Below are 57671 nucleotides of genomic sequence, written 5' to 3' on the forward strand. Positions count from 1 at the left end.
CAACCATGAGCTTCCCCCCGGGTTGGCTGGGCGGTTGGCGCCACCATCTATCGGGCGCCGATCCCCTCAGCTGTCGTCCCCCCGGGGGGTTCCCCCCCCGGGGGGCGCGAGCCGTACGGCCGCCGCTCGGCGGCTGGCGCGGGTCAGGTCGAGTAGTCGGCGTTGAGCCGCACGTACCCCTCGGTCAGGTCGCAGCCGTAGACGGTGAAGACACCGGCGGCGATGCCGAGGTCGATGCCGATGACCACCTCGCTGCCCTGCATCTGCTTGGCGACGGCGACCCGCAGCTCGCCCTCGCCCTCGGCGCCGCGGCCGCTCGGTGGGTAGACCTCGACGTCGCCGAAGCGGATGGTGACCTTCTCCTGGTCGATGTCGGTGTCGTCGGCGCACTTGCCGATCGCCATCGCGACCCGGCCCCAGTTCGGGTCGCCGCCGTGCACGGCGGTCTTCACCAGCGGGGAGTTGACCACGGACTTGCCGATCCGCTTGGCCTGCGCGGTGTCCCGCGCGCCCGAGACCTGGACCTCGATGAGCTTGCCGGCGCCCTCCCCGTCGCTCGCGATGTCCTTGACCAGGGCGAGCGCCACCTCGTGCAGCGCCTGCTCGAAGGCTGCCGGGTCGACGGCGCCGGCCAGGCCGTTGGCGAACAGTGCGGCGGTGTCGCTGGTGGAGGTGTCGGTGTCGATGCTGACCGCGTTGAAGGTCCGGTCCATCACCCGGCGGAAGATCCGGTCCTGCTCCTCGGGGTCCAGCAGCGCGTCGGTGGCGAAGAAGGTCAGCAGGGTGGCCATGTCGGGCTCGATCATCCCGACGCCCTTGGCGATGCCGATCACCACGGCGTCGCCGACCCGGGCGCGAGCGGTCTTGGGCCGGGTGTCGGTGGTCATGATGGCCCGCGAGGCCCGGTCGAAGCCGCCCTCGGGCAGCGGGCCGGCCAGCGTCCCGATGTGGTCCAGGATCCCGGCCATCGGGTACTGGCGGCCGATCACCCCGGTGGAGGCGATCAGCAACTCGTCCTCGGCGAGGCCGAGCGCCCGCGCGGTGGCGGCCCGGACCTCGCGGGCGTTCGCCTCGCCCTGGGCTCCGGTGGCGACGTTCGCGTTGCGGGCCAGCACGACGACGCCCCGGGCGCTGCGGTCCGCGGCGGCGGCCCGGCTCAGGGTCACGCTGGGGCCGGCGAACCGGGAGCGGGTGAAGACCGCGCTCACCACCGCCGGTCGGGTGGAGAGCAGGACGGTGAAGTCGTCCCGCCCGTCGTCGCCCAGTCCGACCGGCGCGGTGTGTACCGCGAATCCCCGTGGCTCATCAGCTGCGATTTCGGTCATGGTCCATCGTCTCCCGAGAGGCGGAGTGCAACGGCGTGCCGACACGCCGGTGCGGTGTCCGGTCGATCCCATCATGTGCCGCCTGCCGGGTCGAGTCGGCCCGGTGGCGGCTACCGACACCCTGCCAACTTGCCTGTTTTGAAAGGAAGTACGGCCGAAGGGCCCGCAGGCGGCCGGCGGCCGGTCACTCCTGCGGGCCCTTCGGGTGCGCAGCGGGTCAGGGGCGCGGGGTGAAGGCGACCACGTCGCCGGCCCGCTCGTCGCCCGACAGCTGGCCGCCGCGGTCGGTGCGGATGTAGACCCGGTGCAGCCACCGGTCCTTGCCGTCCCAGCGCGGGGTGAACGGCGTACGGGCGTGGGTGGTGCGGAAGTTGTCGATGATCAGGACGTCCCCGGGGACCAGGTGCACCGCCTCCGTGACCTCGTCCAGCGCCTTGGAGAGCGCGGCGACGGCCTCGACGTCCCGGGGGTCCTCGGGCGCGAGCAGTTCGCGGTCGTAGCCGAGGTACGGGTCGGCCGGGTCGCCGTAGAGCGGGCGGACGTTGGCGATCGCCCCGGGGTCCTCCTCGCCGCCGCGGAAGGCCACGTCCACGCAGCAGGGCACCGGCCGGTCGTACAGGTGGGCGCGCACTTTGGCGGGCACCAGCGGCAGGGCCTTGCGGACCGAGCCGACCAGGGTGGCCGCCTTGCGCTCGTGGTCGGCCCGGGAGCAGGCGAGCATCACGTAGTTGGGCTGCAGCACGTGGTACGCCATCTCCGTGTGGAACTCCAGCAACGTCTCGGAGGTCTCGGAGGACAGGTAGTGGGCGCCCGGCGAGGGGTACACGTCGTGGTAGACGGTGGCGGAGCGCAGCTCCTGGTAGCCGGTGTGCAGGCCGAGCCGGCGGCCGACGATGCCGAGCATGGCCTCCATGACCAGCAGGGGGCGGTCCACCGGCGCCGGGGTACTGGTCGGGGTGGACGGCAGGGCGTCGTCCTCCTCCACCGGCAGGCCACGCAGCAGCAGGTAGCCGTCGGTGCTGCCGCGGGTGTTGAAGTCGTCCAGCGCCGCGGCCAGTTCGGCGGGCAGGTCGCCGGCCGCCGCGTGCGCGGCGTCGAGGAAGGCGGGCAGGTCCGCGCGCGGGACCCGCGGCAGCCGGGCGGCGAGCGCGCGCAGGTCGGCCGCGTGCTCGGAGCAGTCCAGGACGGTCACGAGGTGGTCCTTTCTCGGGCGTGGGCGCGGGCGTACTGGTACAGGAGCTCCGCGCCGATTTCGGTGGCCAGGACGGAGGTGATGCCGCCGTGGTCGTAGAGCGGGGAGACCTCCATGACGTCGAAGCCGACGGGCGACAGGTCGCCGATCCCGCGCAGCAGCGCCAGCACCTCGCGGGAGCTGGGCCCGCCGGGGGCCGGTGTGCCGGTGCCGGGGGCGAAGGCCGGGTCGACCACGTCGACGTCGACCGAGACGTACAGGGGTGCGTCGCCGACGAGTTCGCACACCAGGCGCGCGGTCTCGGCGGGCCCGAGGTCGCAGAAGTCGTCGGAGGTGACGATCCGGACGCCGTGGCCGCGGGCGTAGTCCAGCGAGTCGGGCTGCGGGTTGTGCCCCCTGATCCCGATCTGGACCATGCGCCGCGGGTCGACGAGCTTCTCCTCGATGGCGTGCCGGAACGGCGTGCCATGGTGGAACTCGCCGCCGTAGAACGCCGGGTTGGTGTCCGAGTGCGCGTCCAGGTGCAGCACCGCGACCGGCCCGTGCTTGGCGGCGACGGCGCGCAGGGCGGCGAGGGTCAGCGAGTGGTCGCCGCCGAGCATCAGGAAGGCGCCGTTGTCGTCCAGCAGTTCGGTCAGCCGCTGCTGGGCGGTCTCCATCGCGATGTGCATGTTGAACGGGGTGAGGTCGATGTCCCCCGCGTCCACGCAGCTGATCAGGTCGAAGGTGCCGGGCCCGCGGTCGATGCCGACGCCGTGGATGAGCCCGGACTCGTTGCGGATCGCGCGGGGCCCGAAGCGGGCGCCGGGGCGGTAGCTGGTGCCGCCGTCGTACGGTGCGCCGATGACCACGACGTCCCGGCCGTGCGGTTCGGGGTCGTGCGGCAGGCGCATGAACGTGGGGATCTGCGCGTAGCGGGGTGAGACCTTGATGTCGATGCGTTCCACGCGTTCATCGCTCCTTTCGGTTGAGGTGCTGCGGTCGCTGCCACCGGTCGTCGGGCGTCACCGGTGGACCAGCGTCGCGTCGCGCTCCAGGGCGTCGGCGACCAGCTGCACCGCCTCGGCGGCCGCCACCTCGTCCGGGTGCCGGCCGTCGACCACGACCCGGTCGAACAGGTGCTGGACAACGAGCTCCTTGGCCCTGTGCACGCGGCCCGCGGGCACCCCGGCGTCAGTCAGCAGTCGGCTGAACGAGCTGGTGGTGCCCGACCCCTCGTGCACGCCGAGCTTGGGACGGGTGACGGTCTCGTGCGGGAGCAGGTCCGCCATGGCCGCGCGCAGCACCCATTTGTCCCGGCCGTGGCGCCGCTTGAGCCCGGACTCCAGGGACACCAGCAGGTCGAGCACCTCGCGGTCCCAGAACGGGTGGGTCGACCAGTGGCCGGCGATCCCGGACAGCACCGGCGTCATCTCGTTCAGGCCGTCGAAGGTGGCCATGTCGTGGGCGAGGGCGGTGTCCAGGGCCGGGAGCCGGTTCTCCCGGTGCATACCGCCAAGGGGGATGTCGGCCCCGTAGCCGGTGAGGATGCGCCGGCCGGGGCCCTCCAGGGCCAGGTACAGGGCGGTCAGCGGCAGCAGGTACTCGATGATGTCCGGGTCCAGCGACTCGGCGGCCCAGACCGCGTGCGGGAGCCGGCGCAGCAGGTCGTCTGTGTGGACGGTGACCTCCCGGTGGGTGGAGCCGAGGTGCTCGGCTACCACCCTGGCCTGCTGGAACTCGTCGGCCAGGTCGGTGCCCATCGACACGGTGTCGACGGGCCCGGCCCGGTGGCCGCTGGCCAGCGCGGCGATGCTGGAGGAGTCGATACCGCCGGAGAGCACCACCAGCGGGGTGTCCGGCCCGGTACGGGTGCGGACGGCCCGGTCCAGGGCGTGCCGGACGGCCTCGGCCGCGTCCTGCTCGGCCATGATTCGGCGAGCCGGCGTCGGCGCCCAGGTGCGGTGGTCGGTGCAGTCAGCGGTGGCCACCTCGATCTCCAGGACGGTACCGGCCGGCACCTGGTGGGTGCCGGGCAGCCGGCGGACCCGGCGGGCGGCCGTGATCCGCCTGCCGACCGGTGCGGTCCGCAGTGCCTTCGCCTCGGTCGCCGCGAGGACGCCGCCGGGCACGGCGCTCACGTACAGCGGGACGGAGCCGGCGTGGTCGGTGGCGAGGACCGCCCGGCCCTCCCCGGCGACCAGTGCGGCGAAGCGCCCGTTGAGCAGCCGGAACGCGTGCACGTCGTAGGTGTCGAAAAGGGCGAGCAGCAGGTCCGCGTCGGTGACCGGCCGGGAGCGCCCCGGGAGCAGGGTGAGCAGCTCGTCCTGGTTGTAGAGCTCCCCGGCGAGCACCACCGTGCGGCCCCGCCCGTGGGCGTGGGCGGCGTCGGGCGCGCCGGAGTGCAGCAGGACGGCGTCCAGGGTCAGGCCGCCGGGCCGCGCCCGCAGGGCGGCGCGGGACCCGGCGGAGGCGAAGACCGCCTCGGGGGCCTGGCCGCCGCCGTGGTGGACGGCGGCCAGGAAGCCGGTGGCGGCGGGCAGTGTCCGAGCCATCGTCAGATGCTCAGCGCGCCGAAGCCGCCGGCCTGGAAGTCGTAGTTCACCGGCACCTCGATCAGGAACGGTCGGCCGAGGGCAGCGCCCTTGCGCAGCGCGGCGAGCAGTTCCTCCCGGGTGGCCGCCTTGACGGCCTCCACGCCGTTGGCGCGGGCGAGTTCGGTGAAGTCGACGCCGGTGAACTTGACCGCCGGGTCGTGCGAGCGGTGGTGGCCGAGGTTCTGGTACAGCTCGATCAGGCCGTTGGTGTCGTTGTTGACGACGACGGTGACGATCGGCAGGTTGAGCCGGGCGATGGTCTCCAGGTCGGCGCTGTTGGAGTGGAAGCCGCCGTCGCCGGCGATCAGGAAGGTCGGCTGTCCCGGGCGGGCGAGCTGGGCGCCCATCGCCGCCGGGATGCCGTAGCCAAAGCTGGAGCAGCCGGCCGAGGTGAGGAAGCCGAACGGCTGGTCCGCGCGGGCGAACAGCACACCGTAGTGCCGGAAGAAGCCGATGTCGGAGACGATGGTGCCCTCGCCCGGCTCGGCGGTCTCCGCCATCACGGTGTTCATCGAGTCGATCACCTGGTGGACGCGCATGCCGTCCTGGTAGTGCTCGGTGTCGGCGAGGAACTCCGCGATCCGCTCGCGCAGCGGCGTGATGTCGTGCGGGGTCTTCACCGGGACCTCAGCCGTCTGCTCGTCGAGGTACTCCACGAAGGCGAGCACGTCGGTGACGACGTCGACGTCCGGCCGGTAGACCCGCGGGATCGGGTTGACGGTGGGCGACACCCGGACGGTGGTCTTGGTCCCGCCGCGCTGCCACATCGACGGGCGTAGGTCCTCCGCGTAGTCGTAGCCGAGGGTGAGGATGACGTCGGCCGGGCCGAACAGCGTCTCCAGGGCCGGGAACGACAGGATGCCGTCCATGTAGCCGGTGACGGCGCCGTAGTTGAGGTCGTGGCCGTGCGGCAGCACGCCCTTGGCGATGTACGTGGTGATGACCGGGATGTTCAGCCGCTCGGCGAGTGCGCGGACGGCCGGGACGGCGCCGGAGCGGATCGCGGCGGCGCCGACCACCAGCACCGGGTGCTGCGCCGACGCGACCAGCTCCGCGGCCTGCCGGGCGGCGGCCTGCCAGCCGTCCTGCACCGCGCCGACCGGCTTGGCGGGGGTCCGGGCGGCGGGGTGGACCAGCGTGGTGTCGATGTCGCTGCCGAGCAGGTCGACGGGCAGCGAGATGAAGCTCGGGCCGACCGGTTCGGTCATCGCGGCGGCGACCGCGGAGTCGACCAGGTCGGTGATGTCGTCGGGGCGCTGGAGCTCCACCGAGTACTTGGTCATCGGGCGCATCACCGCGACCGAGTCCAGGCACTGGTGGGTGTCGTTGGGGAAGATGTCGTGCGACTCGGACTGGGCGGCCAGCGCGATCACCGGGGAGCGGTCGAGGATCGAGGTGGCCACCCCGGTCGACAGGTTGGTCATTCCGGGCCCCAGGGTGGCCCAGCAGGCCTGCGGCCGGCCGGTGATCCGGGCCAGTACGTCGGCCGCCACCCCGGCGGTGAACTCGTGCCGGGTCAGCACGAAGTCGACGCCGTCGACCTCGTCGAAGAGGATCGAGGCGGCCTCCCGGCCGACCACGCCGAAGACCGTCTGCACCCCGTGGTCGCGTAGCCGCTGCAGCAGCGCGTGGGCGGCCGTCGGGTTGGTGCTCGGGCTGGTGGACACACGGGACATGGCAGCTCCTCGGCAAAGGGGATCTCGGTGCGGCGCCGAAGTCCCGGCGCCGGAAAGCCGCGTGCCGCCGGGACTCGGCCGGCCGGCACGCTGCGTCTCGACTCTGTGGCCGGGGCCTTGCAGGTGCATGGACGATCTCCTTGAAGCTCCGGTGCGCGGAGTCGGCCGGGGCGGTCACCGGGTGGTCAGCGAATCGTCAAACGCCCGGCTGGGCGGCCGTTGTGACGCTCCGGCGTCGGCGCTACGGTGCTGGGGTCGGGTTCGTCGAGCGCGCCCCGGCCGCGAACGCCCCCGGGGTGTCGGGCCGTTGCGGCCGAGCTCACCCACAAGGGGGCCACGGAGCCGTCGTCACGGAGAGCCGGCGGGTGCGGCAGTAGCCGGCCCCCGACCACCCTCGGCCGCGCGACCGCACCCGGGCCCCGTCCCGTGCATCCCTTCAACGGAGGTCAGCCATGCCGTCAGCCGTACCCCCGACCGGTCCTCCGGTCGTCCCGTCACCCGCCGGTCTGCCGGTGCGCGAGCTGCGCGGTCTGCGCGTGTCGGCGCTGGGGTTGGGGTGCCTGCCCACGACCGTGTTCTACGGCCGGCCCGACGAGGCCGAGGCGGTCGCGACGATCCGGGCCGCCATCGCGGCCGGCGTCACGCTCCTGGACACCGCCGACGTCCAAGGGCTGGGCGCCGGGGAGGAGTTGCTCGGCCGGGCGATCGCGGGCCGCCGCGACGAGGTGGTGCTGGCGACGAAGTTCGGCATGGTGCGCTCGCTGGACGGCGCGTTCCAGGGCCTGCGGGGCGACCGGGCGTACGTCCGCGCCGCGTGCGAGCGCTCGCTGCGGCGGCTCGGCGTCGACCACATCGACCTCTACTACCAGCACTGGATCGATCCGGCCGTACCGGTGGAGGAAACCGCCGCCGCCGTGGCCGAACTGGTCGCGGAGGGCAAGGTCCGGTACTTCGGTCTCTCCGAGCCGTCGGCGGCGACCCTGCGGCGGGCCGAAGCGGTGCACCCGGTGACGGCGGTGCAGAGCGAGTGGAGCCTGTGGTCCCGCGACCTGGAGGCCGAGGTGGTACCGGTCTGCCGCGAGCTGGGGATCGGCATGGTGGCCTACGCCCCGCTCGGCCGCGGCTTCCTGACTGGCGCGATCCGCACCACCACCGACCTGGCCGCCGACGACTTCCGCCGCTCCCAGCCACGCTTCAGCCCCGCGGGTCTGGCCGGCAACCAGCTGCTGCTGTGCCGGCTGCGGCCGGTTGCCGACCGGCTCGGCCTGACCCTCGGCCAGCTGGCGCTGGCCTGGGTGCAGCACCGCGGTCGGGACGTGGTCGCCATCCCGGGGACCGGCCGGCGCGCGCACCTGGCCGAGAACCTGGCGGCGGCCACGGTCGAGCTCACCGAGCAGGACCTGGCGGCGGTGGCCGAGGCAGCGGCCGTGCCGGTGCACGGCGAGCGCTACGCGCCGAACCTGCTGGCCATGACCGGGAACTGAGCCACGCCGGGCCCGGTGGAGCGGCGCTTGAAAAGCGCTGGACGGCCGGACGCCAAGGATGGTCCAAGCCCGCACTGCCACGGTGGGACGCGGCCGGCGGCGGCTTGATCGCCCGCCGTCGCGGGCCGGGCCCGCTCTCCCGGCGGGCGCCCATCCCCTTGGCGGGCACAGACTCGCGGGCACAGACTCTCGGAGGACCCACCATGCCCTCGGCAGCCGCGGACATGACGGACGAACAGCGCAAGGCGCTCGTCACCGCCTACCTCAAAGCCTTCGACAACGGCGGCACCGGCCACGACGGCACCCCGGTGCTCGACTTCTTCGCCGAGGACGCCGACTTCTTCTTCCCCAAGTGGGGCCTGGCGCACGGCAAGCCGGCGATCGAGAAGATGTTCGGCGACCTCGGTGGCTCCATCAGGTCGGTCCAGCACCACTTCTGGACCTTCAACTGGATCCTCTCCGGGACGGACCTCCTCGCGGTGGAGGGCACCACGCACGGCGAGCACCGGGACGGCCCGTGGCGGGCCGGTCAGCCCGAGTGGGGCGCCGGCCGGTGGTGCGGCGTCTTCGAGGTCCGCGACTTCCGGATCCACCGCGCCTTCATCTACCTGGACCCCGACTACGCGGGCCAGGACATCGCCCGCTACCCGTGGCTCTGAGCCCGGACGCGCCCGCCACCCCGCACCGCTGCCCCACCCGTACACCGCCCACCGCCCACCGCCCGAGGAGCATCATGGACGTCCTGGCCGCCCTGGAACGCAAGCACAGCCTGAACCTGTTTCCGATCGAGAACCGGCTCTCGCCGCGAGCGGCCGCGGCCCTCGCCAGCGACGCGGTCAACCGCTACCCGTACTCCGAGACCGATGTGGCCGTCTACGGCGACGTCAGCGGCCTGAACGACGTGTACGACTACTGCGTCTCCCTCACCAAGGAGTTCTACGGCGCCCGGCACGCGTACGTGCAGTTCCTGTCCGGCCTGCACACCATGCACACCGTGCTCACCGCGGTGACGCCGCCCGGCGGCCGGGTCATGGTGCTGGCCCCCGAGGACGGCGGCCACTACGCCACCGTGACGATCTGCCAGGGCTTCGGCTACCAGGTCGAGTACGCGCCGTTCGACCGGCAGGCACTGGAGATCGACTACGCCGCGCTGGCCGAGCGGACGGCCGAGCACCCCGCCGACGTCATCTACCTGGACGCGTCCACAGTGCTCCGGATGCCGGACGCCCGGGCGCTGCGCGCCGCCGCCCCCGGCGCGGTGCTCTGCCTGGACGCCTCGCACCTGCTGGGCCTGTTGCCGGCCGCGCCCGAAACGCTGGTACTGGACGGCGGGTTCGACAGCATCTCCGGCAGCACCCACAAGACGCTGCCCGGGCCGCAGAAGGGCCTGCTGGTCACCAACAGCGACGCCATCGCCGAGCAGGTGGGTGGCAGGATCCCGTTCACCGCGTCGAGCTCCCACTCGGCGAGCGTCGGCAGCCTGGCGATCACCCTGGAGGAGCTGCTGCCGTACCGGGAGGACTACCCGCGCCAGGTGATCGCCAACGCGCGCGAACTGGCCCGGCAGCTGACGGCCCACGGCTTTGACGTGGCGGGCGCGGAATTCGGCTTCACCGACACCCACCAGGTCTGGGTGCACCACCCCGAGGGCAACACCCCGCACGAGTGGGGCCGCCTGCTCACCGCGACCGACATCCGGACCACCACGGTGGTGCTGCCCAGCAGCACCCGCTCCGGACTGCGGCTCGGTACCCAGGAGTTGACCCGCTGGGGCATGAAGGAGCACGACATGGCCACGGTGGCCGAGCTGCTCGCCCGGCTGCTGCTGCGCGGCGAGCAGTCCCGGTCGGTGGCCGCGGACGTGCAGGACCTGGCGCGGTCCTTCCCCGGGGTCGCCTTCGCCGGCCGGCCCGCGCCACTGGCCGTGGCCTGAGACCGGTCGCGCGGACGCGCCGCGGGGACGGACCCGGCCAGCCACGGCCGCCGGGCGGCACGTCCCCGCGGTGGCGCGGAAGGGAAGGAGCGCTGCTGCCATGTCCGATTCCACCCTGAGCGGAACACCGGTCTGCACAGACCGGTTCCGATCGGTGCTGAGCCACTACCCCACCGGGGTGGTGCTGGTCACCGCGCCGCCGCCGGCCCCGGCGCAGTCCCCGCCCGCGATGATCGTCGGTACCTTCACCTCGGTCTCGTTGGACCCGCGCCTGGTGGGCTTCCTGCCCGCCAAGTCCTCGACCAGCTGGCCGCGGATCCGCGCGGCCGGCCGGTTCTGCGTCAACGTGCTGGCCGCGGACCAGCAGCAGGTGTGCCGCAGCTTCGCGGCCCGCGACCCGGCCCGCTGGGAGGTGCCGTACCGGCTGACCCCGGCCGGCTGCCCCGCCCTGCTCGACGCGCTCGCCTGGCTCGACTGCGAACCGGCGGGCGAGGTGGACGCGGGCGACCACTGGTTCGTCACGGCCACCGTCCGCGACCTGGCCGTGCAGCGGACCGGCCCTCCGCTGGTCTTCCTGCGGGGCGGCTACGGCCGGTGCGTCTCGTGAACCCGCGTCCCGTCCCGTCCCGCCGGGGCACTCAGCGAGAGCAGCACCAACGACTGGCCGCCCGCCAGGCAGTTCGACCCCCGAGGCGTCGCAAGCGGCCACCACCCCATCAGGGCCACAGGCGTCACAGAAGCCCGCTCCGACGGGGGGCCAGGTGTCGCAGAAGCCCGCCTCGGGCGTGGAGAACTACCTGTATACCTCCTCCGTCGATCTCACCACTCTGGCGAAACCGATCCAGCGCCCCGACATCCAGGGCGTACAGGTCCTGTACCGGTGGAAAATGCTGGAGCCGAGCGAGGGGCAGTACGACTTCTCTCAGATCACGAAGGATCTGCAGTACCTGCAGAGCCGGCACAAGAAGCTCTTCATCCAGGTGCAGGACCGATCCTTCTCACCGACACCACAGGGAATCCCGCAGTATCTGATGACCGATCCGGCGTACGACGGCGGCGCGGCGCCCCAGTACGACGACTCGGGCAAGGTCGTCGGCTGGGTCGCCGAACAGTGGGTGCCCGCCGTCAGCAACCGGTTCCAGGCGCTGCTGAGCGCGCTCTCGAAGAGTCTCGACGGCAAGGTCGCCGGGGTCAACCTCCCCGAGACCTCGGTCACCGTGAACCCGGCGCAGGAGCAAGCCCGGTCCGGGTACACCTGTGACAAGCACGTCGACTCCGTCATCAACAACATGGTTTTCGCGCGCTCGGTGTTCAAGCAGTCGCAGGTGGTTCAGTACGTGAACTTCTGGTGCGGCTCGGACGAGGCCAGCAACGAGTACCTGTCCCGGACCTTTGCGACCGCGCAGAAGGACGGCATCGGCCTCGGCGGCCCGGATGTCGTACCGTGGAAGCCCTACGCCATGAACCACTCCGCGTATCCGCACTTCAATCAGAACAAGGGAAAACTGAGCCTGGTCGCGATGGCGGTGCAGGAGCCCGACCTGCAGTACATCGACCCCAAGACGGGCAAGCTCTGCACGAAGGAAGACTTCACCCGGTTCGCCACCGACTATCTCGGCGCGAACGTCATCTTCTGGGCGACGTCAGCCCCCTGGCTGCAGCAGAGCTGAACGGCTCGGGCCCGTCATCCCGTCACCGTCGGAAGGTCAGCCGGAACAACGCCCCACCGCCCGGCGCCGCCTCGGCCACCAGGTCGGCGCCGTGCGCGCGGGCGATCTGCCGGGCCATCGCGAGGCCGAGTCCGGAGCCGGGCAGAGCTCGCGCGGCGGAGGCCCGGTAGAAGCGGTCGAAGATGTACGGCAGGTCGTCGGGGGTGATGCCCGGACCGTGGTCGCGAACGATGAGCGTCGAGCCGGCCAGCTCGACCTCGACCGGGCCGCCCGGCGGGCTGAACTTCGCGGCGTTGTCCAGCAGGTTGGTCACCAGCCTGGCCAGCCTGGCCGGCACCCCGGGCACGGTGAGATCCGCACCCGCGACGGCGACCTCGAAGACCGTACCGGGCCAGTGTTCCCTGGCCGTGGCCACGCAGTGCTCGATCAGCGGTGCGAGGCGGACGTCCTCCACCAGGGCCTGCGGCTCCTCGTCCCTGGCCAGCTCGATCAGATCGTTCACCAGACCGGTCACCTCACGAAGTTGGCGCTGCAGCCCGGCCACCGCCCGACTCCGCTGGCTCTCCGTCAGATCGTGAATCAGCAACTCGGCGTTGGTGCGCAGCGCTGTCAGAGGTGTCCGCAGTTCGTGCGAGGCGTCGGCGACCAGTCGGCGCTGGGCGGCGACCGACTGTTCGAGCTCGCCCAGCATGGTGTTGAAGCTGACCGCCAGCCTGGTCAGCTCGTCCTCGCCGCGGCCCGGCGGCAGGTCGATCCGCACCCCGGTGTCGCGGGTGGCCGCGATTCGCTCGGCGGTCTCAGTCAGGGTGGCCACCGGCCGCAGACCGGCCCGAGCCACCACGTACCCGAGCCCGCCGGCCAGCAGGACGCCCGCACCGGCCACTGCCGCCATCAGCTCCCCGGCGTGCCGTACTCCCTGATCGGTGGCGTCGGCGCGCAGCGCCACCTGCAGCGCGCCGCCCGGGACAGGCACTGTCACCATCCTTGCCCGATGCCCGTCGATCACGAGATCCGTCCGGAACACGCCGCGCCGGTTGGCGGCGACCTCCCGTGTCGCGTCGGTCACCGGCAGCAGGTAGCCGACCGGCGTCGGCGCGGCCTTGTCGGGGACGAACTGCGCACAGGCCGGCGCCGCCAGGAAGCGGCACTCGCCCTGCAACACCCCCGGCTGCGGGTTGCGGTACTCCCTACGCAGCAGGGCGGCTTGCTGGGTGAGCTGGAGGTCCAGCTGGTGCGCCAGCTCGTAGCGGGCGATGCTGTACGCCGCCCCGCACACCCCGAGCGTGACCAGTGCCACGGCACCGGTGCAGGCCAGTGCCAGCCGAGTGCGCAACAGCCGCCGTCTGATCATTCGGCTGCCAGCCGGTAGCCAACTCCGTGCACGGTGTGCACGAGCCGCGGCTCGCCGCCCGCCTCCAGCTTGCGGCGGAGGTAACCGATGTAAACGGCAAGGGAGTTGGACTGCGGCCCGAAGTCCGCTCCCCACACCCGGGCCATGATGGTCTCCCGGGGCAGCACCTGCTCGGGGTTGCACAGGAGCAGGTCCAGCAGGGCGAACTCGGTACGGGAGAACACCATCGTCCGCCCCTCGCGTACGCCGGTCCGGCTCACCGGGTCGACGGTGAGATCCGCGTAGCGGTAGGTGTCCGTGGCGGAGTCGACCCTGCGCAGCAGTGCGCGTACCCGGGCGGTGAGTTCGTCCAGCGCGAACGGCTTGATCAGGTAGTCGTCCGCGCCCGCGTCCAGGCCCTCCACCCGGTCGCTCACCGAGTCCCGCGCGGTGAGCACGATGATCGGTGTGGTGTCCCCGAGCGCCCGGAGCCGACGGCACACGGCCAGGCCGTCCAGTACCGGCATCATGACGTCGAGCACCACCGCGTCGGGCTGCCAGAGCGCCACCTCGGTCAGGGCGGCCAGCCCGTCGGCCGCACCGCGCACCGTGTACCCGGCGACCGACAGCCCGGTTTCCACTGCGGCGCGCACCTCGGGATCGTCATCGACAACTAGCACCTTCATACCTGCAAGCCTCGCAGTTCGGCGGATGAGGATTTCTTAGACCCACTGGACCCGGCGCTCCGTGAACCAGTGGGCCCGGCCGAGCAGGCGGTGTGTCGCCATGATCAGGGTGCCGGCGCAGGAAAGCTCGTTCGGTAGGGGGCGGTCAGGCCGTAGGGGGCGGTCAGGCAGGCGGTTTCCACAGGGTGAGCAGCCCGGCGTAGGCGGGCGGGTCCAGCGGCAGCCCGGTCGGCTTCACGTCGGTGATCTTCAGCATGGCGAGGTTGCCCTTCGAGGTGACCGTGCAGAGCAGGTCGCCCTTCGCCAAGGCATTCTGCTTGATCAGTGCGGTGTTGCTGAGTTCCGACGGCAGTGGGGCGGTGTCCACCGCCTGGCGGCACGCCTCCGGTGACGTCCCCGTGCTCTTGCCGGTCGGCGTGTTGAAGTCCAGGTACTGGAGCAGGTACGACAACTCGGCGTCATGGTCGCCGATCTCGCCGCGCGGGTTCACCTTCGGCGTGTCCAGGTCCACGGTGATCAGCTCACCGGTGACCGGAGGGCCGATGAGCAGCGGTCGATCGGTGAAGATCGCCGTGTAGCCGCTCTTCGGAGACTCCGCGCCCGACCCCGGCGCCGCCTTGGACTGGCCGACGGGGGTCGGCTGCCCGCTCGCCCCGGAGGCCGCACTCGTGTCCGAACGCGCACCCGCGGCAGGGCCGGACTCCGGCTTCCCATCGCCGGACAGCGCCCACGCCGTACCGGCCGCGGCGGCCAGAACGGCCACGACGGCGACGGCCAGCAGGGGCCGGCGACGCCGCGCGAGAGTGGCGGGCCCTGCAGCAGTCGGCGCGGAGGCGCCGGCAACCTGCGTGGGCGCACCGTGCACCGGGTCGCCGTACGGGTTGTCGACGTTCCCCGAGACCTGCGTGGGCACGTACGTCGGCGTGCGCCGGGGCACGTCCTGCGCTCCGCCGGGCGCCTGCGGCTCCGGCCCCGCCAGCAGTCGCTCCATGCGGTGGTGCCGTTCGGCGACCGCCTCCGCCAGCGAGGTCGGCAGCCAGCCCGCCAGGTCGCGCGACGCGGGTCCGGACGCCTGCTCGCACAGCTCCGCCAGCTCGCCCGGCGTGGGCCGGACCGCCGGATCCGCGGCGAGAGCGCGCTCCAGCAGCGGCCGCAGTCCGTCCGGATAGCCGGACAGGTCCGGCGGCCGAAGCGCGGTGTTGGCGATCTGCGTGGCCATGGTCAGTGCTCCGCCCGACCCGTAGGGGTGTCGGCCGGTGGCTGCGACGGCGGCGATGAGACCGAGCGAGAACACGTCGGTGGCGGGGGTGAGTTCGTCGCCGGTGCCGTGCTCGGGCGACATGAACTGCGGGGTGCCGATGAAACCGCCGCTCTGGGTCAGCCTGGTGCCGTCGACCGCGCGCGCGATCCCGAAGTCGATCACCCAGGGCCCGTCCGCACCGAGCAGGACGTTGCCCGGCTTGAGGTCACGGTGGATGATCCCGGCGGCGTGCATGGAGTCCAACGCCCGGGCGACGCGGCCGACGAGCCGAAGAGCGACGGGCAGCGGCAGCGGACCGTGGGCTTCGAGCGCCTCGTCGAGCGGCAAGCCCGGTACGTACGCCGTGGCCAGCCACGGCTGCTCGCTATGGGCGTCGTGGTCCAGCACGGGCACCAGGTGGTACCCCCGCACCTTTTCTGCCGCGCGCACCTCCTGCTGGAAGCGCCGGCGGAATTCGGCGTCGCCGGCGTACTCCCGTCGGATCACCTTGATGGCGAGCGGCTGGTTGCCGCGCGTGCGCGAGAGGTAGACCGAGCCCATTCCGCCCTCGCCGATCCGAGCGAGCAGCCGGTAACCGGCGATCTCCTGCGGCTCGTCCGCCCTCAGCACGCGCAGCGCGCCGTTGCTCCCGCTGATGGACCCCACCCCCGACTAGTGTCTTTGCGAAGATCGAAATCCTAGCGAACAGAACGACACGGTTCCGGCATGCGCGTCAGCAGGGCGATCGGCCGCCCGCCCCCGGTAAACCGCGCTCGACCTCCTCAACACCCGGATCGACGCCGCCACGCGGACAGGGCCACGGGATGCGGCCCCGGCCCCGCAGGGACGTGCGCCGTCCTCCTCCAGTGCCTACTGGGCAGTTCGTCTGGAGGCGCGTGCCCGCTCCAGGGCGGCGTCGAAGTCGCGCTGGGTGTCGTCACACCAGTGCAGCAGGTCAGCGAGGACGTGCTGCAGGGTCTCGCTCGGACTGCGGCGCCAGCCGTCGCCCGAGAACGTGTACGTCTCCAGAGCCGCGTTGGCACGTCTCACCGCGGCATCGTGCTCTTCGGCCGTCACCGGCATCGTCCCCTCCCGTGGAAGCTCACAAAAACTATAGCGTGTTGTATATTTGCAGTGCATTTCACTTTTGGGCGAGGCGAGCACGAGCGACCGGGGCAGAGGCAGGAACGCATGGAGACACCCTCGGACGGGCTGCGCACGGTGACGGCCGTCCGGTATGTGACCCCGCTGCGCAGCGGTGGCTCCGTCCCCGGTGTCGTCGAGGCCGACGACCTGGGAACGTATGTGGTCAAGTTCACCGGCTCGGCGCAGGGGCGCAAGGCGCTCGTCGCCGAGGTCGTCGTGGGCGAGCTGGCGCGTCACCTCGGGCTGCGGGTGCCGGAGTTGGTGCTGGTGAACTTCGATCCATCGGTCGCCGCCGAGGAGCCGCACCAGGAGGTGCAGGACCTGCTGCACGCCAGTGCGGGACTCAACCTCGGCATGGACTACCTGCCGGGGGCCACCGACTTCACGCCGGGTGCGCGGGATGTCGACCCGGTGGAGTCCGCCAGGATCCTCTGGCTGGACGCGTTCACCGCGAACGTGGACCGTACGGTTCACAGCTCGAATCTCGTGACGTGGCCGGCCTCCGGCCACCAAGAGCCCCGCCTGTGGCTCATCGACCACGGCGCGTCGCTGGTGTTCCACCACCGCTGGGAGAGCGCGGCCGACGCGGTCGGCAAAGCGTACGACTTCCGGTCACACGCCCTCGTCTCGCCCGGCCTCGACATCGCGGCCGCGGACGCCGAGCTGGCGCACCGGGTGACCCCGGAGTTGCTGCGCCGGGTCGTCGCCGCCGTACCGGACGCATGGCTGGCCGATGAGCCGGGGTTCGGCACCCCGGACGACGTCCGCGACGCCTACGTGACCCACCTGGCCTCCCGCGCACGGGTATCCGCCCACTGGCTCCCCAAGGACATGACGTGAGTGAAGGACTGCGGGAACGGAAGAAGCGGCAGACACGGCAGCGCATCTCCGAGGCGGCCCTCGGCCTGTTCGTGGCACGCGGCTTCGACAACGTCACCATCGCCGAGGTCGCGGCGGCGGCGGACGTCTCGGTCAAGACCCTCTACAACTACTTCGAGGCGAAGGAAGACCTCGTCCTGCCACCGGACGAGGCGTCCCCGCAGCGGCTCGCCGACATCGTGCGCGCCCGGCAGCCCGGCGAATCCGCCGCACGGGCGGTGCTCGGCCGGCTGCGGGACGAACTGCGTCGCCGTGACCGGAAGGTGGGCCTGACCGCGGGCTTCGGCCCCGTGTTCGAGATGATGCGGGCCGCCCCCACGCTCACCGCCCGTCTGGAGGACCTCGGCCGACAGATGACCGACGCCCTCACCACAGTCCTGGCCGAGGAGACATCAGCCGCGCCCGACGACCAGACACCGCGCGTGGTCGCCGGCCAGATCGGCTGGTTCCACTCGATGGTCTACAGCGAGATCGGCCGACGCATCGTGGCGGGCGAGAAGCCGGCCACCATCGCCGAGGCCCTGCTCGAACTCCTCGACGTCGTCGAGGAGATGCTGGGCGAACGAGCGCTCGGCTACGCCACCCGCGAAGGCTGACGCACCGGTACGTATTCGGCACCTCGCTGGCGGGTCAGCAGCGCAGCGCGTCCGCTCCACCGACAGCACGGAGCAGAACTTCCCGACGGCAGGCGCACTTGGCGGACAAATAATGTGATCCGCCCAGATCCTGAACGACGGATGTGTCGGGCGGCTGCCATCCTCGGGGACCTCGTGGATATGCCGGTGACCAGGGCGTACCGTTGGGTCGCGCCGATGCGCCGCAGCCTCAGGGTTCTGGTTCGATGGTGGGCGCCTTCATTGTCGGCTGCAAGGAGCAAGACCCTGAGTGCGTCGTTCGCGGAAGCGCTGTCCATCGGGCTGTTGGTGCTGGTGCTGGTCTGTGCGGTGGTGCGGCCGTGGGGATGGCCGGAGGCGGTGGTCGCGGTCCCCGCAGCCGGGCTGGTGATCCTCACTGGCGCGATCTCGCCGGCGGACGCATGGGCCGAGGCGGAACGGCTCGGGCCGGTGATCGGGTTCCTCGCGGCCGTGCTGGTGCTGGCCCAGTTGTGCGACGACGAGGGGCTGTTCCACGCCTGCGGGGCCTGGATGGCCCGCACCTCCGCCGGAAGTCCGCAGCGGCTGCTGATGCAGGTGTTCGTGGTCGCCTCCGTGATCACGGCGGTGCTCAGCCTGGACGCCACCGTGGTGCTGCTCACGCCGGTGGTGTTCGCCACCGCCGCCCGGCTCGGTGCCCGGCCCAAGCCTCACTTGTACGCCTGCACCCACCTTTCGAACACCGCCTCGCTGCTGCTGCCGGTCTCCAACCTGACCAATCTGCTGGCCTTCGCCGCCAGCGGGCTGAGCTTCACCCGCTTCGCCGCGCTGATGACGCTGCCGTGGCTGGCGGCCATCGCCGTCGAGTACGTGGTACTGCGCCGCTACTTCGCCGCCGATCTGGACGCGGGCGCCCCGGCCGCGGCCGAGACGCAGGCACCGGAGATGCCGCTGTTCGCGCTCATCACCGTGGCGGGCACGTTGGCCGGCTTCGTCCTGACCTCCGCGCTCGGCGTCGACCCGGCCTGGGCGGCATTCGCCGGCGCCCTGGTGCTGGCCGGCCGGGCCCTCGCCCAGCGGCGCACCACCCCGGCGGCGATCCTCCGCTCCGCCGCCGTGCCGTTCCTGGCCTTCGTCCTCGCACTCGGCGTCGTGGTCCGGGCGGTGGTCGACAACGGGCTGGCCTCCGCACTCGGGCACCTCGTCCCCCACGGCACCTCGCTGCCCGCCCTGCTCGGCGTCGCGGCGCTGGCGGCCGTCCTGGCGAACGTCATCAACAACCTGCCCGCCACCCTCGTCCTGCTCCCGCTGGCCGTGCCCTCCGGTGCCGGCGCCGTCCTGGCGGTCCTGCTGGGGGTGAACATCGGCCCCAACCTCACCTACGCCGGCTCGCTGGCCACCCTGCTGTGGCGGCGGATCGTCCGGGAACACGACACCGAGATCGGGCTGGGCGAGTTCACCCGGCTCGGACTGCTGGTCGTGCCCGCCGCCCTGGTGCTGGCTGTGCTGGCACTGTGGGGGTCCCTGCAGACCATCGGAGTATGAGGAGGCCGACACCGTGACCGTCGTCGTCTGGATCACCGAAGGCACCTGGCCCGCCTGCGTCGACGCCGCCCGCAGCCACGCGCCACAGGACGCTCAGATCGTCCTGCTGCACGTCAGCGGCCAGGACGTCCCCGGCGTCGCACACGGCGCCTTCGCGGGCCTGCTTGGACGCGGCCACCGCGAGCGCGACCCCGGGGACCAGGTGGAACGCCTCGCCGCCACATCCGCCCGGCACCTCCTGGACGCCGCCGCCGACCGCCTCCTCCGTCCCTGCACCCGCCTGGAGCGCACCGGACGCGTCGAGCGTGAGGTCGTCGCGGCGGCCGAGGACGCCGAGCTGCTCGTCCTCGCGCGGGACGGCGACCGCACCCGCCTCGGACCGCACAGTCTCGGCCCCGCGGCCCGTTTCGTCGTCGACCACGCGCCGTGTCCGGTGCTGCTCGTCTGGCCGGAGCCGGCACCGGGTGCCGACACGCTCCCTCCCCCACCGCACCACCAGCGGTAGTACGACCGACCGACGTTCAGTGGCCGACGTCCGGCCCCGGGTAGGAGACCCGGCGGCGGCTGCCCGCCGGAAGGCGCAGCCGCAGGCGCCGGGCGTCGCCGGGAACCACGGCCGCCTCGGCCAGGTTGCCCGCCTCGTCGGTCACCACGGGGATGCCCCCGCGCCCGGGCAGGTACAGGTCGACCGTCACGTCCTGGACGGCGCGCAGCTCGGCTCCGGTCAGCAGACCCTGGCGCCAGCTCAGGCCGACCGTGAGCCCGCCCCGCGCGCGAAGGCCGCGGACGTCGCCGTCCGGCCAGGACGGCGGCAGGGCGGGCAGCAGCCGCAGGACACCGTTGTGGCTCTGCAGCAGCGTCTCGGCGATGGCGGCGGTGATGCCGAAGTTGCCGTCGATCTGGAACAGCCGGGGCGGGTGCAGGTCGAAGAGGTTGGGCGCGATCGAGGTGGCGAGCAGGCGCTCGACGGCGTGCCCGGCGAGGGCGCCGTCGCCCAGGCGGGCGGCGAGCGCGGCGACCCAGGCGAGGCTCCAGCCGGTCCCGCCCCCGCCGTGTTCCAGGCGGCGGTGCAGGGCGCGGCGGGCCGGGTCCAGCAGGGTGTCGTCGCCGAGCGGGTCGACGGCGCTGCCCGGGTAGAGGCCGTAGAGGTGGGACAGGTGACGGTGGCCCGGGTCCTCCTCGGGGAGGTCCTCCCGCCACTCCAGCAGGCGCCCGTCGGCTCCGAGGGCCGGGGGACGCAGCCGGGCGCGGGTGCGGGTCAACTCCTCCGCGAAAGCGTGGTCGACTCCGAGCTCGCGGGCGGCCGTGACGGTGTTGTCGAGCAGTTCGGCGGCGAGCCAGTGGTCCATGGCGCAACCGGCGTCGACGGCCGCCAGGGTGCCGTCGGGGAGGCGGAAGTGGTGCTCGGGCGAGGTGGACGGGCAGGTCACCAGTGTGCCGTCGGCGTCCTCGACCAGGAGGTGGGTGAGGAAGCGGGCCGCCTCGCGCATCACCGGGTAGGCGCGGTCGGCGAGAAAGGCCCGGTCCCGGTGGAAGAGGTGGTGGTCCCACAGGTGGGCGGCCAGCCACGGGCCCGCCATCGGCCAGAGGGCCCAGACCGGGTCCCCCGACACGGGGTTGGTGGCGCGCCAGAGGTCGACGTTGTGGTGGCAGCACCAGCCCTGGGCGCCGTAGTAGGCCCGCGCGGTGGAACGCCCGGCTTCGGCGAGGTCGGCGACCAGGTCGAACAGCGGCTCGTGGCACTCGGCCAGGCCGGTGGTCTCGGCGGGCCAGTAGTTCATCTGGAGGTTGATGTTGGACGTCCAGTCGGAGTTCCACGGCGGGGTGACGTCGTTGTTCCAGATGCCCTGGAGGTTGGCGGGCTGGGTGCCGGTCCGCGAGGAGGCGATCAGCAGGTAGCGGCCGTAGGCGAAGAGCAGGGCCGCGAGTCCGGGGTCCGCGGCGCCCGCGTTCGCGGCGGCGAGGCGTTCGTCGGTCGGCCGCGCCGCCGGTTCCTCCGGCCCGTGGAGCCGGAGTGCGGACGCGTCGAAGAGCCGCCGGTGGTCGGCCACGTGGGCGGCACGCAGTTCGTCGTAGTCCTGTCCGTCGGCGAGGTCCAGCCGACGGTGTGCCTCGGCGAGCGCTGTTTCGGGGCCCTCGGGGCGTCGGCGCCAGTCGCGGAACCCGGTGCCGACGGCGACCAGGAGCACCACCTCGTCGGCGGCGGTGACGTCGATCGCGCCTTCGCCGGTGCTGACGTGCCCGTTCACCGTGTGCACGCGGAGCGCAGCGGCGAAGCCCGTACCCTCGTCCGCCCGGTACGCGGCGGGTTCCTCCTGACCGGGCGTGACGCGCACCGGGGCGCGCCCGTGGATCGACAGCGTCCCGGTGCCGGGGTCGACGGCCGGGCCCGGGGCCGGGTGCGGCGTCGCCAGGCTCGCGCGGAAGGAGAGGGCGCCGGGGGTGTCCGCGCTGAGGCGGACGACCAGCACGCCCGCCGGGGCGGAGACGAAGCTCTCCCGCCGGTACCGGAGTCCCCCGGCCGTGAACGACACGGTGTGCACGGCCTCGGCGAGGTCCAACGCCCGCCGGTAGTCGGCGGGGTCGTCCTCGGCGCGGGAGGGGAAGGTCAGCGACAGGGTGGCCAGCGGTTGGTACGCCTCGGCGTCGGGGCCCAGGAGGTGGTCGGAGGCGATCGCGTGGGCGGCCGCGTGGTCGCGGTCGCGCAGTACCGCCGCCCGCAGGGCGGGGAGGTGGTCGGCGGCGCCCAACCGGTCGCGGGGGCCTGGTCCGCCGGACCACAGGGTGTCCGCGTTGAGCTCGATCCGCTCGGTGTGCACGCCTCCGTACGTCATGGCGCCGAGCCGGCCGTTGCCGAGCGGCAGCGCCTCCAGGAAGTCGTCGGCGGGGCGCCGGTACCAGAGCGTTTCCGTAGCGGGTTGCTGGTCGTCCGTCAGCACGGTGTCCATCCGATCGTGGTCGTGGCGGGGCTCGTCGTGGGGGTGTACGGGCCGGAAGAAGGTGGTCAGGGGGCGGTACCGGGGGTGCCGTGGCGGTCGCCGTCCCGCAGGGTGTGTTCGCACGTCAGGACTCCTCGGTCGCGGGATGCCGCTCGTGGTTGAGGCGGCCGGAGACGAAGCCGTCGACGACGACGGGCGTGGCGCCGAAGCCGGCCTCGGCCACGGCCTGCGCGATCGAGGGCAGTGCCGCCGCCGCGGTCGCCACCTCGGTGTCGAGTTCGACGCGGACCGTGTCGCCGAGGTCGCGCACCCGCAGTTGCTCGGATCGCAGCCCGGCCCGGTACAGCACTCGGCGCACCGCTGTCTCGGCGAGGTCGACCCGGGCCAGGCGGTGCGGGGTGACGGGGACGCCGTAGCGGATGCGGCTGGCCAGGCAGGGCGTGGCCGGTTTGTCCCAGGTCGGGAGGGACCACAGTCGGCTGACGGCCCGTACGTCCGCCTTGGTCAGACCGGCGTCCAGCAGCGGGGTGCGGATGCCGCGCTCGCGCCCGGCCCGGATGCCGGGCCGGAAGGGGTCGGCCGCGTCGTCGGCGTTGGTCCCGGTGGCGACCAGGTCGAAACCGTGGTCGCGGGCGACGGCGGCGATGGTGTCGAGGACCTCGGACTTGCAGAAGTAGCAGCGGTCCGGGCCGTTGGCGCGGTAGCCGGGTCGCTTCAACTCCTCGGTGCGGGGGGCGAGGTGCACCACTCCGAGGTCGTCGGCCAGCGCGCGGGCCCCGCCGAGTTCGCCGGAGGCGAGGCTCTCCGAGACGGCCGTCACCGCGAGCACGCCGTCCGGTCCCAGCGCCCGTACGCCGGCCGCGAGTACGAGGGCGGAGTCGACACCGCCGGAGTAGGCGACGGCGAAGGGCCCGGTCGCGTGTACGGCTGACAGCAGGGCGGCGGTCTTTCCCCCCACCGTGCCGTCGCCCACTGATTCGCCGTTCACGGCATTCCGCCTTTCTCCATCGGAGGGTCAGGGTGTTCCTGTTCCGCCAGCCGCCGGGCCCGTTCGGCGACGACGCGTAGCGGCAGGCCGGTGAGCCGGGAGGCGGTCGCGGCGTCGTCGTGCTCCGCCTTGGACCCGAAGGGGCCCTGCTTGACCCGCACGGGCACGCCGTCGATCTCGACGCTGCGCATCGTGCGGTGCACCGCGACGCGGGTCTGGACGCTCTGCCGGACGCCGAGCGTCCCGGTCTCCGCGAGCATCAGCTCCCGGAGCCGCTCGGTGGCTTCCGGTCTGGCGAGGACGTGCAGCACCTGGGCCGGCCGGCCCTTCTTCATCACGGCCGGCGTCGTCCAGGCGTCGAGCGCGCCTTCCTCCAGCGCCCGCGCGATGACGTGGGCAAGGACTTCGCCGGTGACGTCGTCGAGGTTGGTCTCCAGGGTGACCACGGCCTCGACCGCCGTGTGGTCCGCTCCCGTCGGGGTCAGCGGGCGGCCCAGGGTGACGGCCACGACGTTCGGCCGGTCGGCCAGGACTCGCGTGCCGGCGCCGTAGCCGGTCGTCACCGGCGTCATCGTCGGCGGCGGGCCGTACCGGGCACCGGCGGCGCGCAGCAGCGCGGCACCGGTCGGGGTGACGGTCTCCCCGCGCAGGTCGGTGCCGGTCACCGTGGCGCCGGACAGCAGCTCCAGGGTGGCGGGGGCCGGGCAGGGCAGCAGCCCGTGTCCGGCGCGGACCCGGCCGGTGCCGAGCGGCAGTGGCGCGCAGACCACCTCGGTGACGCCGAGGGTGTGGAGGGCGGCGGCGACGCCGACGATGTCCACCAGGGCGTCGTGGCCGCCGAGTTCGTGCAGGTGGACCTCGGCGGGGTCGGTGCCGTGCAGGCGGCCCTCGGCGCGGGCGATCGCGGTGAGCGCCGCGGTGCTCAGCGCGGCCACCGGCTCGGGGCGTGCCGAGGCGGCCAGCTCCAGCAGTTCGGCGGCCCGTCGCTCGGTGGCGGTGTCGGTCACCCGTACCCGGGCGCTGGTCGCGGTGAGCCCGTGGACGGTCACCTTCTCGGCGTCGAGTTCCCAGCCGGTGAGGCCGGTCGCGTCGATCGAGGCCCGGACCTGTTCCAGCGGGGCGCCGGCGTCGAGCAGGGCGCCGAGGAGCATGTCGCCGGCGAGGCCGGTGAACGGGTTGATCCAGCAGATCACGAGCGCCGGCTCCTCACCCAGGCGAGCCGGTGCGCGGCCATCGCCGCGCCGAAGCCCGAGTCGATGTTGACCACCGTGAGGCCGGCCGCGCAGGAGGCGTGCATGGCCAGCAGCGCGGTGACTCCCTCCAGGGACGCGCCGTACCCCGTCGAGACGGGCACGGCGATCACCGGGCAGCCGACCAGCCCGCCGACGACGCTGGCCAGGGCACCCTCCATCCCGGCCAGGACGACGACCGCGTCGCTCTCGCGCAGCTGCTCCTGGACGCGGAGCACGCGGTGGAGGCCGGCCACGCCCACGTCGTGCACGGTGGTGACCGCCAGTCCCACGGCCTTGGCCACGGCGGCGGCTTCGGTGGCCACCGACCAGTCGGAGGTGCCGCCGGAGACCACGGTCAGGGCAAAGCCGTTCGATGCTGCCGGGCGCCACACCAGCAGGCCGGCCAGGACGTCGTAGGAACCTCCCGGCACGTGGCCGAGGACGTCGGCGGCGGTCCCGGCGTCCACCCGGGTGACCAGGACCGGCCCGGTGTTGGCGCGCAGCAGTTCGGCGACGATGGCGCAGATCTGAGCGGGTGTCTTGCCCGGCCCGTAGACGACCTCGGGCAGTCCCTGGCGCTGCTCGCGGCCGATGTCCACCTGGGCGAAGTCGAGGTCGTGGACGCGGGTGGGGTGCATGGGGCGCTGCTCCTCGCGGGGTACTGGGGTCGGGGAAGGCGGGCCGGGCTCGGGCGCGCGCGTCAGGGCGTCGCCGCTCCGTCCGGCCGCAGGTACGGAATCGTCATCGGCCCTTCCGGCAGGACGCACACCCGGGCGTCCGGGCCGGCGGCGGCGAGTGCCTCGGCCACGGTCGCCGAGATGTCGGCGGTCTGCTCCAGGTGGGCGGTCGCCAGTTCGGCGTCGCTGAGGTGGGAGGTGTGCATGACCACCCGACAGGAGGACTGGATCCGGGCCTGGACCTGCACCTGCCACTGGTCGGGCACGGTCCGCGGCCTGGCCTCGATCTCCGCGAGCAGGGCCTGCGGGGAGGGTGCGGAGGCCAGCACCTCGCGGTAGGAGCCGTGGTCGGGGAAGCCGTCGCGGCACTCGGCCGCGCAGACGATGAGCCCGCCGGGCCGGACCACCGTGTGGGCGGCCGACATGCCCTTGACCGACTGGTACAGGTTCTGGTCGAGCGGGTGGCCCGCGTTGGTGGTGACCACCACGTCGAAGCGGTGCTCGACCGGGCGCATCGCGATCCGGCGGGCGGCGGCGGTGGCCGCGGCGTGCATGGGCAGCAGGTCGCCGCCGAAGGCCTCGACGATGCGGTGGTCGCGGTTGAGGACGACGTCGAGGGCGAAGTCGACGCCGGTGCCCGCCGCGATGGCGCGGACATCGTCGTGGACGGGGTTGCCGTGAGTGGTGCCCCAGGTCGCCCGGGGGTCGCCGATCCGCTTGGCGTCGTGCAGGACGAGCACCGTCTCCAGTCCGGCCAGGCCCGGGGCCACCAGCTTGGGGCCGCCGGAGAAGCCGGCGAAGAAGTGCGGTTCGACGAAGCCGGTGGTGATCCGGACGTCCGCCTCGACCCACTCCCGGTTGAGCCGGACCGGGACGTCGTCGCCCCAGCGACCCACCCAGGTCAACCGGGCGTCGTCGCGGGCGTCGTGGTTGACGATCCGGATCCGGTCGACCACCTCGTCACCGAACATCCGCCGCAGTTCGTACGGGTCGTTGCCCCGGTGGGTGCCGGTGGCCACCAGGATCACCACGTCCTCGGGCCGGACGATCCCGTCGAGTTCGGCCAGGACCGCCGGGATCATCAGGTGGCGCGGCTGGGGCCGGGTACCGTCACAGGCGGAGATGGCCACCGTCCGGCCCGGTTTGACCCGTTCCCGCAGCGGCGGACCGGCCACCGGTCTGCGCAGTGCCTCCCGGAGCACGGCCGTCTCGTCGGCGGCGCCCGGGTGGTGCAGCGGCTCCACGACGGTGGTGACGGCCGGGTCGACGTCGATGTCGAGCCCGGCCTCCCCGAAGGCGAGTCGCACCTTCATATCGGTTCCTTCTCTGCGCCGGGCGAGGTCGGCTCGGGCAGGCCGTAGGCCCGCACCGCTGTGCCGCCGAAGACCTGGGCGCGCTCGTGCGACGGCAGTCGGTTCGTCAACTCATCGGCGCTGTCGACGACTTGTTCATAGGAGGCGGCCAGCAGGCAGACCGGCCAGTCGGAGCCGAACATGACGCGGTCGGACCCGAAGGCGTCCAGGGCGGTTTCGGCGTAGGGGCGCAGATCGGCGACGCTCCAGGTGTCCCGGCGGGCTTCCGTCACCAGGCCGGAGAGCTTGCAGAAGACGTTGGGCTCACGGGCCAGTTCGCGCAGTCGACCTGCCCAGGGCTCCCGTTCGCCGCGCGCGATCGGCGGCTTGGCGAGGTGGTCCAGGACGAACGGCTGGTCCGGGAGGGCGCGTACGGTCTCGATGGCGCAAGGGAGTTGGTGGGGCAGGACGAGCAGGTCGTAGCAGAGGCCGGCGTCGCCGACCGCGCGCAGTCCGCGCCGGACGTCCGGGCGGGCGAGCCAGGCCGGGTCGGCCTCGCCCTGGACGAGGTGGCGGAGGCCGACCAGGTGCTCGCCGCCCGGCCCCTGCCGCAGTTCGGCCAGGGTGTCGGCGATGTCGGGCGCGGTGAGCTCCGCCCAGCCGACGACGCCGGCGACCAACGACTCGGCGGCGGCCAGGGCGAGGAACTCCCGGGTCTCCGCCAGGTCCGGCAGGACCTGCACCAGAACGGTGCGTTCGATGCCCGCCGCCCGGGTGCAGGGGGCGAGGTCGGCGATTGAGAAGTCACGCCGGATGGCCGCCGACTCCGGTTCGTCGAGCCAGGTCTGGGGGCGCCGGCCCAGCTCCCAGACGTGGTGGTGCGCATCGACTCTCACCCGCGATCGCTCCTCGGTCAGTGGTGGACGGCAGGTCAGGTGGTACGGGGCTGGTCCGACTGCGGGCGCGAGGCGGCGGGGATCGGCTCCCCCTCGGCCAGCTGGTCGCGCAGCCAGCGTTCGGTGGTGTTGATGTGCATCAGTGCGGCGGCCTGGGCGAGGTTCGGGTCGCGGGCGACGAGGGCCTGGTGGATCGCCTCGTGCTCGGCGATGGTCCGCCCGGCCGCGTCCGCGTCGGCCAGCCCTCGCCAGGCCCGGGCGCTCAGGGTGCGCCCGGAGATGTGCTCCAGCAGCGTGGCCAGGGTCTCGTTGCGGGTCGCGCGGATCACCGCCCGGTGGAAGGCCGCGTCGTGCTGGAGCAGCAGCTCCACGTCGTCCCGTGCGTCCCGCATGGCCGACAGGTGCCGTTCCACCTCGGCGAGGTCCTCGTCGGAGATGCGGGTGGCGGCCAGCGCGGTGGCGACCGGCTCGAACAGCCTGCGCACCTCGGTGAGTTCCAGGACGGTGTCCCCCTGGAGGAGTTCGACCGCGCCACCGAGGCCCTCCAGCAACAGGCCGGGAGCCAGGCTGGTCACATAGGTGCCGTCGCCGCGCCGGATCTCCAGGACACGGGCGACGACGAGCGCCTTGACCGCCTCGCGCATCAGGTTCCGGGACAGGCCGAGCTCGGCCGCGAGCTGCTGCTCCGGGGGCAGCTTCGACCCCGGGGGCAGCTCGCCGTCCCGGATCATCTGGCGGATGCGGGCGATTGCTTTGTCAGTCAGGGACACGGCGCAAACGTAGCAGGTGATCCCATGTCTCGGAAGACATCCGATCACTATCTCCGGTCGACTGGCCCATAAGACCTGGGAGTTCGTCGCCACGCAGGCTCACGTCCTGAGCGCCGGAGACCGGTTCTCCACTGCATCCATCCCATGTATTGAGGCGAAGAACGGTCTGATCGAGGGCGGTTCAGGATTCGGCGTAGGCCGTCGCCTGGATGCCGTAGAGCTCGGCGTAGCGCCCCTGGCGGGCCAGCAGTTCCTGGTGCGAGCCGATCTCTTCGAGGCGTCCTCGGTCGAGCACCACGATGAGGTCGGCACCGGTGACGGTCGAGAACCGGTGCGAGACGATCACGGTGATCGCCCCGGTGCGCGCCGCGAGCTCGCGGGCACGGGCCATCTGGCGCTGGAAGATCTCCTGTTCACTGGGCGCGTCCAGGGACGCCGTGGGCTCGTCCAGGACGAACAGCAGCGGCTCGCGGCGCATGGTCGCCCGCGCCAGGGCGGTCTTCTGCCACTGCCCCTCGGACAGGTCCACCCCGCCCAGGGCGCGGCCGAGCCGGGTGTTCACGCCCTGGGGCAGCCGGCTGACGAAGCCGGTGGCCTCGGCCTCGCGCAGCGCCTCGGCGATGCGCTCCCGGTCGTCGAGGTGGGGCAGGTCGCCCAGGCCGACGGTTTCGGAGAACACGGTGCGGTAGCGGCCGAAGTCCTGGAAAGCGGCGCTGGTGCGGGCGTGCCAGCCGGCGCTGCCGTAGCGGGCGAGGTCCACCCCGTCGACGGTGATCCGGCCCGAGTCCGGCTGGTAGAACCGGTTGAGCAGCTTGACCAGGGTGGTCTTGCCTGAGCCGTACTCGCCGACCACGGCGACGACCGTCCCCGCCGGGATGGTGAGGCTCACGTCCTCCAGGGCGAACCGGTCGGTTCCGGGGTACCGGTAGCTGACCCGGTCGAAGACGATGCCCTCGGTGAGCCGGGCCGGCGTCGCGAGCTCACCGGCGTCGCGGGTGCGGTCGGCGACGAAACGGCGCAGCCACAGGTAAGGATCGACGAAACGCTGGGCGGCGACGGAGTCGGTCGTGCGGCCGACGGCGGCCTCGACCGAGCCGCGCAGGGTGGACGCGACGGTGACGGCGAGGACGATGTCGCCGGGTGAGCCGTGTCCCCGGGCGGTGCGGTGGATGACGACGGCCAGGGCGGCCACGAATCCTGCGGTGAACAGCGCCCAACCGCTCACCCGCCAGACGGCGGCGCGGAGTTGGGCCCGGAACCGGTGCTCGGCGGCCTCCTCCCAGACGGCGGCCTGGCGGCGGGCCAGTTCACCGCCCGCCCCGGCGACCCGGATCTCCTTGGCGGCCGCCGCCTCCGAGACGGTGTCGAACAGGTGCTTCTGGAGGCGGATCGCCTCCGCCGTCTCGGTCTCGGCCCGGCTGACCCGGCGCTGGCCCTGCCGGTCGAACCAGAGCGGGGCGGCGGCGAACAGGAGCAGAAGCAGCAGCCAGGGGCTCACCGTGCCCAGCAGCAGGAGGGAGACGCCGAGTTGGAGCACGCCGAAGGCGGCGGTGACGGCCGACCAGAAGCCGTTGACGATGCTCCAGGGGGCGCCGAGGACGATGGTCACCCGGTCCAGGAAGTCGCTGCGCTCCACGTGCTCCAGCCCGTCCAGCAGCGCGATGTCCCGGTCGATCGAGGCCGGCAGGTCCAGCACGGCCACCTGGTCCACCAGCCGGCCCTTGACGTTGAAGCCCAGGTCGGTGAGCGCGGCGGTGGCGGCGTAGACGAGGGCGGCGCCGACCGCCCCGGCGACGGCCGCCCCGGTGTCGTGGTCGATCGCGCCGTTGATGGCCGCGCGCAGGGTCAGCGCGGTGGCGGCGACCGTGACCAGGGAGAGTGCCTGGGTGAACAGGACGCCGATCGTCAGCCAGCGTGAGCGGCGATAGGAGACGGCCAGCAGTTCGCGGGCCAGCCCGAGGTAGTCCCGTGCGGTCGCACGGTACTCGGGCTGCTGCGGGTCCGGGGTCAAAGGAGTTCGCTTTCGTCCGTGCGGTCGTCGTAGCCGAGCCGGAAGCGCTCGGCCTGGATGGCGAAGAGCTCGGCGTACCGGCCGCCGAGGGCCGTGAGTTCGTCGTGGGTGCCGGATTCGGTGATCCGCCCGCCGTCGAGGAGCACGATGCGGTCGGCCTGCCGGACGGTGGAGAGCCGGTGCGAGATCAGCACCACGCCGGCCCGGCCGCGGTGCTCCGCGAGCCGGTTGAAGACCTCGAACTCGGTGCGCACGTCCAGGTGCGCGGTGGGTTCGTCGAGGACCAACAGGTCGGCGCCGGTGTGCACGGAGTACAGGGCGCGGGCCAGGACGGCCTGCTGCCACTGGCCTCCGGAGAGGTCGACCCCACCGGTCCGGGTGCGGGCGAGCGGGGTGTCCCAGCCGTCGGGGAGCCGTTCCAGCACCGCGTCGAAACCGGAGTCCTTCGCGGCGGCCTCCAGGGCGGCCCGGTCGACGGGCACGGTGGCGTGTCCGAGCGCGACGTTGTCGGCCGCCGACAGCTGGTACTTGACGAAGTCCTGGAAGACGACCGAGACGTGCTCGCGCCAGCCGGCGGCGCCCAGCTCGGCGATGTCGCTCCCGTCGGCCGTGATCCGTCCCCGGGTGGGCCGGTAGAGGCCGGACAGCAGTTTGATCATGGTGGACTTGCCCGCGCCGTTGAGCCCCACCACGGCCAGCAGTTCGCCGGGCCTGATCTCCAGGTCCAGGCCGTTCAGCACGGTGCGCCCGGTGCCCGGGTAGGTGAAGGAGACGTCCTCGAAGGCGACCAGTGGCGGTCCGGTGCGCCGCTCCGCGCGGGGCGCGGGGAGGGCGTCCGCGCGGGCGGCCTGCGGGCCGAGGAGCTCCCGCAGCTCCTGGTAGGCCAGCATGCCCTCGGTGGCGGCGCGGATGTTGCGGACGTCGTCGCTGTAGCCCAGCGACTGCACGAGCGACCAGGAGGCGGTCAGCACCGCGGTGAGGGTTGAGACGGCCACCGCACCCTGGGCCGCGTCCCTGGTCACCGCGAGATACACGACGACCAGCGGGGCGCCGACCAGCAGGAACTGGCTCCACTCGTTGCGCAGCAGTCTGCGGGACACCTCCCAGGTGGGACCGAACATCGCCCGCAGGTGCCGCTGGATGCGTTCGACCATCCAGTCGCCGAAGCCGAAGACCCGCACCTCCATGCTGGGGCCGACGGCGGTGAGTGCCTCCCGCCAGGCCTCGGCGTGCAGTCCGTGCTCGATGCCCTTGCGCCACACCGCCGTGAAGACGTGCGCCTGACGGTTGCGCAGGTACTGGTTGACCGCACCGGGCACCAGCAGGACCGGCACGGCCCACCACACGTACTGCGCCAGCACCGCGCAGGCGCCGGCCAGGCCGAGGAGCGAGGCGACGCGGCGCAGGCGTCCCAGCGCGCCGTCGGCCGGGGTGCGCTCGGTCCAGTTGGCCGGTTGGGCGCGGGCCCGGCGGATCAGCTGTTGCACCTCCGGCGTCTCCAGCGCCTCGATCGTGGGGCTCGCCGTGGCGAGCCGCAGGACCCTGGCCCGGTGCGCCCCGTCGATGCGCAGGGCGGCGAGGTGCGCCAGCGGCGCGGTCAGCGCCTCGATCACGTGCCCGAGGAGCAGGACCGCGCCGAAGGCGGCGAGGGGGACGAGGGCGGCGTCGAACAGGTCCGCGCCCGGATGGTTCTGCACGCTGGCCACCAGGGCGGCGGTGGCCAGTGCGGTGGCGGCCGGCAGGGCCGCCTGGACGACGAGGAGCCCGACCAGTGCGGCCAGCAGCCGTGGTCGGGCGTCCCGCAGCGGGCGCAGAAGCAGGGCCAGGTGTTCCGCCCTCGATCGAATGGCGCCGTCGAAGCGCTTCGACTCGAACATTCGCCAAATCTGACAGAATTCCTGACCGCATGTCAACCGATCTTTTCCACCCCAAAATTCCGTTGAATTCATCGAATTGGCGTCGAATATCCGGGGAACCGAAGTCGGATCGATGGGATGCGGAATTCAACCTGCGGTCAGTAGCCATGGATCAGCTTGTAGGCGACCTCGGGCAGGAACTGTCCGGCCGTCGATCCCGTACCGGTGCCGCAGTTTCCGTCGGACTCGCCGGGCACCTTGATCCACAGCAGCATCTCGGCGCCGGCGCCGACCCGCGTGGGCGTGCCGATCCTGCGCGCCGCCGGGTTGCACCAGTTGCCGTCTGATCCGTTGCCGTTGCGGGCGGTGTCGATGACGAACGGCTTGGTGAACCCGTTCGCCGACCGCAGGGCCGCGTTGACGGCGTTGCCGTACGCGATGTTCTCCGCGGTGCCGTAGTAGTTCGACACGTTCAACGAGAATCCGTGCGCTCCGCTCGCCCCGGCCGCGACCAGGTGCTGGGCCATGGTCTCGGCGCTCATCCAGGCGGGGTTGCCGGCATCCAGGTAGAGCCGGGTGTTCGGGGCCTTGGCGTTGAACTGCGCGATGGCGTTGCGCAGCATCGCGTTCCGCTCGGCGATCTGAGCGGCGGTCATGCAGGTCTCGTCGCCGAGCGAGTCCGGTTCGAGGACGACCACCGCCGGCCGGTGACCGATGCCGCCGGCGAAGGCGGCGATCCAGGTGGCGTAGTCGGCGGGGGTGCCCGCGCCACCGCCGGACTGGCCGGCGCAGATGTCCCGGTCGGGGATGTTGTACGCAACCAGGATCGGCAGCTTGCTCTTGGCGGCGGCCGCACCGACGTAGGCCCCGGTCGCCGTCCCGATGGTGCCGCTCCAGTTGCCGAACCAGCGTGCCGTCGGCACGTCGGCGATCGAGGCCTGGATCGCGGGGGCGCGGCCGTCGGCACGGTTGGCGTTGACCCACTGCTGCGCGGTGGAGTCGGGGTCCGCGTAGAAGCCGTCGGTCAGGGTGGTGGGGTCGGCAGCATGGGCGGTCGCAGGCTGGACCGCGACCAGGAGGGCGGTCAGTGCGGGTGCCATGAGCAGGGACAGTCGGCGGATCGATCGGCGCATGGGGGCTTCCTCCGCTACGGGGTGGGGGCTGGCGGGAGGTCGTGGACGGTGACGGTCGGGTGCAGTCGGCGGGTGTGGTCGAGCGGGCGGGCCGGGCCGGTGAGGCGCAGCGGGACGGTGAGGCGGGGGTCGGTGCTGGAGGCGGAGATCCGCAGTTCCAGTGCGCCGGGTTCGACGGTCCGCCCGCCGTCGCGGCCCGTGAAGGAGGCCAGGTCGGCGGGGAGGGTCAGCTCCACCCGGCAGCCCGCTCCGGCGTCCAGTGGGATCCGGCGGTAGCCGATCAGCCGCTGCACCGGCTGGACGACGGTGGCCACCGGGTCGTGGAGGTACAGCTGCACCACCTCGGCGCCCGCCCGGGTGCCGGCGTTGCGCAGTTCGAAGGCGAGCCGGAACGCGCCGTCGGTGCCGGTCTCGGCAGTCCGCACCTCCAGGCCGGACCAGGTGAACTCGCTGTAGCCTAGCCCGTGTCCGAAGCCGAAGGCGGGTGTCGGGTCGGTGCTGGAGACCTCGCCGGCCTGGGCCAGCCTGGCGGCCAGGTAGGTGGAGGGCTGGACCCCGGGGTGGGCGGGGACGGAGACGGGCAGCCGTCCGGACGGGTTGACGCGCCCGCTGAGCACGCCCGCGAGCGCCACCGTCCCGGCCTCGCCCGGGAAGAAGCACTGGACGATCCCGGCCGCCTCGGTGCCGGCGCGCCCGAGCGCATACGGCCGCCCCGCCAGCAGGGTGACCACCACGGGCGTCCCGGTGTCCAGTACCGCTTCCAGCAACTGCCGCTGTCTGCCGGGAAGTTCGAGCGATGCGGCATCGCATCCCTCGCCGCTGGTGCCGCGCCCGAACAGCCCGGCCCGGTCTCCGAGGGCGAGCACCACCGCATCGGCCCGCCGGGCGGCGCGTACGGCCTCGACGATGCCGGCGGTGTCCTCGCCGTCGACCGTCACGCCGCGCACCGTGCGCAGCTCGCTGCCGGGAAACTCGGCCGCCAACGCCTCGCGCAGGGTGGGGAGTTCGATGCCGAGCGGGGTCCCGGGGTGCTGTCCCCCGACGTGCACCGGAAAGGAGTAGCAGCCGAGCACCGCGGTGGGTTCGTCGGCGTTCGGGCCGATCAGCGCGATCCGCGCGGGGTCGTGCAGCGGCAGCAGGCCGTCGTTGCGCAGCAGCACCACGGCCTGCTCGGCGAGTTCGGCGGCGAGCGCGCGGTTGGCGGACCGGTCCAGGTCGACCAGGCCGCGCAGCGCCCCCGGTTCGCTCAGGTCGGCGTCGGCGAGGGCGTCCGGTACAGGGCTCCAGTCGGCGTCCAGCAGCCCGAGTTCGGCCTTCTGGACCAGGACGCGGCGCAGCGCCCGGTCGACCAGCCGCTCCGGGACGGTGCCCGTGACGACCGCGTCGAACAGCGGCTGTCCGAAGGCGTCGACGGTCGGCAGCTCGACGTCCACTCCCCCGGCCAGGGCCAGTGCGGCGGCGTCGGACCGGTCCTCGGCCACGCCGTGCAGGGTCTTGAGGAAGGCGATGCCGAAGTAGTCGGCGACGACCGTTCCGGTAAACCCCCAGGTGTCCCTGAGCAGTCCGGTGAGCAGGGCCTGGTCGGCGGCGGAGGGGAGGCCGTCGGTGTCGGTGTAGGCGGGCATGACCGCGCGGGGTCGGCCTTCGCGGACGGCCATCTCGAAGGGCGGCAGGATGACGTCGGCGCGCTCGCGCGGCCCCATCGAGACGGGTGCGAGGTTGCGTCCGGCGCGGGAGGCGGAGTACCCCGCGAAGTGCTTGAGGGTGGCGACGACCCCGGCCGACTCCAGGCCCTGGACGTAGGCGGTGGCGATGGTGCCGACCAGGTACGGGTCCTCACCGATGGTCTCCTCGACCCGCCCCCAGCGGGCGTCGCGGACCACGTCGAGCACCGGCGCGAGGCCCTGGTGCACCCCGACGGCCCGCAGGTCGCGCCCGATGGCGGCGGCCATCGTCCGGACCAGTCCCGGGTTGAAGGCGGCGCCCCAGGACAGCGGCACGGGGTATGCCGTGGCTCCCCAGGCGGCGAAGCCGGCCAGGCACTCCTCGTGAGCCAGGGCCGGGATGCCGAAGCGGTTGGCGGCGGCGATCCGTTGCTGGGTGCGCAGCAGCGAGAGCGCGCCGAGCGCCGGGTCGACCGGGGCGGTGCCGAACGGCCGGGTCAGCTGGCCGAGCCCGTACGGCAGGAGGGTGCCGAGGTCCGGTGGCGGCTCCATCTCGTGCTGGTGCGGGGCGACTTCGTCGCCGTCGGCGTCGGCGCCGACCCAGACGCCGACCAGTTGGGCGGTCTTCTCCCGCAGGGTCATCGCGGCGATCAGGGCGTCGGCCCTCGCCTCCGGGGTGAGCGTGGTGTCCCGCCACGCGGGCGCGGGCTCGGGGTTCCGGTGGTCGTTCATTTTCCTCCCACCCCCGTCAGGCCCTGGACCAGGGCGCGGCGGGCGAACAGGTAGACGACGAAGACGGGGAGCATGGACAGCACCACGGCGCTGAGCAGTCCGGGCACGTCCACGCCGTGTTCGGTCTGGAACTCGTACAGGCCGAGGGTGATGACCTTGGTGGAGTCGGACTGGGTGAGGATCAGCGGGAAGAGGAAGCCGTTCCAGGCCTGGAGGGCGGCGAAGACCGTGATCGAGGACAGTCCGCCCTTGGACAGCGGGAGCACCAGCTGCCGGAACACCCGCGCCGGGGACGCGCCGTCCATCGCCATCGCCTCGTACAGCTGGGGGCTGATGTCGCGCATCGCACCGGTCAGCACCAGGGTGCAGACCGGCAGGCAGAAGGCCGCGGTCGGGAGGACGACGCCGATCAGGTGGTCGTACAGGCCGGTCTTGCTGATGACATAGAACATCGGCACGATCACCGCCTGGGCGGGGATCGCCAGCCCGAGCAGGAACAGCCGGAACACCCAGCCGGTCGCCCGGCCGCGGGCGCGCACGATGGCGTAGGCGAGCGGCGGGACGACCAGCAGCACGATGGCGACCACGCCGGCGGTGACGGTCAGGGTGTTGAGGAAGTCCCGGCCGAAGCCGGTCGAGAGGTCGGTCAGGTAGTTCTGCAGGGTCCAGTGCGCGGGCGGCTTGAGCGGGCCCTCGGTGGAGTAGTCGGAGCGGGTGCGGAAGGTGGCGATCAGCAGCACGTACAGCGGCAGGCCGACCAGCAGCAGCCACACCAGGGAGCCGAACCCGGCCAGGACGTTGGGGCGCCGGCGCATCACAGGCCCTCCGTCGTGCCGCGCATCCGGTCGTAACCGGAGAGCCTGACCACCGCGAGCGAGATCAGGGTGGCGACCACCACGAGGACCAGCGCGATGGCCGATCCCGTGCCGAAGTCGAAGCCCTTGAAGGCCTTCTGGTACATGTAGTAGGCGGTGACGGTGGTGTCCGTGCCGGGGCCGCCCTGGGTGAGGATCAGCACGGTGTCGAAGGTGGTCAGGCCGCCGACCACCATGAGGATCACCGAGGTGATGACGGTGTTGCGCAACTGCGGCAGGGTGATGTGGAAGAACTGCCGCACCCGGCCCGCCCCGTCGACGGCCGCGGCCTGGTAGAGCACCTGGGGGATGGCCCGGGCGCCGCCCTGGTAGATCAGCGCGTGCAGCGGGGTGAACTGCCACACGCCGACGAAGGTCAGCACCCCGATCGCCCCGCTCCTGCTGCCGAGCAGGTTGCCGTCGCCGAACAGCCAGGTGAGCTGGGCCGGTACGCCGAAGTTGGGGTCGAGGACGGCGCGCCACACCACTGCGACGGCGGTGGCCGAGAGCAGCAGCGGCACGAAATAGATCGCCGACAGCACGGCCCGGTTGCGCTGCTGCCCGGCGGCCCAGACGCCGAGCAGGATGCTGATCGGCGTCTGGGTCAGCACGCCGAGGGCGGTGAGCAGCAGGGTGGTCCAGACGGACTGGAGCATCACCGGGTCGTGGAGCAGGGCGGTCCAGTTGGCCAGGCCGTTGAACCGCGGTTCGCCGATGCCGTCCCAGCTGGTGAAGGAGAGCACGACGACCAGCAGCAGCGGTGTGAGCGCGAACAACAGGAAGAACACCGCCGCGGGGAGCGCCCAGACGAAGCCCGGGCGGGTCGCCTCCGCGCCGAACCGCGCACGGCGCGTCATGAGGTCGGCAAGGCCTGCATGGCCTTGATGAAGCCGTCGGTGTCGATCCGGCCGTCGAAGAACTGCTGGACGGCCGTGTGCATCGGGGTCATGGCGCTCGGCGGGTAGGCCTGGTCCCAGGACAGCTGGAACGAGGGGGCGGCCTTGACCAGTTGGTACTGGTCCTTGGAGTAGGCGGGGCTGGCGGAGAGGTCGAGGAAGTCGACGGTGCCGGTGGTGGTCGGCAGGTTGCCGAGGGCCAGCTGCGCCTTCACGAACTCCTCCGAGTACATCAGCTTGAGGAAGGCCGCGGCGGCCTCCGGGTGCTTGGTCTTCTTCAGTACGGAGTAGAAGTTGTTGGTGTTGCCGACGACGTCGGCCGCGTCGCCCTTGCCGCCGCTCAGGGCCGGGAAGCCGGTGTAGCCGAGGCCGGTCTTGGCGAAGTCCGGGTTGGCGTCCTGCTGCGTGGCGTAGTACCAGGAGCCCATCAGCTCGAAGGCGGCCTTGCCCTTGGTGACCAGGGCCGGGGAGCCGCCGTCGGTGAACTTCACGGAGTCGAAGTTGCTCCCGAACGCCCCGGCGTCGACCAGCTGCTTGAGGGTGGCCAGCGCCTTGCGGCTGTCCTCGCTCGCCCAGGCCTCCCGGTCGCCGCCGATTGCCCGTTGGAACAGGGCGGGGCCGGCGATCCGGTCGTAGAGGTACTCGAACCACATCAGGGTGGGCCACTGGTCGCCGCCGCCGAGGGCGATCGGGGTGATGCCCTTGGCCTTCAGGGCCCTGGTGGCGGCGAGGAGGTCGTCCCAGGTCTTCGGTGGGGTGAGTCCGACGTCCGCGAGCACCTTCTTGTTGTGGAACAGCAGCACCGGCTGGGTGCCGCGCATCGGCACTCCGTACGGCTTGCCGTCCACCACCGCCGAGTTGAAGACCGAGGGCAGGAAGTTGTCCTTCAGGCCCGGGTCCTTGGCGATGAAGTCGTCCAGCGGCAGCAGCAGGCCCGCCTTGACGAACGGCTGGATGGAGCCGCCGCCCCAGTTGAAGAAGACGTCCGGGGCCCGCGGGGTGTTGATCACGGTCTGGAGCTTCTGCTGGTAGTCGGCGCCGGGGACGGTGTCGAGCACCGCCTTGACCTCGGAGGTCCGGTTGAACGTGTCGACGATCTGCTTCTCGACCTTGTTGCCGGCGTCGCCGTAGACCAGCACGTGGATCGTCCCGTCCCCGGCGTCGGAGGAGGCGCCGCCGGATCCGCAGGCGGCGGACGAGCCCAGGACGAGTGCGGTGACCGCGGTGACCGCGGCGAATCTCGATCGCATATCCTGCCCTCAGTTTCGAATGTTTCGAGCAAGTTGCCGAATGTTGTGGGAAACCTAGAACCGACCTGACCGCCCGTCAAGAGTGCGGACGGGATCGGCCCCGGGCCGTCGGCGGGCTAGCATCCGTGCGGTACGGACCGCCGCGGCCGTGCCCGACGCCACCCACGACGGAGTTCGCCCAGCAGGGCAGTGCAGGAGGAACCCGTGAACAGAGCGGCCACGCTCGCCGAGATCGCGCAGGAGGCAGGGGTCTCCGCGCCGACTGTTTCGAAAGTCCTGAACGGACGCGCCGACGTCGCCCCGGCCACCCGGGAACGGGTCGAGGAACTGCTGCACCGGTACGGCTACCGGCGGCGGCGCGGCAACCGCCGGACCAGCCCGCTGCTGGAACTGGTCTTCCACGAGCTGGAGAGCGCCTGGGCGGTGGAGGTGATCCGGGGCGTCGAGAACGCGGTCCGCGAGGAGGGCCTGAGCATCGTGCTCTCCGAGTCCGCCGAACGGCACGGCCCTGGCCAGTCCTGGGTGGACGGGGTGCTCGCCCGCCGCCCCACCGGCGTGGTGCTGGTGCTGTCCGACCTGGACCGCTCGCTGCGCGAGCAACTGGCCAGCCGGGACATCCCCTTCGTGGTGCTGGACCCGGCCGGCGACCCCGGCCGGGACGTGCCCGCCGTCGGCACCACCAACTGGGACGGCGGCCTCGCCGCCACCCGGCACCTGCTCGACCTCGGCCACCGCCGGATCGGCCTGATCGGCGGCCCCGCCCGGATGATGTGCAGCCGGGCCCGGGCCGACGGCTACCGGGCGGCGCTCGACATGGCGGGCATCCCGTACGACCCGGAGCTGGTCCGCGAGGGCGACTTCCACCACGAGTCCGGACGCCGGCTCGGCCTGGAGCTGCTGCGCCTGCCGGACCGGCCGACCGCCGTGTTCGCCGGGAACGACCTGCAGGCGCTCGGCCTGTACGAGGCCGCCCGCGAGCTGGGGCTGCGCATTCCGGGGGACCTCAGCGTGGTCGGCTTCGACGACCTGCCGCTGGCCCGCTGGGTGGGCCCGCCGCTGACCACCGTGCGCCAGCCGCTGACCGAGATGGCCGAGGTGGCGACCCACCTGGTGATCGACCTGGCCCGCGGGGTGCGGCCCGGCACCCTGCGGGTGGACCTGGCCACCAGCCTGGTCGAGCGCAGCAGCACCGCCCGGCCGCGTACGGTCGAACCCGGCCCGGCCGCGAACGGCTGACGGGACGTCCGACCCTCGGGCCGTCGGGCCGTCGGGCCGGAAAGCAGTGCGGCCGGACGGTCCGGGGGCCCGGCACCGTCCGGCCACACCGTTCCGCCGTGTCAGCCGAGCGTCCACTGCTGGTTGCTGCGACCGCTGCAGGTCCACAGCTGGGCCAGGGCGCCGTCGGCGGTGGAGGCGCCGGACACGTCCAGGCACAGGCCGGACTGGACGCCGGTGACGGTGCCGTCGGTGTTCAGGTGCCACTGCTGGTTGGCCTGGCCGTTGCACGGCCAGACGACCACCTTGGTGCCGGGGGCGGTGCCCTGCCCGGAGGCGTCCAGGCACAGCCGGCTGCCGCCGCCGTTGACACTCAGCTGGTCACCCGAGGTGTGCGTCCAGATCTGGTTGGTGCCGCCCCAGCAGCTGTAGATCTGCACCTGGGTGCCCGCCGTGGTCGAACCGTTCGGCACGTCCAGGCACTTGCCGGCACCGACCGCGTGCAACTCTCCCGTGGTGCCGCCGCCACCGCCGCCGGTGCTCGAACCGCCGAGGACGGAGAGCGCCGCGTAGTAGGCCGGCTTGGGCTGGTCGTTGCCGTCGTACATGGTGGCGGCGCCGGTTCCGGGGAAGGTGCCGGGGATCCAGGAGTGCGCGTCGTCCACGCCCCACTGGCTCACGCCCACGCAGCGGGAGACGGCCAGGCAGTCCCGCACCACGGCGGCGTAGTCGGTGGCCTGCTGCTGGAGTGCGGCGCCGGAGGCGGGGAGCTGGATCCGGTCGTCCAGTTCGGTGACGGCCACGTCCAGGCCCAGGTTCGCGAACCGCTGCAGGTTGGCCTGCATGTCGGCGGGGATCTGACCGAGGATGAAGTGGCTCTCGAACCCGATGCCGCCCAGCGGCACCCCCTGGGCGAGCAGCGACTGGGCCAGGCGGTAGAGGGCGTCGCTCTTCGCGTTCCCGCCCTCGATGCCGTAGTCGTTGATGTAGAGCTTGGCGCCCGGGTCGGCGGCGTGCGCGGTGCGTAGCGCATCGGCGAGGTAGTCGGTTCCCATCGCCTGGTAGAACACGTCCGGGACGAGGGAGCCGTCGCCGTTGTAGGGCTCGTTGATCACGTCCCAGGCGTAGACCTGGCCCTTGTAGTGGGTGGCCTCGGTGGTGATGTGCGCCTCCATCACGGAACGCACCTGCTTCAGCGGCAGATTCGACACCCAGGAGGGGAGTTGGTTCTGCCACACCAGGTTGTGGCCGCGCACCCGCATGCCCTGCGCCCGGGCGAACTGCACGAGCTGGTCGCCCGGCCCGAAGTCGTACGAGCCTGGGGACGGCTCGGTGGTGTCCCACTTCATCTCGTTGCCCGGGGTCAGCATGTCGAACTGCGCCCCGGCAACGGCGGTCTCACCGCCGACGCCGAGGTCACCGTCCGTCAGCGCGGTGCCGAAGTACCGGCCGTCGGCTTCCGCCGCCGCCTTCAACGTGCCGCCGGCCGCCGCGGCCGGGGTCGTCGCGGCCAGCGCGCCGGTCGCGAGCACCAGCGCCAGGACCAACGTGGCGGTCCAGGCGCGGTGCATTCCGATCAGGATCCTTCGAAGAGGCATGGTCGACCTCCAGAGTCGCTCCAGGGGGGAGGTACACACCCGCGCTGTCGGCGGGTCATGGCGCACGAGCGATGACGGCGGTGTCGCCGTCGATTCGGGGAACGGGAGCACGGCGGCAGCCGTCCGGCAGGCGGCGCCCGGTGGGTTGTGCTCCCGCGGCTAGGTAACTCGGAGTGCGCGGGACCCGTCAATACGCGGTTGAATGTTTCGTCGATGTTTCGGAAAGCTCTGCCCGAAGGGCCCTTGTGGCCGAGCGGAGCGGTGCCGACCTTTCGTGTACGCCGAGCTCCCCGTCGACCTGCGCGGGTGCCCGGAGGGCGGGGCGGCGGGCCGCCCGGCTCGGCGGCGTGTAAGTTACAGCGGCTTATGGGAGCGCTCCCGCGCCTATTGACGGCCTTTCTCAGGCCCTGGCTTGATGTGAAGGGGATCGCCGCGCCCCCAAGTGGGCGCGTTCCCACCCGATTTCAGCGATCCCGTCAGGAATCCCCACCCATCCGAAAGGACCCGGACGTGCCCCATCCCGTCCTGCGTCGCCTGCGCACGGCAGCGGCCGCCACGCTGCTCGGCGCCACCGGCCTGCTGCCGAGCATCGGAGCCGCCACCCCCGCGCACGCCACCCCCGCGCACGCCACCCCCGCGCACGCCACCCCCGCGCACGCGGCCACCGTCCACGTCGCCAACCCGTTCGCCGGTGCGACCGGCTACCTCAACCCCGACTTCGCCGCCCAGGTCAAGGCCCAGGCCGCTTCCGACGGCGGCGCCCTGGGCGGTCTCGAGTCCCAGGTCGCCGCCAACCCCACCGCCGTCTGGATGGACCACATCGGCGCGATCGCCGGCGACGCCACCCACCTCGGCCTCCAGGCCCACCTGGACCATGCGCTCGCCCAGCAGCAGGGAACCACGCCGGTCGTCTTCCAGGTCGTCATCTACGACCTGCCGGGGCGGGACTGCGCCGCGCTCGCCTCCAACGGTGAACTCCCATCCACAGCAGCCGGGTTGGCCACGTACGAGACGCAGTACATCGACCCGATCGCGGCCGTCCTGGCCAACCCGAAGTACGCCGGCATCCGGGTCGCGGCCGTCATCGAGCCGGACTCCCTGCCCAACGCCGTGACCAACCAGTCCAAGCCGGCCTGCGCCACCGCCACCCCGTACTACGAAGCGGGCATCGAGTACGCGCTCAACAAGCTGCACGCGATCCCCAACGTGTACGACTACCTGGACATCGGCCACGCGGGCTGGCTCGGCTGGTCCAACAACATGGTGCCGGCGGGCCGGGAGTACGCCAAGGTCGCCCAGGCCACCACCGCCGGGTTCGCCAGCATCGACGGCTTCATCAGCGACACCGCCAACACCACACCGCTCTCCGAGCCGTTCCTTCCCGACGCCGAGCTCACCGTCGGCGGGCAGCCGCTCAAGTCGGCCAACTTCTACCAGTACAACCCCGAGTTCGACGAGTACCACTACGACACCGCGATGTACGCCACCCTGGTGTCCAACGGGTTCCCGAGCAGCATCGGCATGCTGGTCGACACCTCCCGCAACGGCTGGGGCGGCTCCGCCCGGCCCACCGCACTCAACTCCGGCCCCACCACGGTGGACGCGTACGTCGCGGCCAACAAGGTCGACCGGAAGCACTTCCGGGGCAGCTGGTGCAACATCAGCGGCGCGGGCATCGGCGCCCGTCCGCAGGCCGAGCCGTACGGCGCGGGCAGCCCGATCATCGCGTTCCTCTGGGTCAAGCCGCCGGGCGAGTCGGACGGCGACTACCCGACCGCCTCCCACCCCCACGGCGACCCGCACTGCGATCCGAACGGCACCCAGACCGACGGCAACGGCAACACCTACCCCACCGACGCCATCCCCGGTGACAACATCCCGGCCGGACAGTGGTTCCCCGCCCAGTTCCGGCAGTTGGTGCAGAACGCCTACCCGGCATTCGACGGCTCCGGCGGCAGCACCGGCCCGACCGCGCCGAGCGGACTGACCGTCACCGGAACCACCAGCAGCAGCGTGTCGCTCAGCTGGACGGCGTCCACCGACCCGGCCGGCGTGACCGGCTACTCGGTGTACCGGAACGGGGCCAAGGTCGCGACCGCGACCGGCACGAGCTACACCGACTCCGGGCTCTCCCCCGCCACCGCCTACCAGTACACCGTCACCGCGCAGGACGCCGCCGGCAACGTCTCCCCCGCCTCCGCGGCGGTGACCGCCACCACGGCGGCGGCGTCGGGCGGCGGCGGCAGCAGCGGCTGCTCCGCCAGCTACGCGGTCGGCAATGACTGGGGCAGCGGCTTCACGGCCAATGTGACCGTTGCCAACACTGGCACCGCGGCGACCAAGTCCTGGACAGTCACCTGGAGTTGGGGCGGCAGCCAGCAGATCACCAACAGCTGGAACGCCACCACAGCCCAGAGCGGCGCCGCGGTGACGGCCGCCAGCCAGGCCTACAACGGCGCGCTGGCGCCGAACGCCACCACCAGCTTCGGCTTCCAGGCGACCTACTCGGGCGGCAACACCGCTCCGTCGCTGACCTGCACCGCGAGCTGACCTCATCCGGCCGGGGCCGCACCGACGGCCCCGGCCCCCACTCCCGAGGATCTCCGCATGCCCCGCACCGCCCCTCCGCGCACCGCCCCTCCGCGCACCGCCCCTCCGCGCACCGCCCCTGCCCGCACCGTCCCTGCCCGCACCGTCCCTGCCCGCACCGCCGCGCTCGCGGCCGCCACCGCCGCGTGCGCCGCCCTGGCGGTGCTCCCCCTCACCGCCTCGGCGGCCCCCACCGCCGGCCTGTCCTGCGACGTGAGTTACGCCGTCAACGACTGGGGCGGCGGCTTCACCGCCAACCTCACCATCACCGACACCGGCACCACCGCCATCAACGGCTGGACCCTCGGCTACGCCTACACCGGCAACCAGGCCCTCCAGAACGGCTGGAACGGCACCTGGACCCAGACCGGACAGGCCGTCACCGTCACCAACCCCGGCTACGCCCCCACCATCAACCCCGGCGCCAGCTACACCACCAGCGCCAACTTCGCCTACAGCGGCGCCAACACCGCCCCCACCACCTTCACCGTCAACGGCACCCCCTGCGGGCCGCAGTCGAGCCCGTCGCCGAGCCCCACCCCCACGACGACCCCCACCACGACCCCCACTCCGCCGCCGAGCGGGCCCGCCCCGGCCGTGCACGTCTCGGGCAGCACGCTGGCGAAGGCCGACGGCACCCCGATCGCCCTGCACGGGGTCAACCGCTCCGGGGCCGAGTTCATGTGCGTCCAGGGACACGGCATCTTCGACGGCCCGGCCGACCAGGCCTCCGTCACCGCGATGAAGGCCTGGCGCGTCAACGCCGTCCGCGTGCCGCTCAACGAGGACTGCTGGCTCGGCCACTCCAACGTCGACCCCGCCTATGCCGGACCGGCCTACATCGACGCGGTGCGCGGCTACGTCGACCTGCTGCACCGCAACGGCCTGGTGGCCGTCCTGGACCTGCACTGGACCGACGGGGCGTACACCGGACCGTCCGCCGGCTGCTCCGACGCCAACGCCACCTGCCAGAAGCCCATGCCGGACGCCGCCGGCGCGCTTCCGTTCTGGACCTCGGTGGCGCAGACCTTCAAGGGCGACGACGCGACCGTCTTCGACCTGTTCAACGAGCCGTACCCGTCACGCGCCACCGGGAGCGAGGCCAGTGGCTGGGCCTGCTGGCGGGACGGCGGCAGCTGCCCCGGAATCGGCTTCCAGGTCGCCGGCATGCAGGCGATGGTCGACGCGGTGCGTTCGACCGGCGCGGACAACGTCCTGATGCTGGGCGGCCAGGAGTACGCCAACGACCTGACCCAGTGGGCCGCCTACCAACCGGCCGATCCCCTGCACAACCTGGCCGCCTCCTGGCACTCGTACAACTTCAACACCTGCAGCACCGGTTCCTGCTGGGACGCGCAAATCGGCCCGCTGACAGCCCATATACCCGTGGTAACAGGAGAGTTGGGAGAGAACGACTGCGCGCACGGCTACCTGGACTCCCTACTGCCATGGCTGGACCAGCACGGCGTCTCCTACCTCGCCTGGGCCTGGAACACCTGGGACTGCCGCAGCGGCCCGGCGCTGATCAGCTCCTACGACGGCACGCCGACGGCCTTCGGCGCCGGCTACCGCGCCCACCTGGCCGGCGGGTAGTCACGCCGACTCCCGCACCACCAGTTCCGTCGGCAGGACCATCTGCCGGCGGAACCGGCCCGGCTCGGCGATCTCCTTGAGCAGCAGCTGGACCATCAACTGCCCCATCTCCTCGATCGGTTGACGCACACTGGTGAGCGGCGGCTCGGTGTTCCGGGCCACCACGGAGTCGTCGAAGCCGATCACGGCGACGTCCTGCGGCACCCGCCGGCCCGCCTCCCGCAGCGCCCGCAGCGCACCCGCCGCCGTCAGGTCCGAGGCGCAGAACACCGCGTCCAGGCCGGGCCGGCGGGCGAGCAGTTCCCGCATGCCCTCGCGTCCGCCGCGCTCGGTGAAGTCCCCGTGGGCGACGAGCCCCTCGTCGACCGCTACCCCGGCCTCGGCGAGCGCCTGCCGGTAGCCGGCCAGACGCGCCGCGGCGCCCTCCATGTCGAGCGGCCCGGTGACGGTCCCGATGGCCGTCCTGCCCCGGGCCAGCAGGTGCCGGACGGCCGCTCGGGCACCGCCCGCGTTGTCGGCGTGCACGTAGCTCAGCGGCTCCTGCACCGAGCGGCGGCCGCCCAGCACGGCGGGCAGTTCCAGCCGCTCCAGCAGTTCGGGGAGTGGATCGTCCTCGTGCACCGAGACCAGCAGGACGCCGTCCACCCGGCGGGCGGTGAGGTAGCGGGTCAGCCGTTCCCGCTCGTGTTCGTCGCGCACCAGCACCAGCAGCAACTGCAGGTCGGACTCCGCGAGTTCGGCGGAGACTCCGGTGATGATGTCGGAGAAGTAGGGTTCGGATCTCAGTTTCGCGACGCTCTCCGGGATGACCAGCGCGACCGCGTCGGTCCGGGAGGTGACCAGGGAGCGGGCCGCCTGATTGGGGACGTAGCCGAGTTCCGCGATGGCCTGCTCGACCGCCGCGCGGGCCTTGGCGCTCACCTTGGGCGAGCCGTTGACGACCCGGGACACCGTGCCCCGGCCCACTCCGGCCCGCGCTGCCACCGCCTCCAGGGTGGGGCGGACAGCGGGCTGCTGCTGGGCGGCACGGCTCATGATCGGTCTCCCGGCGGACGACGGACGGCGGCAGCTGCGGCAACCGCGCCGAGGACGGTCGGACGACACCGTCCGGTAACGGAGCCGGTGCACGCCCTTGACACGCCCCGCGCGGCGAAGCAATCTTCCCACATCACAGTGGGAGCGCTCCCACTTCGCGCCCCACCCAGTTCCGAGCACCGCCGGCCGCCAGTTGCGCGGCGCAGCCATGGACCAGCCTGGACAAGGAGAATCGGCCATGCGGAACCCCGGCACCACCCACGGCGGCAGAGCCACCGCCGTCCTTCCCGTACGCAAGCCGCTGCTGAGCGCCGCGGCCGCCGCCCTGTGCGCCCTGCTGGTCGCCGGCTGCGACAGCTCCGGCTCCGCCACCACCGCGGCCCCCGGCGCCAAGATCACCCTGACCGTCGGCGACTACGGCACCTTCGGCTACAAGGAGGCCGGCCTGTTCGACGCGTACATGCGGGAGCACCCCGACATCACCATCGTGGAGCACACCGTCGAGCAGGAGACCGACTACTACCCCGCCCTGCAGACCCACCTCGCCTCCGGCAGCGGTCTGGACGACATCCAGGCGGTCGAGGTCGGCCGGATCGCCCAGGTGGTGAAGAAGCAGGCAAACAAGTTCGTCGACCTCGGCAAGGCCGACGGGGTCGACAGGAGCGCCTTCCTGCCGTGGAAGTCCCAGCAGGCCACCGCCTCGGACGGCCGCACCATCGGCCTGGGCACCGACATCGGCCCGATGGCGATCTGCTACCGCAAGGACCTGTTCCAGCAGGCCGGGCTGCCCACCGACCGCGAACAGGTCGCCAAGCTCTGGCAGGGCGACTGGGCCAAGTTCGTCGAGACCGGCAAGCAGTACCAGGCCAAAGCACCCGCCGGCACCTTCTTCACCGACTCCGCCGGCGGCCTGTTCAACGCCGTGGTGTCCTCCAGCACCACGCAGTACGACAACGGCGGCGGCCAGCTGGACTACAAGAACAGCCCCAGCGTCAAGAGCGCCTGGAACCTGGCGACCGGTGCGATCCAGGCCGGGATCAGCGCCGGCCTCAAGCAGTTCGACACACCCTGGTACCAGGCGTTCGCCAACTCCAGGTTCGCCACGGTCGCCTGCCCGTCCTGGATGACCGCCATCGTCGCCGACAAGTCCGGGAGCGCCAACAAGGGCAAGTGGGACATCGCCACCGCCCCGGCCGCCGGCAACTGGGGCGGCTCCTTCCTCGCCGTACCGAAGGCCGGCAAGCACCAGAAGGAGGCCGAGGCGCTCGCCGCCTGGCTCACCGCACCCGCGCAACAGGCCAAGGTCTTCACCACGGTCGGCAACCTGCCCTCCAACCTCAATGCGCTGAGCCGGCCGGAGGTGCAGAACGCCAAGCTCGACTTCTTCGGCGACACGCCCACCGGCCAGATCTACGCCGCCACCGCGCAGTCCATCCAGCCGACCGTGATCGGCGAGTGGGACGGCCTGGTCAAGGACACCCTCACCAACGGCGCCCTGCTCAGCATCGAGCAGCACCAGAGCGACCCCGCCAAGGCGTGGAGCAACGCGGTCAAGGAGATCGACGACAAGGTCAGTGACTGACGGCCGGCCCCGGCCGTCCGCCCGCCCCGGCCCCCGCCCGGCCGGTACGGAAACGGGATGGGCCGGCCCCGTTCTCCAGAGAGGTCACCACCATGCTCGACGAGGCCGTCCCGGCCACCGCCCCCAGCCCGCCACGCCCTGCTCCCCCACCGCCCCGCCCCTGGCGCGCCCGGCTCTACCGGTGGGACCTGAAGGCCTCGCCGTACCTGTACGTCGCGCCGTTCTTCGTCTGCTTCGTGGCGTTCGGCCTCTTCCCGCTGATCTACACGGGCTGGGTGTCACTGCACAGCGTCGACCTCCAGACGCCCGACCAGATGCAGTGGCGCGGCTTCGACAACTACACCCGGCTGCTCCACGACGACCTGTTCCGCAACGCCCTGCGCAACACCGTCACCATCGGTGTGCTGTCCACCGTGCCGCAGTTGCTGATGGCCCTCGGTCTGGCACACCTCCTCAACTACCGTCTGCGCGGCCGGGGCTTCTTCCGGATCGCGATGCTCGCGCCCTACGCGACCTCGATCGCGGCGGCGACCCTGGTGTTCACGCTGCTGTTCGGGCGGGACTACGGAATGATCAACTGGCTGCTGGGCCACCTGGGCCTGGGCCACGTCGACTGGGAGGGCGGCACCTGGAGCTCCCAAATCGCCCTCTCCACGATCGTCACCTGGCGCTGGACCGGCTACAACGCCCTGATCTACCTCGCCGCCATGCAGGCCGTCCCGCACGACCTGTACGAGGCGGCGGCGCTCGACGGCGCCAACCGGTGGCAGCAGTTCCGGCACGTCACGGTGCCGTCCATCCGGCCCACCATCCTGTTCACCATCGTGGTCTCCGGCATCGGAGCCACCCAACTCTTCGGCGAACCACTGCTGTTCGGCGGCGGAGCGACCGGTCACAGCGGCGGCTCGGCCCACCAGTACCAGACCCTCGGACTGTACCTGTACGACCAGGGCTGGTACGCCTTCCACCTCGGCCGGGCCGCCGCCGTGGCCTGGACGATGCTGCTGATCCTGCTGGCCATCGGCGCGCTCAACCTCACCCTGGTCCGCATCCGCCGCGCCCGGAACGGGGGTTGAGCAACGATGGCCGTCAACCTGGGACGACGTGCGGGAGCGCGGGGCCTCACCGGGGCCGGACCGTTCACGTACGCGGTACTGATCGTCGTCGCCGTCCTGTCCCTCTTCCCGCTGTACTGGACCCTGGTCGGCGCGTCGACCTCCGGCAGCCGGATCGCGCAGACCCCGCCTCCCCTGCTGCCCGGCGGGAGCCTGTGGCACAACCTCGACATCGCCTGGAACCAGGTCCACATGGGCCGGGCGCTGCTCAACTCGGTGGTGGTGGCGGGCTGCGTGACCGCCAGCACGGTGCTGTTCGCGACCCTGGCCGGCTTCGCCTTCGCCAAACTGCCGTTCCGGGGCCGCAACGCCCTGCTGAGCCTGGTGGTGGCGACCATGACCGTGCCCGCCCAGCTGAGCGTCATCCCGCTGTACCAGATCATGGCCCGGCTGCACTGGACCGACCGGCTGCAGTCGGTGGTCCTGCCCAATCTGGTGGCCGCGTTCGGGGTGTTCTTCATGCGGCAGTTCCTGTCCGAGGCGTTGCCGATCGACCTGGTCGAGGCGGCCCGGGTGGACGGCGCGAGCAGCCTGCGGATCCTGTGGAGCGTGGTGCTGCCGATCGCCCGACCCGGGATGGCCGTGCTCGGCATGCTGGTCTTCGTGCAGTCCTGGAACGACTTCTTCTGGCCGCTGATCGCGCTGAGCCAGAGCAATCCCACCGTCCAGGTCGCGCTGGCCGGCCTCGGCGGCGGCTCGTACGACTCCGACCAGGCCGTCATCCTCACCGGTTCGCTGCTCGGGACGGCACCGCTGCTGCTGGTGTTCGCCCTGCTGGGCAGGCAGGTCGTCGGCGGCATCACCGCCGGCGCGGTCAAGAACTGACGTTCCGTCAATCCATCTCACGAGAACTGGAGAAGCCACCATGACTTCCGCACGGACCGGGTCGACCCCGGCCGATACCTCCGCTCCCGCCTTCCCCGCCGACTTCCTCTGGGGAGCCGCGACGGCGGCCTACCAGATCGAGGGGGCCGTCGACGTGGGCGGCCGGACACCCTCGATCTGGGACACCTTCAGTCGGACCCCGGGACGGACGGCCGGTGGCGACACCGGCGACCGCGCCACCGAGCACTACCATCGCTACCGGCAGGACGTCCGACTGATGAGCGAACTGGGCCTGGGCGCCTACCGGTTCTCGGTGTCCTGGTCCCGGGTGCAGCCGACCGGACGCGGGCGGGCGGGCGAACGGGGCATGGACTTCTACCGGCGGCTGGTGGACGAGTTGCTGGAGCACGGCATCGAGCCCGCGGTGACCCTCTACCACTGGGACCTGCCACAGGAGTTGGAGGACCTAGGGGGCTGGCCGGCCCGCAACACCGCGGAGCGGTTCGCGGACTACGCCGCACTGGTGGCGGACGCGCTCGGCGACCGGGTGGGCATCTGGACCACCCTCAACGAACCCTGGTGCTCTGCCTTCCTCGGTTACGGCTCCGGGGTGCACGCCCCGGGCCGTGCCGACTGGACGGCCGCCCTGCGCGCGGCCCACCACCTCAACCTCGGCCACGGCCTCGCGGTCGAGGCGCTGCGCGCGGCGCTGCCCAGGGAGGCGCGGATCGCTGTGTCGCTCAATCTGCACGAGGTACGGCCGCTCACCGGGTCGGCCGCGGACCGCGAGGCCGCCCGCCGGATCGACGCGGTGGGCAACCGCGTCTTCACCGGACCGATGCTGCACGGCGGCTACCCCGTTGACCTGCTCGTCGACACGGCACACCTGGTCGACTGGCCGGCGTTGGTCCACGACGGCGACCTGGCCACGATCGCCCGACCGATCGATCTGCTGGGCGTCAACTACTACACGCCCACCGTGGCTTCGGCCCTGCCGGACGGAGAGGCCCCGGGCTCCGCGGCCGCGAGCGACGCGGGCCACGGCGACGGCGCCCAGTCCCCCTTCGCCGGCTGCGCGGACGTGCTCCTCCACCGCGCGCCCGGCCGGCGCACCGCCATGGGCTGGCCGATCGACCCGACCGGCCTGACCGACCTGTTGCTGCGCCTCCACCGCGAACACCCCGGACTGCCGTTGATGGTCACCGAGAACGGTGCCGCCTTCGACGACCGGCTGACGCCGGAGGGCGCGGTGCACGACCCGCAGCGCATCGACTACCTGCGCGGGCACCTCGACGCCGTCCGGCGGGCGATCGCCGCCGGCGTGGACGTGCGGGGCTACTTCCTCTGGTCGCTGATGGACAACTTCGAGTGGGCGTACGGCTACGGCAAACGGTTCGGCCTGTACTACGTGGACTACGCCACCCAGGCCCGGATCGCCAAGGACAGTGCCCGGTGGTACGCGGAGGTGATCCGCCGGGGCGGGCTGCCTGACCTGGGTGTGTGAGCGCGTCGGATCCCTTGACGCTGCTCGTTCAACCGACGAAGCTGGCAGCGGTGGGTGGACCGGCGCGCGCGATGAGTTCGGGGTGCAGTTCCCGTGTCGAGGATCGATCCAGGACGGCCCCATGTCCCAGCCCTTCCACAGCAATGACCCCGCTCCGACACTGGCCGAGGTCGCCCGTCGGGCCGGTGTCTCCATCGCGACCGCCTCCCGCGTGCTGAACCGTTCCGCCCGGGTCTCCACCGACGTGGCGGCCCGGGTGGAACGGGCGGCGCGCGAGTTGGCGTACGTCCGCCGCCGGGCGCCCAGTGCCCGCGAGACCGGCGTGGTGGCCGTGGTGGTCTTCGCCGATCCGGTGCAGTTCCACGCGGACGCCTTCCCGGTACGGCTGCTGGCCGGGCTGCGACGCTCCCTGCCGGGCTCGGAGCGGGAGTTGGCCGTCTTCACGGTGCCCAGGCGCTCCCGCCGGCCGCCGCTGGTGCGCTACCTGTGCGGCGGCCACGTCGACGGCGCGCTGCTGGTCGGTCCGTGGGGCGACACCACGCTCGTCCGGCTGCTGCACGCGGCCAGGGTCCCGGTGGTGTCACTGGGCCGGCCGCCGGAGCCGGACACGGTGGCGTTCGTGGACGCGGACAACCTGGCCGGCGCCAGGGCCGCGGTGCGGCGGCTGTGCGCGTCCGGGCGCCGCTCGGTGGCCACCATCGCGGGGCCACCGGACACCGCCGCCGGCGCGGACCGGCTGACCGGCTACCACCAGGCGATGGCCGCGATGGCCGCGGTCCGGCCCGCCGTGGCGTACGGCGACTTCAGCAGCGCCTCCGGTGAGCACGCGATGCAATGGTTGCTGGACCAGCGCCCCGATCTGAACGCGGTGTTCGCCGCCTCCGACCAGATGGCCGCGGGAGCCCTCAGGACCTTGCGGCGGCACGGCCTGCGGGTGCCCGAGGACGTGGCGCTGATCGGCTTCGACGACGCACCCGTCGCGGCGCGGTGCCGCCCGGGGCTGACGACGGTCCGCCAACCGGTGGAGGAACTCGGTTCCCGTGCCCTGGAGTTGCTGCTGCGGAACCCGGCACACGGCGAGTCGGTGGTGCTCCCCACCCGGCTGGTCGTCCGGGCGTCGGGCTGAGCGCGCCACACTTGTCCCACCCCACTCGCGTAGTTCGTATCCCCTTGTGTGACCGATGGCAGCAATGAGAGCGTTAACAGGTTCTGGGGGCGAGTCCTGAACACCGGTCAACTGACCTCAGCACGCAGTCTGGAGCGCACGTGACCGACCAACCGACCGCCCAGCGCGTCGCAGCAGTCTCCGCCGCCCCCGAGGTACGGATGTTCAGCCCGGCGGCGACGGTGGCCTCCTGCGCCGGGTTCGTGCTCATCGGAGCGCTCCAGGCGCTGTACGGGCCGGCGATCCCCGCGTTCCGGGACGAATTCCGCCTCTCCCCCGCGGCCGCCGGACTGGGCCTCAGCGCCCACTTCGTCGGTGGTGTGGTCGGCGTACTGCTCTTCGACCGACTGTTCGGGCGCATCGGCAACCGCCGGATCCTCGGCGTCTCCTACCTGCTGATGGCGGTCGGCACGGCGGGTTTCGCCCTGGCTCCCGGCTGGCCGCTCGCCCTGGCGACGGCGCTGCTCGCCGGGCTCGGCTTCGGCGGAGTCGACTACGGCCTCAACCAGCTCTTCGCCGTCGGCTTCGGTCGCCGCTCGACGGCGATGCTGAACATCCTCAACGCCCACTTCGGCATCGGCGCCGTCCTCGGCCCCGCGCTCGTGGGCACGGTCGGCGCCGATCACTACCCCGCGCTCTTCCTCGTCTTCGCCGCGGCCAACCTGCCACTGCTGCTGTGCCTGCGCGGCGTGCACGACCGGACCCCGCAGCAGGCTCGTGGTGGTAGCGGTACTGACGAGGTCGCCGGGAGCGCTCTCAGCCGCAGCCTGGGCTCGGTCCTGGCCGTCTTCGTCACCCTGTACGTCCTACACGTCGGTATCGAGGCGGGTGTCGGCGGCTGGGAGCCCACGCACCTGGAAACGGTCGGCTACGGCGCCGGGTTCGCCGCCACCGCCACCTCCGTCTACTGGCTGATGATGACCGTCGGACGCTTCCTGGTGGCCCCGATCACGCTCCGCTTCTCCGCCGAGTCAATCATCGCGGTGTCCTGCGCGGGGATGACGGCCTGCCTCGTGCTGGCCGCCGTGCCGGGCATCGCCCCGTACGCCTATGCGGGGGTCGGCCTGTTCATCGCGCCGATCTTCCCCACCGGGCTGCCCTGGCTCAACCGCGCCGCACCGCGGGCCCGCCGGGCCGGCGCGCTGGTGATCGCGTCTTCCATGGTCGGCGGTGTCGTCGCGGGGCCGGCCCTCGGCAAGGCCATCGAGTCGCTGGGCGTCCGTTCGGTGCCCCTGGTGCTCGGGGCGGTCTCCGCGCTGTGCCTGACCGCGACGCTCTGGCTCATCCGTGCCACCCGCGCCTGGGCCGCCGCCAACGCGGACGAGATCCGGGCGCACCAGGTGGAGTACAACGGGCGGGCGCACCGCTGCCGAGGCCAGAAGGCTTCCGCACCGGAGCAGTTGGAGGAGGCGGAGCGCGCCTGACGGCGCCGCCCGGGATGCCCGAAACTTTCGAAAGGCCTGCCCTTGTAAGTTACAGCCCGCCAGGGCGAGATCGGCGAGGATCCCACCGGCCGCATCGGCCGCCAAGCACCTTTGGCCAGCGCCTTTCCGGGAAGGGATGGGACTGGGCTACGGCCGACACTTTCGCCTTCTCGGCCGCAAGAGTTGACAGCTTGTCGAGTGCAGGCCAACACTATCGCCGTCGACAGGCGCGAATGGCCTTGGTCTGGATCTGATGTCCGGATCCGGGTCGCCAACTCGCTTTGGGCGGAGCGATGTTGATGACACGCCGGTTCCCTGCGCCGCCATGCGGTGTCGTTCGGCCCACCCATCCGTTCGCGGTCACCGGTGGCGCAGGGTCGCACCCCACCCCACTCATCGGCAGAACGGATCACCCCGTGAACCCTCCCCACCCCGAGAGCCGCAAGGTCCGCCGCCTCCGACGGTTCGTCGGCAAGGCGCCCATCCTGGTGCCGGCCCTCGCGGTCGTCCTGATCCTGCCCGGCACCGCCGACGCCGCCACCGTGACCACGAACCAGACCGGCACCGAAGGCGGATACTTCTACTCGTTCTGGACCGAGGGCACCGGTTCGGTCTCGATGTCGCTGAACGGCGGCGGTCACTACAGCACCTCCTGGACCAACGCCGGCAACTTCGTCGCCGGCAAGGGCTGGAGCACCGGCTCACGCAACCCGGTGACCTACTCGGGCACGTGGAGCACCAACGGCAACGCCTATCTGTCGCTCTACGGCTGGAGCACCAACCCGCTCGTCGAGTACTACGTCGTCGACAACTACGGCTCCTACAAGCCCACCGGCGCGTACAAGGGCACCGTCACCAGTGACGGCGGCACCTACGACATCTACGAGACGACACGCGTCAACGCCCCCTCGATCGAGGGCATCAGGACCTTCAACCAGTACTGGAGCGTCCGTCGGGCCAAGAGGACCGGCGGAACCATCACCGTCGGGAACCACTTCGACGCGTGGGCCAGGTACGGCATGAACCTCGGCACCATGAACTACGAGATCCTGGCCACCGAGGGCTACCAGAGCAGTGGCAGCTCCGACATCACGCTGGGCTCATCCACCGGCGGGGGCACCGGCGGCGGCACGCCGGGCGGGGGCATCACCTCCGGCACCGTCTACACGCTCTCCGACGCGGCGGCCGGCCGCGTCCTCGACGAGCCCGCGGGGCAGAACGGCAACGGCACCCCGCTCCAGGTGTGGGACGGCGGCGACGCCGCCAACCAGCACTGGCGGGCCGACCGGAACGACGACGGCTCCTACACCCTGACCAACATCGCCAGTGGCCGGGCCCTGGATGAGCCGAGCGGCCAGGCGGGCAATGGGACGAGGACGCAGGTCTGGGACTCCAGCGGCGCCGCCAACCAGCACTGGCGGGCCGACCGGAACGACGACGGCTCCTACACCCTGACCAACGTCGCCAGCGGCCGGGCGCTGGAGATCCCCGGCGGTCGGACCGCCAACGGCACGCCCGTCCAGGTCTGGGACTCCAACGGCGGCGCCAACCAGCACTGGAACTTCGGTTGAGCTGTGAGCCGCGAGGCACGCGCACCTTGCGGCGCCTCGTGTTAGCGCTCACAAATGCCTGACGGCTCCATCCGCTCATGAAGGAGTTCCCCATGCGTAAACGAAGGTCCAACCGAGGGCAGCTGTCCACGGCGCTCACTGCCGTGGTCGCGGTCGTGGCCGCGTTGGCGGCCACGCTCGGCGTCACCACGGCTCAGGCCTCCGACACGGCTCAGGCCGCCACCAGCGGCGCCCTGCGCGGTGTGGGTTCCGGTCGGTGCCTCGATGTGCAGAACGCCGGCCGGACCGACGGCGCGTCCCTCCAGATCTACGATTGCTCGAACGGGGCCAACCAGCTCTGGACGTCGACGTCCGGCAACCAGCTGACGGTGTACGGCGACAAGTGCCTGGATGTGCCGGGCCACGCCACCACGGCCGGTACCCGGGTGCAGATCTGGAGCTGTAGCGGCGCCGCGAACCAGCAGTGGCAGGTGAACTCCGACGGCACGGTGGTCGGCGTGGAGTCCGGGCTGTGCCTGGACGTCACGGGCGCCGGTACGGCCAACGGCACGGCGGTGGAGATCTGGCCGTGCAACGGCGGCAGCAACCAGAACTGGACCGGCCTGTCCGCGTCGGCTCCGCCGGGCGGTACCTGTGCCCTGCCGTCGACGTACCGCTGGTCGTCGACGGGTGCGTTGGCGCAGCCGGCGAACGGGTGGGCCTCGGTGAAGGACTTCACCGACGTGGTGTACAACGGCAAGCACCTGGTCTACGCCTCGAACGTGTCGGGATCCTCGTACGGCTCGATGATGTTCACGCCCTTCACGAACTGGTCGGACATGGCCTCGGCCGGGCAGACCGGGATGAGCCAGGCCGCGGTGGCGCCCACACTGTTCTACTTCGCGCCCAAGAACACCTGGGTGCTGGCGTACCAGTGGGGTCCGTGGCCGTTCATCTACCGCACGTCGAGCGACCCGACGAACCCCAACGGCTGGTCCGCGCCGCAGCCGCTGTTCACCGGCAGCATCCCCAACTCCGGCACCGGCCCGATCGACCAGACCCTGATCGCCGACGACCAGAACATGTACCTGTTCTTCGCCGGCGACAACGGCAGCATCTACCGGGCGAGCATGCCGATCGGAAACTTCCCGGGCAACTTCGGCTCGTCCTACACCACCGTCATGACCGACTCCCCGAACAACCTCTTCGAGGCACCGCAGGTCTACAAGGTCAAGGACCGGAACCAGTACCTCATGATCGTCGAAGCGCAGGGGGCGAACGGGCGCTACTTCCGCTCCTTCACCGCCACCAGCCTCAACGGCTCCTGGACCCCGCAGGCCGCCAGCGAGAGCAACCCCTTCGCCGGCAAGGCCAACAGCGGCGCCACCTGGACCAACGACATCAGCCACGGCGACCTGGTCCGCAACAACCCCGACCAGACCATGACCATCGACCCCTGCAACCTCCAGTTCCTCTACCAGGGCAAGTCCCCCACCGCCAGCGGCCCATACGACCAACTGCCCTGGCGGCCCGGCCTCCTCACCCTCCAGCGCTGACCCGCCCGCAATCCGCCACAGGGAACCCCAGCCGCCGAGTCGGCTGGGGTTCCCCTCTTCCGCAGACCTGCGCAGGCCGACCGCCTCGCCCGGCCCGGGCGGACGATCTTCCACGGGCACCGGTCAGGCGCGATGCGCCCCCTTGCGGCGGGCCCGGGCACGCAGGGCCAGCGCGCCGCCGCCGATGGCGAGCAGAGCCGCGCCGCCGATCGGGAGAAGGCCGTTCGAGCCGGTGGCGGCGAGATCCTTCGCCGATCCCCCGGTCGGACTCGGAGAAGCCGACCCGGAGGAGCCTGCGGCGCCCGCCGACGCTCCCGCCGGCGCGGGCGATCCCTGCGGCCCCGACGCTCCCGCCGACGATCCCACCGACGCGGGCGGCGGCACGGGAGCTTCGGCCTTGTCACGGGTGAACGCCAGTGTGCCGAAGCCGAGTTGGTCAAAGCCGCCACTGTTCG

46 protein-coding genes (1 of these 46 running past the window's edge) are annotated in these 57671 nt (G+C 72.1%); 20 read left to right on the forward strand and 26 right to left on the reverse strand.

Annotated features, from left to right (window positions below):
• Positions 1-143 precede the first annotated feature (143 nt).
• The 5 genes from argJ to ACFQ87_RS07940 form a co-directional block, all read right to left on the reverse strand.
• On the reverse strand, positions 144-1325 hold the full coding sequence (gene argJ / locus ACFQ87_RS07920) for a bifunctional glutamate N-acetyltransferase/amino-acid acetyltransferase ArgJ (protein ID WP_380609729.1): 1182 nt from the start codon (positions 1323-1325) through the stop codon (positions 144-146).
• A gap of 217 nt (positions 1326-1542) precedes the next feature.
• Complete coding sequence (gene cs1, locus ACFQ87_RS07925) at positions 1543-2517, reverse strand: clavaminate synthase Cs1 (protein WP_380609730.1); 975 nt, start codon at positions 2515-2517, stop codon at positions 1543-1545.
• Positions 2514-3464: an agmatinase gene (gene speB / locus ACFQ87_RS07930; RefSeq protein ID WP_380609731.1), complete on the reverse strand. Its 951-nt coding sequence runs from the start codon at positions 3462-3464 to the stop codon at positions 2514-2516. Before speB ends, cs1 begins: the two co-directional genes overlap by 4 nt.
• 57 nt (positions 3465-3521) lie before the next feature.
• A complete protein-coding gene (locus ACFQ87_RS07935) occupies positions 3522-5051 on the reverse strand; it encodes an asparagine synthase-related protein (RefSeq protein ID WP_380609732.1) in 1530 nt (509 codons plus the stop codon).
• A 2-nt stretch (positions 5052-5053) separates the two neighbouring features.
• Positions 5054-6769 (reverse strand): thiamine pyrophosphate-binding protein, encoded by a 1716-nt coding sequence (locus tag ACFQ87_RS07940; RefSeq protein ID WP_380609733.1) that lies wholly within the window; start codon positions 6767-6769, stop codon positions 5054-5056.
• Positions 6770-7221: 452 nt separating this feature from the next.
• Between ACFQ87_RS07940 and ACFQ87_RS07945 the strand changes: the two genes are divergently transcribed.
• The 5 genes from ACFQ87_RS07945 (at position 7222) to ACFQ87_RS07965 (ending at position 11856) form a co-directional block, all read left to right on the forward strand.
• Positions 7222-8253, forward strand: a complete 1032-nt coding sequence (locus ACFQ87_RS07945; protein WP_380609734.1) for an aldo/keto reductase — start codon at positions 7222-7224, stop codon at positions 8251-8253.
• A gap of 203 nt (positions 8254-8456) precedes the next feature.
• Positions 8457-8912, forward strand: a complete 456-nt coding sequence (locus ACFQ87_RS07950; protein WP_380609735.1) for a nuclear transport factor 2 family protein — start codon at positions 8457-8459, stop codon at positions 8910-8912.
• Complete coding sequence (locus tag ACFQ87_RS07955) at positions 8903-10186, forward strand: serine hydroxymethyltransferase (protein ID WP_380609736.1); 1284 nt, start codon at positions 8903-8905, stop codon at positions 10184-10186. The genes ACFQ87_RS07950 and ACFQ87_RS07955 overlap by 10 nt, the downstream gene beginning before the upstream one ends.
• Before the next feature lie 100 nt (positions 10187-10286).
• Positions 10287-10793: a flavin reductase family protein gene (locus ACFQ87_RS07960; protein ID WP_380609737.1), complete on the forward strand. Its 507-nt coding sequence runs from the start codon at positions 10287-10289 to the stop codon at positions 10791-10793.
• A gap of 154 nt (positions 10794-10947) precedes the next feature.
• Positions 10948-11856 carry a hypothetical protein gene (locus ACFQ87_RS07965; RefSeq protein ID WP_380609738.1) on the forward strand — a complete coding sequence of 303 codons (909 nt, stop codon included), beginning with the start codon at positions 10948-10950 and terminating at the stop codon, positions 11854-11856.
• 22 nt (positions 11857-11878) lie between these two features.
• On the opposite strand, the gene ACFQ87_RS07970 is transcribed toward ACFQ87_RS07965, so the two are convergent.
• From ACFQ87_RS07970 to ACFQ87_RS07985, 4 genes are all read right to left on the reverse strand, one after another.
• Positions 11879-13207: a sensor histidine kinase gene (locus ACFQ87_RS07970; RefSeq protein ID WP_380609739.1), complete on the reverse strand. Its 1329-nt coding sequence runs from the start codon at positions 13205-13207 to the stop codon at positions 11879-11881.
• Positions 13204-13872, reverse strand: coding sequence for a response regulator transcription factor (locus ACFQ87_RS07975; RefSeq protein ID WP_380609740.1), 669 nt, complete (start codon positions 13870-13872; stop codon positions 13204-13206). Before ACFQ87_RS07975 ends, ACFQ87_RS07970 begins: the two co-directional genes overlap by 4 nt.
• A 163-nt stretch (positions 13873-14035) precedes the next feature.
• A complete protein-coding gene (locus tag ACFQ87_RS07980) occupies positions 14036-15778 on the reverse strand; it encodes a protein kinase (protein WP_380609741.1) in 1743 nt (580 codons plus the stop codon).
• Positions 15779-15982: 204 nt separating this feature from the next.
• Positions 15983-16162 carry a hypothetical protein gene (locus tag ACFQ87_RS07985; RefSeq protein WP_380609742.1) on the reverse strand — a complete coding sequence of 60 codons (180 nt, stop codon included), beginning with the start codon at positions 16160-16162 and terminating at the stop codon, positions 15983-15985.
• 141 nt (positions 16163-16303) lie between these two features.
• Between ACFQ87_RS07985 and ACFQ87_RS07990 the strand changes: the two genes are divergently transcribed.
• From ACFQ87_RS07990 to ACFQ87_RS08005, 4 genes are all read left to right on the forward strand, one after another.
• Positions 16304-17098 (forward strand): HipA family kinase, encoded by a 795-nt coding sequence (locus tag ACFQ87_RS07990; protein ID WP_380609743.1) that lies wholly within the window; start codon positions 16304-16306, stop codon positions 17096-17098.
• On the forward strand, positions 17095-17733 hold the full coding sequence (locus ACFQ87_RS07995) for a TetR/AcrR family transcriptional regulator (RefSeq protein WP_380609744.1): 639 nt from the start codon (positions 17095-17097) through the stop codon (positions 17731-17733). Before ACFQ87_RS07990 ends, ACFQ87_RS07995 begins: the two co-directional genes overlap by 4 nt.
• A gap of 285 nt (positions 17734-18018) precedes the next feature.
• Entirely contained in the window at positions 18019-19275 is a 1257-nt protein-coding gene (locus tag ACFQ87_RS08000; RefSeq protein ID WP_380609913.1) for an arsenic transporter, read from the forward strand.
• Positions 19276-19288: 13 nt separating this feature from the next.
• A complete protein-coding gene (locus ACFQ87_RS08005; RefSeq protein WP_380609745.1) occupies positions 19289-19780 on the forward strand; it encodes a universal stress protein in 492 nt (163 codons plus the stop codon).
• Between the two features lie 16 nt (positions 19781-19796).
• Here ACFQ87_RS08005 and ACFQ87_RS08010 read toward each other — a convergent pair whose 3' ends face one another.
• The 14 genes from ACFQ87_RS08010 to ACFQ87_RS08075 form a co-directional block, all read right to left on the reverse strand.
• The gene (locus tag ACFQ87_RS08010) at positions 19797-22223 is read right to left on the reverse strand and encodes a glycoside hydrolase N-terminal domain-containing protein (protein WP_380609746.1); all 2427 of its coding nucleotides are present in this window, start codon (positions 22221-22223) and stop codon (positions 19797-19799) included.
• A 115-nt stretch (positions 22224-22338) separates the two neighbouring features.
• Entirely contained in the window at positions 22339-23202 is an 864-nt protein-coding gene (larE, locus tag ACFQ87_RS08015; RefSeq protein WP_380609747.1) for an ATP-dependent sacrificial sulfur transferase LarE, read from the reverse strand.
• The gene (gene larC, locus ACFQ87_RS08020) at positions 23199-24395 is read right to left on the reverse strand and encodes a nickel pincer cofactor biosynthesis protein LarC (RefSeq protein WP_380609748.1); all 1197 of its coding nucleotides are present in this window, start codon (positions 24393-24395) and stop codon (positions 23199-23201) included. The genes larE and larC overlap by 4 nt, the downstream gene beginning before the upstream one ends.
• Positions 24392-25072: a nickel pincer cofactor biosynthesis protein LarB gene (larB, locus tag ACFQ87_RS08025; protein WP_380609749.1), complete on the reverse strand. Its 681-nt coding sequence runs from the start codon at positions 25070-25072 to the stop codon at positions 24392-24394. The genes larC and larB overlap by 4 nt, the downstream gene beginning before the upstream one ends.
• A gap of 62 nt (positions 25073-25134) precedes the next feature.
• Positions 25135-26424, reverse strand: a complete 1290-nt coding sequence (larA, locus tag ACFQ87_RS08030) for a nickel-dependent lactate racemase (protein WP_380609750.1) — start codon at positions 26422-26424, stop codon at positions 25135-25137.
• Positions 26421-27299 carry an amidohydrolase family protein gene (locus tag ACFQ87_RS08035; RefSeq protein WP_380609751.1) on the reverse strand — a complete coding sequence of 293 codons (879 nt, stop codon included), beginning with the start codon at positions 27297-27299 and terminating at the stop codon, positions 26421-26423. The genes larA and ACFQ87_RS08035 overlap by 4 nt, the downstream gene beginning before the upstream one ends.
• Before the next feature lie 35 nt (positions 27300-27334).
• Positions 27335-28069, reverse strand: coding sequence for a FadR/GntR family transcriptional regulator (locus ACFQ87_RS08040; protein ID WP_380609752.1), 735 nt, complete (start codon positions 28067-28069; stop codon positions 27335-27337).
• A 181-nt stretch (positions 28070-28250) separates the two neighbouring features.
• Positions 28251-30080 (reverse strand): ABC transporter ATP-binding protein, encoded by a 1830-nt coding sequence (locus ACFQ87_RS08045; RefSeq protein WP_380609753.1) that lies wholly within the window; start codon positions 30078-30080, stop codon positions 28251-28253.
• Positions 30077-31957 (reverse strand): ABC transporter ATP-binding protein, encoded by a 1881-nt coding sequence (locus ACFQ87_RS08050; RefSeq protein WP_380609754.1) that lies wholly within the window; start codon positions 31955-31957, stop codon positions 30077-30079. Before ACFQ87_RS08050 ends, ACFQ87_RS08045 begins: the two co-directional genes overlap by 4 nt.
• A gap of 137 nt (positions 31958-32094) precedes the next feature.
• Positions 32095-33069, reverse strand: coding sequence for a glycoside hydrolase family 6 protein (locus ACFQ87_RS08055; protein ID WP_380609755.1), 975 nt, complete (start codon positions 33067-33069; stop codon positions 32095-32097).
• Positions 33070-33083: 14 nt separating this feature from the next.
• Entirely contained in the window at positions 33084-35465 is a 2382-nt protein-coding gene (locus ACFQ87_RS08060) for a beta-glucosidase (RefSeq protein WP_380609756.1), read from the reverse strand.
• On the reverse strand, positions 35462-36280 hold the full coding sequence (locus ACFQ87_RS08065) for a carbohydrate ABC transporter permease (RefSeq protein ID WP_380609757.1): 819 nt from the start codon (positions 36278-36280) through the stop codon (positions 35462-35464). The genes ACFQ87_RS08060 and ACFQ87_RS08065 overlap by 4 nt, the downstream gene beginning before the upstream one ends.
• Positions 36280-37176: a carbohydrate ABC transporter permease gene (locus ACFQ87_RS08070; RefSeq protein ID WP_380609758.1), complete on the reverse strand. Its 897-nt coding sequence runs from the start codon at positions 37174-37176 to the stop codon at positions 36280-36282. The genes ACFQ87_RS08065 and ACFQ87_RS08070 overlap by 1 nt, the downstream gene beginning before the upstream one ends.
• Entirely contained in the window at positions 37173-38465 is a 1293-nt protein-coding gene (locus tag ACFQ87_RS08075) for an ABC transporter substrate-binding protein (protein WP_380609759.1), read from the reverse strand. The genes ACFQ87_RS08070 and ACFQ87_RS08075 overlap by 4 nt, the downstream gene beginning before the upstream one ends.
• Before the next feature lie 204 nt (positions 38466-38669).
• On the opposite strand from ACFQ87_RS08075, the gene ACFQ87_RS08080 reads away from it, so the two are divergent.
• On the forward strand, positions 38670-39701 hold the full coding sequence (locus tag ACFQ87_RS08080; protein WP_380609760.1) for a LacI family DNA-binding transcriptional regulator: 1032 nt from the start codon (positions 38670-38672) through the stop codon (positions 39699-39701).
• A 101-nt stretch (positions 39702-39802) separates the two neighbouring features.
• Here the strand turns inward: ACFQ87_RS08080 and ACFQ87_RS08085 are convergent, their stop codons facing one another.
• Positions 39803-41278 (reverse strand): endo-1,4-beta-xylanase, encoded by a 1476-nt coding sequence (locus ACFQ87_RS08085; RefSeq protein WP_380609761.1) that lies wholly within the window; start codon positions 41276-41278, stop codon positions 39803-39805.
• 510 nt (positions 41279-41788) lie between these two features.
• On the opposite strand from ACFQ87_RS08085, the gene ACFQ87_RS08090 reads away from it, so the two are divergent.
• Entirely contained in the window at positions 41789-43828 is a 2040-nt protein-coding gene (locus ACFQ87_RS08090; protein ID WP_380609762.1) for a glycoside hydrolase family 6 protein, read from the forward strand.
• 57 nt (positions 43829-43885) lie between these two features.
• Positions 43886-45460: a cellulase family glycosylhydrolase gene (locus ACFQ87_RS08095; protein ID WP_380609763.1), complete on the forward strand. Its 1575-nt coding sequence runs from the start codon at positions 43886-43888 to the stop codon at positions 45458-45460.
• Here the strand turns inward: ACFQ87_RS08095 and ACFQ87_RS08100 are convergent, their stop codons facing one another.
• Positions 45461-46495 (reverse strand): LacI family DNA-binding transcriptional regulator, encoded by a 1035-nt coding sequence (locus ACFQ87_RS08100; protein WP_380609764.1) that lies wholly within the window; start codon positions 46493-46495, stop codon positions 45461-45463.
• A gap of 238 nt (positions 46496-46733) precedes the next feature.
• Between ACFQ87_RS08100 and ACFQ87_RS08105 the strand changes: the two genes are divergently transcribed.
• The 8 genes from ACFQ87_RS08105 to ACFQ87_RS08140 all read left to right on the forward strand — a co-directional run bounded on the left by ACFQ87_RS08105 (position 46734) and on the right by ACFQ87_RS08140 (position 57216).
• Positions 46734-48077, forward strand: coding sequence for an ABC transporter substrate-binding protein (locus ACFQ87_RS08105; RefSeq protein WP_380609765.1), 1344 nt, complete (start codon positions 46734-46736; stop codon positions 48075-48077).
• Between the two features lie 92 nt (positions 48078-48169).
• Positions 48170-49153 (forward strand): carbohydrate ABC transporter permease, encoded by a 984-nt coding sequence (locus ACFQ87_RS08110; RefSeq protein ID WP_380609766.1) that lies wholly within the window; start codon positions 48170-48172, stop codon positions 49151-49153.
• Positions 49154-49159: 6 nt separating this feature from the next.
• Positions 49160-50017: a carbohydrate ABC transporter permease gene (locus ACFQ87_RS08115; protein ID WP_380609767.1), complete on the forward strand. Its 858-nt coding sequence runs from the start codon at positions 49160-49162 to the stop codon at positions 50015-50017.
• Between the two features lie 40 nt (positions 50018-50057).
• Positions 50058-51521, forward strand: coding sequence for a glycoside hydrolase family 1 protein (locus ACFQ87_RS08120; protein WP_380609768.1), 1464 nt, complete (start codon positions 50058-50060; stop codon positions 51519-51521).
• A gap of 121 nt (positions 51522-51642) precedes the next feature.
• The gene (locus tag ACFQ87_RS08125; RefSeq protein WP_380609769.1) at positions 51643-52647 is read left to right on the forward strand and encodes a LacI family DNA-binding transcriptional regulator; all 1005 of its coding nucleotides are present in this window, start codon (positions 51643-51645) and stop codon (positions 52645-52647) included.
• 200 nt (positions 52648-52847) lie between these two features.
• Complete coding sequence (locus tag ACFQ87_RS08130) at positions 52848-54110, forward strand: MFS transporter (protein WP_380609914.1); 1263 nt, start codon at positions 52848-52850, stop codon at positions 54108-54110.
• Positions 54111-54526: 416 nt separating this feature from the next.
• On the forward strand, positions 54527-55681 hold the full coding sequence (locus ACFQ87_RS08135; protein WP_380609770.1) for a glycoside hydrolase family 11 protein: 1155 nt from the start codon (positions 54527-54529) through the stop codon (positions 55679-55681).
• Positions 55682-55773: 92 nt separating this feature from the next.
• Positions 55774-57216 (forward strand): non-reducing end alpha-L-arabinofuranosidase family hydrolase, encoded by a 1443-nt coding sequence (locus tag ACFQ87_RS08140; protein WP_380609771.1) that lies wholly within the window; start codon positions 55774-55776, stop codon positions 57214-57216.
• Between the two features lie 123 nt (positions 57217-57339).
• Here ACFQ87_RS08140 and ACFQ87_RS08145 read toward each other — a convergent pair whose 3' ends face one another.
• A protein-coding gene (locus tag ACFQ87_RS08145) for an alginate lyase family protein (RefSeq protein ID WP_380609772.1) crosses the window boundary here: on the reverse strand, positions 57340-57671 show its 3' end. The gene runs 1180 nt beyond the window's last position; the window shows 332 of its 1512 coding nt (coding positions 1181-1512); its start codon lies beyond the right edge, outside the window; it ends in the stop codon at positions 57340-57342.

It is taken from the genome of Kitasatospora sp. NPDC056531 (assembly GCF_042794375.1).
Classification (GTDB): domain Bacteria; phylum Actinomycetota; class Actinomycetes; order Streptomycetales; family Streptomycetaceae; genus Kitasatospora.

Excerpts from the sequence above, each read along its gene's own strand:
- argJ (WP_380609729.1), bottom strand. The coding sequence starts at position 1,325 with ATGACCGAAATCGCAGCTGATGAGCCACGGGGATTCGCGGTACACACC.
- ACFQ87_RS08095 (WP_380609763.1), top strand. The coding sequence starts at position 43,886 with ATGCCCCGCACCGCCCCTCCGCGCACCGCCCCTCCGCGCACCGCCCCT.
- ACFQ87_RS08070 (WP_380609758.1), bottom strand. The coding sequence starts at position 37,176 with ATGACGCGCCGTGCGCGGTTCGGCGCGGAGGCGACCCGCCCGGGCTTC.
- ACFQ87_RS08085 (WP_380609761.1), bottom strand. The coding sequence starts at position 41,278 with ATGCCTCTTCGAAGGATCCTGATCGGAATGCACCGCGCCTGGACCGCC.
- ACFQ87_RS07940 (WP_380609733.1), bottom strand. The coding sequence starts at position 6,769 with ATGTCCCGTGTGTCCACCAGCCCGAGCACCAACCCGACGGCCGCCCAC.
- ACFQ87_RS08050 (WP_380609754.1), bottom strand. The coding sequence starts at position 31,957 with ATGTTCGAGTCGAAGCGCTTCGACGGCGCCATTCGATCGAGGGCGGAA.
- ACFQ87_RS07975 (WP_380609740.1), bottom strand. The coding sequence starts at position 13,872 with ATGAAGGTGCTAGTTGTCGATGACGATCCCGAGGTGCGCGCCGCAGTG.
- ACFQ87_RS08125 (WP_380609769.1), top strand. The coding sequence starts at position 51,643 with ATGTCCCAGCCCTTCCACAGCAATGACCCCGCTCCGACACTGGCCGAG.
- ACFQ87_RS08060 (WP_380609756.1), bottom strand. The coding sequence starts at position 35,465 with ATGAACGACCACCGGAACCCCGAGCCCGCGCCCGCGTGGCGGGACACC.
- ACFQ87_RS07950 (WP_380609735.1), top strand. The coding sequence starts at position 8,457 with ATGCCCTCGGCAGCCGCGGACATGACGGACGAACAGCGCAAGGCGCTC.
- ACFQ87_RS07990 (WP_380609743.1), top strand. The coding sequence starts at position 16,304 with ATGGAGACACCCTCGGACGGGCTGCGCACGGTGACGGCCGTCCGGTAT.
- larA (WP_380609750.1), bottom strand. The coding sequence starts at position 26,424 with ATGAAGGTGCGACTCGCCTTCGGGGAGGCCGGGCTCGACATCGACGTC.
- larB (WP_380609749.1), bottom strand. The coding sequence starts at position 25,072 with ATGCACCCCACCCGCGTCCACGACCTCGACTTCGCCCAGGTGGACATC.
- ACFQ87_RS08075 (WP_380609759.1), bottom strand. The coding sequence starts at position 38,465 with ATGCGATCGAGATTCGCCGCGGTCACCGCGGTCACCGCACTCGTCCTG.
- ACFQ87_RS08115 (WP_380609767.1), top strand. The coding sequence starts at position 49,160 with ATGGCCGTCAACCTGGGACGACGTGCGGGAGCGCGGGGCCTCACCGGG.
- ACFQ87_RS08120 (WP_380609768.1), top strand. The coding sequence starts at position 50,058 with ATGACTTCCGCACGGACCGGGTCGACCCCGGCCGATACCTCCGCTCCC.
- ACFQ87_RS08110 (WP_380609766.1), top strand. The coding sequence starts at position 48,170 with ATGCTCGACGAGGCCGTCCCGGCCACCGCCCCCAGCCCGCCACGCCCT.
- ACFQ87_RS08130 (WP_380609914.1), top strand. The coding sequence starts at position 52,848 with ATGTTCAGCCCGGCGGCGACGGTGGCCTCCTGCGCCGGGTTCGTGCTC.
- ACFQ87_RS08100 (WP_380609764.1), bottom strand. The coding sequence starts at position 46,495 with ATGAGCCGTGCCGCCCAGCAGCAGCCCGCTGTCCGCCCCACCCTGGAG.
- ACFQ87_RS07935 (WP_380609732.1), bottom strand. The coding sequence starts at position 5,051 with ATGGCTCGGACACTGCCCGCCGCCACCGGCTTCCTGGCCGCCGTCCAC.
- ACFQ87_RS07960 (WP_380609737.1), top strand. The coding sequence starts at position 10,287 with ATGTCCGATTCCACCCTGAGCGGAACACCGGTCTGCACAGACCGGTTC.
- ACFQ87_RS07970 (WP_380609739.1), bottom strand. The coding sequence starts at position 13,207 with ATGATCAGACGGCGGCTGTTGCGCACTCGGCTGGCACTGGCCTGCACC.
- ACFQ87_RS08055 (WP_380609755.1), bottom strand. The coding sequence starts at position 33,069 with ATGCGCCGATCGATCCGCCGACTGTCCCTGCTCATGGCACCCGCACTG.
- ACFQ87_RS08065 (WP_380609757.1), bottom strand. The coding sequence starts at position 36,280 with ATGCGCCGGCGCCCCAACGTCCTGGCCGGGTTCGGCTCCCTGGTGTGG.
- ACFQ87_RS08105 (WP_380609765.1), top strand. The coding sequence starts at position 46,734 with ATGCGGAACCCCGGCACCACCCACGGCGGCAGAGCCACCGCCGTCCTT.
- ACFQ87_RS07945 (WP_380609734.1), top strand. The coding sequence starts at position 7,222 with ATGCCGTCAGCCGTACCCCCGACCGGTCCTCCGGTCGTCCCGTCACCC.
- ACFQ87_RS08140 (WP_380609771.1), top strand. The coding sequence starts at position 55,774 with ATGCGTAAACGAAGGTCCAACCGAGGGCAGCTGTCCACGGCGCTCACT.
- ACFQ87_RS08010 (WP_380609746.1), bottom strand. The coding sequence starts at position 22,223 with ATGGACACCGTGCTGACGGACGACCAGCAACCCGCTACGGAAACGCTC.